The 54,266-nt window shown below is 63.8% G+C and carries 61 protein-coding genes, 1 tRNA gene and 1 pseudogene (1 of these 63 running past the window's edge); 38 read left to right on the forward strand and 25 right to left on the reverse strand.

What is annotated here, in order from left to right; translation table 11 throughout:
• Positions 1-753 carry the 3' portion of a DUF6596 domain-containing protein gene (locus X733_RS146005; RefSeq protein ID WP_023819295.1) on the forward strand. 492 nt of this gene lie to the left of the window's left edge, so only the last 753 of its 1,245 coding nucleotides appear in the window; the start codon falls outside the window, past its left edge; it ends in the stop codon at positions 751-753.
• 9 nt (positions 754-762) lie between these two features.
• Here X733_RS146005 and X733_RS146000 read toward each other — a convergent pair whose 3' ends face one another.
• The 3 genes from X733_RS146000 to X733_RS145990 form a co-directional block, all read right to left on the reverse strand.
• Positions 763-1,389 carry a glutathione S-transferase family protein gene (locus tag X733_RS146000; RefSeq protein ID WP_023805843.1) on the reverse strand — a complete coding sequence of 209 codons (627 nt, stop codon included), beginning with the start codon at positions 1,387-1,389 and terminating at the stop codon, positions 763-765.
• Between the two features lie 200 nt (positions 1,390-1,589).
• Positions 1,590-2,564: a cysteine synthase A gene (gene cysK / locus X733_RS145995; protein WP_023692952.1), complete on the reverse strand. Its 975-nt coding sequence runs from the start codon at positions 2,562-2,564 to the stop codon at positions 1,590-1,592.
• 252 nt (positions 2,565-2,816) lie between these two features.
• Positions 2,817-3,434 (reverse strand): LysE family translocator, encoded by a 618-nt coding sequence (locus X733_RS145990; RefSeq protein WP_023819296.1) that lies wholly within the window; start codon positions 3,432-3,434, stop codon positions 2,817-2,819.
• Between the two features lie 204 nt (positions 3,435-3,638).
• Here X733_RS145990 and X733_RS145985 point away from each other — a divergent pair, with 204 nt between their 5' ends.
• Positions 3,639-4,334, forward strand: a complete 696-nt coding sequence (locus X733_RS145985) for a hypothetical protein (protein ID WP_023819297.1) — start codon at positions 3,639-3,641, stop codon at positions 4,332-4,334.
• A gap of 24 nt (positions 4,335-4,358) precedes the next feature.
• Here the strand turns inward: X733_RS145985 and X733_RS145980 are convergent, their stop codons facing one another.
• The 3 genes from X733_RS145980 to hrcA form a co-directional block, all read right to left on the reverse strand.
• The gene (locus X733_RS145980; RefSeq protein ID WP_023819298.1) at positions 4,359-5,708 is read right to left on the reverse strand and encodes a sorbosone dehydrogenase family protein; all 1,350 of its coding nucleotides are present in this window, start codon (positions 5,706-5,708) and stop codon (positions 4,359-4,361) included.
• 109 nt (positions 5,709-5,817) lie between these two features.
• Positions 5,818-6,018 carry a hypothetical protein gene (locus X733_RS145975; RefSeq protein ID WP_023672050.1) on the reverse strand — a complete coding sequence of 67 codons (201 nt, stop codon included), beginning with the start codon at positions 6,016-6,018 and terminating at the stop codon, positions 5,818-5,820.
• Positions 6,019-6,054: 36 nt separating this feature from the next.
• On the reverse strand, positions 6,055-7,140 hold the full coding sequence (gene hrcA / locus X733_RS145970; protein ID WP_023681233.1) for a heat-inducible transcriptional repressor HrcA: 1,086 nt from the start codon (positions 7,138-7,140) through the stop codon (positions 6,055-6,057).
• A gap of 155 nt (positions 7,141-7,295) precedes the next feature.
• Between hrcA and rph the strand changes: the two genes are divergently transcribed.
• The 7 genes and pseudogenes from rph to X733_RS1000000170915 form a co-directional block, all read left to right on the forward strand.
• A complete protein-coding gene (gene rph / locus X733_RS145965; RefSeq protein ID WP_023819299.1) occupies positions 7,296-8,012 on the forward strand; it encodes a ribonuclease PH in 717 nt (238 codons plus the stop codon).
• Positions 8,013-8,202: 190 nt separating this feature from the next.
• Positions 8,203-8,613 carry a VOC family protein gene (locus tag X733_RS145960; protein WP_023819300.1) on the forward strand — a complete coding sequence of 137 codons (411 nt, stop codon included), beginning with the start codon at positions 8,203-8,205 and terminating at the stop codon, positions 8,611-8,613.
• Positions 8,613-9,260 (forward strand): RdgB/HAM1 family non-canonical purine NTP pyrophosphatase, encoded by a 648-nt coding sequence (gene rdgB / locus X733_RS145955; protein ID WP_023692946.1) that lies wholly within the window; start codon positions 8,613-8,615, stop codon positions 9,258-9,260. The genes X733_RS145960 and rdgB overlap by 1 nt, the downstream gene beginning before the upstream one ends.
• Entirely contained in the window at positions 9,260-10,417 is a 1,158-nt protein-coding gene (hemW, locus tag X733_RS145950; RefSeq protein ID WP_023681230.1) for a radical SAM family heme chaperone HemW, read from the forward strand. Before rdgB ends, hemW begins: the two co-directional genes overlap by 1 nt.
• A 71-nt stretch (positions 10,418-10,488) precedes the next feature.
• Complete coding sequence (locus tag X733_RS145945; protein WP_155923877.1) at positions 10,489-10,857, forward strand: hypothetical protein; 369 nt, start codon at positions 10,489-10,491, stop codon at positions 10,855-10,857.
• A gap of 3 nt (positions 10,858-10,860) precedes the next feature.
• Positions 10,861-11,184 (forward strand): low molecular weight protein tyrosine phosphatase family protein, encoded by a 324-nt coding sequence (locus tag X733_RS145940; RefSeq protein WP_023819301.1) that lies wholly within the window; start codon positions 10,861-10,863, stop codon positions 11,182-11,184.
• A gap of 191 nt (positions 11,185-11,375) precedes the next feature.
• Positions 11,376-11,510, forward strand: a pseudogene (locus tag X733_RS1000000170915) (transporter); the annotation flags it as partial.
• A 79-nt stretch (positions 11,511-11,589) separates the two neighbouring features.
• On the opposite strand, the gene X733_RS145930 reads toward X733_RS1000000170915, so the two are convergent.
• Entirely contained in the window at positions 11,590-11,775 is a 186-nt protein-coding gene (locus X733_RS145930) for a hypothetical protein (RefSeq protein ID WP_023681229.1), read from the reverse strand.
• 172 nt (positions 11,776-11,947) lie between these two features.
• Between X733_RS145930 and rsmI the strand changes: the two genes are divergently transcribed.
• Complete coding sequence (gene rsmI / locus X733_RS145925; protein ID WP_023819302.1) at positions 11,948-12,856, forward strand: 16S rRNA (cytidine(1402)-2'-O)-methyltransferase; 909 nt, start codon at positions 11,948-11,950, stop codon at positions 12,854-12,856.
• Positions 12,849-13,226, forward strand: a complete 378-nt coding sequence (locus tag X733_RS145920) for a YraN family protein (protein ID WP_023745884.1) — start codon at positions 12,849-12,851, stop codon at positions 13,224-13,226. The genes rsmI and X733_RS145920 overlap by 8 nt, the downstream gene beginning before the upstream one ends.
• A 175-nt stretch (positions 13,227-13,401) precedes the next feature.
• Here X733_RS145920 and X733_RS145915 read toward each other — a convergent pair whose 3' ends face one another.
• Positions 13,402-14,208, reverse strand: a complete 807-nt coding sequence (locus X733_RS145915; protein WP_023672062.1) for an undecaprenyl-diphosphate phosphatase — start codon at positions 14,206-14,208, stop codon at positions 13,402-13,404.
• Positions 14,209-14,379: 171 nt separating this feature from the next.
• Here X733_RS145915 and X733_RS145910 point away from each other — a divergent pair, with 171 nt between their 5' ends.
• From X733_RS145910 to X733_RS145875, 8 genes are all read left to right on the forward strand, one after another.
• Positions 14,380-15,072 (forward strand): glutathione S-transferase family protein, encoded by a 693-nt coding sequence (locus X733_RS145910; protein ID WP_023728745.1) that lies wholly within the window; start codon positions 14,380-14,382, stop codon positions 15,070-15,072.
• Positions 15,053-16,207, forward strand: a complete 1,155-nt coding sequence (gene queG / locus X733_RS145905) for a tRNA epoxyqueuosine(34) reductase QueG (RefSeq protein WP_023819303.1) — start codon at positions 15,053-15,055, stop codon at positions 16,205-16,207. The genes X733_RS145910 and queG overlap by 20 nt, the downstream gene beginning before the upstream one ends.
• Positions 16,204-17,133, forward strand: coding sequence for an SDR family oxidoreductase (locus X733_RS145900; protein ID WP_023819304.1), 930 nt, complete (start codon positions 16,204-16,206; stop codon positions 17,131-17,133). The genes queG and X733_RS145900 overlap by 4 nt, the downstream gene beginning before the upstream one ends.
• Before the next feature lie 34 nt (positions 17,134-17,167).
• Complete coding sequence (mepA, locus tag X733_RS145895) at positions 17,168-18,262, forward strand: penicillin-insensitive murein endopeptidase (RefSeq protein WP_023819305.1); 1,095 nt, start codon at positions 17,168-17,170, stop codon at positions 18,260-18,262.
• A 137-nt stretch (positions 18,263-18,399) separates the two neighbouring features.
• Entirely contained in the window at positions 18,400-19,419 is a 1,020-nt protein-coding gene (locus X733_RS145890) for a glucokinase (protein WP_023819306.1), read from the forward strand.
• A 280-nt stretch (positions 19,420-19,699) separates the two neighbouring features.
• Positions 19,700-21,559 carry an ABC transporter ATP-binding protein gene (locus tag X733_RS145885; RefSeq protein ID WP_023681221.1) on the forward strand — a complete coding sequence of 620 codons (1,860 nt, stop codon included), beginning with the start codon at positions 19,700-19,702 and terminating at the stop codon, positions 21,557-21,559.
• On the forward strand, positions 21,556-22,377 hold the full coding sequence (gene dapB, locus X733_RS145880) for a 4-hydroxy-tetrahydrodipicolinate reductase (RefSeq protein WP_023819308.1): 822 nt from the start codon (positions 21,556-21,558) through the stop codon (positions 22,375-22,377). The genes X733_RS145885 and dapB overlap by 4 nt, the downstream gene beginning before the upstream one ends.
• Positions 22,378-22,404: 27 nt before the next feature.
• Positions 22,405-23,025, forward strand: a complete 621-nt coding sequence (locus X733_RS145875; protein WP_023672068.1) for a 2,3-bisphosphoglycerate-dependent phosphoglycerate mutase — start codon at positions 22,405-22,407, stop codon at positions 23,023-23,025.
• Positions 23,026-23,210: 185 nt separating this feature from the next.
• Here the strand turns inward: X733_RS145875 and X733_RS145870 are convergent, their stop codons facing one another.
• Positions 23,211-24,395, reverse strand: coding sequence for an integrase core domain-containing protein (locus X733_RS145870; protein ID WP_023819309.1), 1,185 nt, complete (start codon positions 24,393-24,395; stop codon positions 23,211-23,213).
• A 327-nt stretch (positions 24,396-24,722) separates the two neighbouring features.
• On the opposite strand from X733_RS145870, the gene X733_RS145865 reads away from it, so the two are divergent.
• Positions 24,723-24,807, forward strand: a tRNA-Leu gene (locus X733_RS145865).
• Between the two features lie 101 nt (positions 24,808-24,908).
• Here the strand turns inward: X733_RS145865 and X733_RS145860 are convergent.
• The 3 genes from X733_RS145860 to X733_RS1000000168370 form a co-directional block, all read right to left on the reverse strand.
• Positions 24,909-25,253: a low affinity iron permease family protein gene (locus tag X733_RS145860; protein WP_023672069.1), complete on the reverse strand. Its 345-nt coding sequence runs from the start codon at positions 25,251-25,253 to the stop codon at positions 24,909-24,911.
• A gap of 198 nt (positions 25,254-25,451) precedes the next feature.
• Positions 25,452-25,760, reverse strand: coding sequence for a DUF1236 domain-containing protein (locus X733_RS145855; RefSeq protein WP_023819310.1), 309 nt, complete (start codon positions 25,758-25,760; stop codon positions 25,452-25,454).
• Positions 25,761-25,808: 48 nt separating this feature from the next.
• Positions 25,809-26,039 carry a hypothetical protein gene (locus X733_RS1000000168370; protein WP_081740701.1) on the reverse strand — a complete coding sequence of 77 codons (231 nt, stop codon included), beginning with the start codon at positions 26,037-26,039 and terminating at the stop codon, positions 25,809-25,811.
• A gap of 205 nt (positions 26,040-26,244) precedes the next feature.
• Here X733_RS1000000168370 and X733_RS145850 point away from each other — a divergent pair, with 205 nt between their 5' ends.
• Together X733_RS145850 and X733_RS145845 are read left to right on the forward strand one after the other, a co-directional pair.
• Entirely contained in the window at positions 26,245-26,544 is a 300-nt protein-coding gene (locus tag X733_RS145850; protein WP_023687568.1) for a DUF1236 domain-containing protein, read from the forward strand.
• A 74-nt stretch (positions 26,545-26,618) separates the two neighbouring features.
• Positions 26,619-26,825 carry a hypothetical protein gene (locus X733_RS145845; RefSeq protein ID WP_023681214.1) on the forward strand — a complete coding sequence of 69 codons (207 nt, stop codon included), beginning with the start codon at positions 26,619-26,621 and terminating at the stop codon, positions 26,823-26,825.
• 170 nt (positions 26,826-26,995) lie between these two features.
• On the opposite strand, the gene X733_RS1000000168375 is transcribed toward X733_RS145845, so the two are convergent.
• Positions 26,996-27,256, reverse strand: a complete 261-nt coding sequence (locus tag X733_RS1000000168375; RefSeq protein WP_196813746.1) for a hypothetical protein — start codon at positions 27,254-27,256, stop codon at positions 26,996-26,998.
• 501 nt (positions 27,257-27,757) lie between these two features.
• On the opposite strand from X733_RS1000000168375, the gene X733_RS1000000170290 reads away from it, so the two are divergent.
• From X733_RS1000000170290 to X733_RS145830, 3 genes are all read left to right on the forward strand, one after another.
• Positions 27,758-30,901, forward strand: coding sequence for an amino acid permease (locus X733_RS1000000170290; protein ID WP_196813747.1), 3,144 nt, complete (start codon positions 27,758-27,760; stop codon positions 30,899-30,901).
• Between the two features lie 230 nt (positions 30,902-31,131).
• Entirely contained in the window at positions 31,132-32,799 is a 1,668-nt protein-coding gene (locus X733_RS145835) for an FAD-dependent oxidoreductase (protein WP_023819312.1), read from the forward strand.
• The gene (locus X733_RS145830; RefSeq protein WP_023698083.1) at positions 32,799-33,104 is read left to right on the forward strand and encodes a UBP-type zinc finger domain-containing protein; all 306 of its coding nucleotides are present in this window, start codon (positions 32,799-32,801) and stop codon (positions 33,102-33,104) included. Before X733_RS145835 ends, X733_RS145830 begins: the two co-directional genes overlap by 1 nt.
• Positions 33,105-33,143: 39 nt before the next feature.
• Here the strand turns inward: X733_RS145830 and X733_RS1000000168380 are convergent, their stop codons facing one another.
• The 6 genes from X733_RS1000000168380 to X733_RS1000000169690 form a co-directional block, all read right to left on the reverse strand.
• A complete protein-coding gene (locus tag X733_RS1000000168380; protein WP_196813750.1) occupies positions 33,144-33,335 on the reverse strand; it encodes a hypothetical protein in 192 nt (63 codons plus the stop codon).
• Positions 33,336-33,467: 132 nt separating this feature from the next.
• A complete protein-coding gene (locus X733_RS145825; RefSeq protein WP_023819313.1) occupies positions 33,468-34,649 on the reverse strand; it encodes a PLP-dependent aspartate aminotransferase family protein in 1,182 nt (393 codons plus the stop codon).
• Entirely contained in the window at positions 34,646-36,079 is a 1,434-nt protein-coding gene (locus X733_RS145820) for a pyridoxal-phosphate dependent enzyme (RefSeq protein WP_023819314.1), read from the reverse strand. The genes X733_RS145825 and X733_RS145820 overlap by 4 nt, the downstream gene beginning before the upstream one ends.
• A 227-nt stretch (positions 36,080-36,306) precedes the next feature.
• The gene (locus X733_RS145815; RefSeq protein WP_023672083.1) at positions 36,307-37,674 is read right to left on the reverse strand and encodes an FAD/NAD(P)-binding protein; all 1,368 of its coding nucleotides are present in this window, start codon (positions 37,672-37,674) and stop codon (positions 36,307-36,309) included.
• A gap of 16 nt (positions 37,675-37,690) precedes the next feature.
• The gene (locus X733_RS145810; protein WP_023692934.1) at positions 37,691-38,167 is read right to left on the reverse strand and encodes an Rrf2 family transcriptional regulator; all 477 of its coding nucleotides are present in this window, start codon (positions 38,165-38,167) and stop codon (positions 37,691-37,693) included.
• Between the two features lie 416 nt (positions 38,168-38,583).
• The gene (locus X733_RS1000000169690; RefSeq protein WP_023740227.1) at positions 38,584-38,745 is read right to left on the reverse strand and encodes a hypothetical protein; all 162 of its coding nucleotides are present in this window, start codon (positions 38,743-38,745) and stop codon (positions 38,584-38,586) included.
• A 232-nt stretch (positions 38,746-38,977) separates the two neighbouring features.
• Here X733_RS1000000169690 and tauA point away from each other — a divergent pair, with 232 nt between their 5' ends.
• The 4 genes from tauA to X733_RS145790 all read left to right on the forward strand — a co-directional run bounded on the left by tauA (position 38,978) and on the right by X733_RS145790 (position 42,065).
• Positions 38,978-39,991 carry a taurine ABC transporter substrate-binding protein gene (gene tauA / locus X733_RS145805; protein ID WP_023692932.1) on the forward strand — a complete coding sequence of 338 codons (1,014 nt, stop codon included), beginning with the start codon at positions 38,978-38,980 and terminating at the stop codon, positions 39,989-39,991.
• A 161-nt stretch (positions 39,992-40,152) separates the two neighbouring features.
• Positions 40,153-40,944: a taurine ABC transporter ATP-binding protein gene (locus X733_RS145800; protein WP_023819315.1), complete on the forward strand. Its 792-nt coding sequence runs from the start codon at positions 40,153-40,155 to the stop codon at positions 40,942-40,944.
• Positions 40,941-41,801, forward strand: a complete 861-nt coding sequence (locus X733_RS145795; RefSeq protein ID WP_023819316.1) for an ABC transporter permease subunit — start codon at positions 40,941-40,943, stop codon at positions 41,799-41,801. Before X733_RS145800 ends, X733_RS145795 begins: the two co-directional genes overlap by 4 nt.
• An 81-nt stretch (positions 41,802-41,882) precedes the next feature.
• Positions 41,883-42,065: a hypothetical protein gene (locus X733_RS145790; RefSeq protein WP_023672089.1), complete on the forward strand. Its 183-nt coding sequence runs from the start codon at positions 41,883-41,885 to the stop codon at positions 42,063-42,065.
• Positions 42,066-42,201: 136 nt separating this feature from the next.
• On the opposite strand, the gene X733_RS145785 is transcribed toward X733_RS145790, so the two are convergent.
• On the reverse strand, positions 42,202-42,489 hold the full coding sequence (locus X733_RS145785; protein ID WP_023710330.1) for a GIY-YIG nuclease family protein: 288 nt from the start codon (positions 42,487-42,489) through the stop codon (positions 42,202-42,204).
• Between the two features lie 283 nt (positions 42,490-42,772).
• On the opposite strand from X733_RS145785, the gene X733_RS145780 reads away from it, so the two are divergent.
• The 4 genes from X733_RS145780 to X733_RS145765 all read left to right on the forward strand — a co-directional run bounded on the left by X733_RS145780 (position 42,773) and on the right by X733_RS145765 (position 46,549).
• Positions 42,773-43,726, forward strand: coding sequence for a sulfonate ABC transporter substrate-binding protein (locus tag X733_RS145780; protein ID WP_023687582.1), 954 nt, complete (start codon positions 42,773-42,775; stop codon positions 43,724-43,726).
• A gap of 69 nt (positions 43,727-43,795) precedes the next feature.
• Complete coding sequence (gene ssuD / locus X733_RS145775; protein WP_023819317.1) at positions 43,796-44,965, forward strand: FMNH2-dependent alkanesulfonate monooxygenase; 1,170 nt, start codon at positions 43,796-43,798, stop codon at positions 44,963-44,965.
• Positions 44,962-45,738, forward strand: coding sequence for an ABC transporter permease subunit (locus X733_RS145770; protein WP_023692926.1), 777 nt, complete (start codon positions 44,962-44,964; stop codon positions 45,736-45,738). Before ssuD ends, X733_RS145770 begins: the two co-directional genes overlap by 4 nt.
• A gap of 7 nt (positions 45,739-45,745) precedes the next feature.
• Entirely contained in the window at positions 45,746-46,549 is an 804-nt protein-coding gene (locus tag X733_RS145765) for an ATP-binding cassette domain-containing protein (RefSeq protein ID WP_023687585.1), read from the forward strand.
• A 416-nt stretch (positions 46,550-46,965) separates the two neighbouring features.
• Here the strand turns inward: X733_RS145765 and X733_RS1000000170295 are convergent, their stop codons facing one another.
• Positions 46,966-47,151 (reverse strand): hypothetical protein, encoded by a 186-nt coding sequence (locus X733_RS1000000170295; RefSeq protein WP_023702438.1) that lies wholly within the window; start codon positions 47,149-47,151, stop codon positions 46,966-46,968.
• 310 nt (positions 47,152-47,461) lie between these two features.
• On the opposite strand from X733_RS1000000170295, the gene X733_RS145750 reads away from it, so the two are divergent.
• From X733_RS145750 to X733_RS145735, 4 genes are all read left to right on the forward strand, one after another.
• Positions 47,462-47,821 carry a septal ring lytic transglycosylase RlpA family protein gene (locus tag X733_RS145750; protein WP_023672096.1) on the forward strand — a complete coding sequence of 120 codons (360 nt, stop codon included), beginning with the start codon at positions 47,462-47,464 and terminating at the stop codon, positions 47,819-47,821.
• Between the two features lie 252 nt (positions 47,822-48,073).
• Positions 48,074-49,351 carry a polyhydroxyalkanoate depolymerase gene (locus X733_RS145745; protein ID WP_023742011.1) on the forward strand — a complete coding sequence of 426 codons (1,278 nt, stop codon included), beginning with the start codon at positions 48,074-48,076 and terminating at the stop codon, positions 49,349-49,351.
• A 192-nt stretch (positions 49,352-49,543) separates the two neighbouring features.
• Entirely contained in the window at positions 49,544-50,161 is a 618-nt protein-coding gene (locus X733_RS145740; protein ID WP_023698094.1) for a transglutaminase-like cysteine peptidase, read from the forward strand.
• Between the two features lie 284 nt (positions 50,162-50,445).
• Positions 50,446-50,652 carry a hypothetical protein gene (locus X733_RS145735; protein WP_023672099.1) on the forward strand — a complete coding sequence of 69 codons (207 nt, stop codon included), beginning with the start codon at positions 50,446-50,448 and terminating at the stop codon, positions 50,650-50,652.
• A gap of 95 nt (positions 50,653-50,747) precedes the next feature.
• Here the strand turns inward: X733_RS145735 and X733_RS145730 are convergent, their stop codons facing one another.
• The 4 genes from X733_RS145730 to X733_RS145715 all read right to left on the reverse strand — a co-directional run bounded on the left by X733_RS145730 (position 50,748) and on the right by X733_RS145715 (position 53,515).
• Positions 50,748-51,116 (reverse strand): helix-turn-helix transcriptional regulator, encoded by a 369-nt coding sequence (locus tag X733_RS145730; RefSeq protein ID WP_023672100.1) that lies wholly within the window; start codon positions 51,114-51,116, stop codon positions 50,748-50,750.
• The gene (locus X733_RS145725) at positions 51,116-51,634 is read right to left on the reverse strand and encodes a Smr/MutS family protein (RefSeq protein ID WP_023819319.1); all 519 of its coding nucleotides are present in this window, start codon (positions 51,632-51,634) and stop codon (positions 51,116-51,118) included. The genes X733_RS145730 and X733_RS145725 overlap by 1 nt, the downstream gene beginning before the upstream one ends.
• Entirely contained in the window at positions 51,631-52,731 is a 1,101-nt protein-coding gene (locus X733_RS145720; protein WP_023819320.1) for a murein transglycosylase A, read from the reverse strand. Before X733_RS145720 ends, X733_RS145725 begins: the two co-directional genes overlap by 4 nt.
• A gap of 79 nt (positions 52,732-52,810) precedes the next feature.
• Positions 52,811-53,515: a Tim44/TimA family putative adaptor protein gene (locus X733_RS145715; protein WP_023672103.1), complete on the reverse strand. Its 705-nt coding sequence runs from the start codon at positions 53,513-53,515 to the stop codon at positions 52,811-52,813.
• A gap of 196 nt (positions 53,516-53,711) precedes the next feature.
• Between X733_RS145715 and X733_RS145710 the strand changes: the two genes are divergently transcribed.
• On the forward strand, positions 53,712-54,212 hold the full coding sequence (locus X733_RS145710) for an FxsA family protein (RefSeq protein WP_023687591.1): 501 nt from the start codon (positions 53,712-53,714) through the stop codon (positions 54,210-54,212).
• The last annotated feature ends 54 nt before the right edge of the window (positions 54,213-54,266 follow it).

The following is a 54,266-nucleotide window of genomic DNA, read 5'->3' on the forward strand; positions in this document are numbered from 1 at the left end:
ATCCGCGAGATCGGCATTCCGTTCCGCGTGCCGGATCGCGCCGAACTCGGCGAGCGGCTGGGAACGGTGCTGGAAGCGATCTACGCGGCTTTCGCCGAAGGCTGGACCGACCCGGCAGGGACCGAGACGAGAGCGCGCAATCTGGCGACCGAAGGCATCTGGCTCGGGCGGCTGGTGGCGTCACTGATGCCGGACGAACCGGAAGCGCTCGGCCTGCTGGCGCTGATGCTGTTTGCCGAGGCGCGGCGCCCGGCGCGGCGCGATGCGGCTGGAGATTATGTGCCGCTCGCCGACCAGGATTGCCGTCTTTGGGATCACGCACTGATCGACGAAGCCGAGGCGCTGCTGGGCCGCGCCGCCACCATGGGCGTCATCGGCCGCTATCAGCTCGAAGCGGCGGTACAATCGGTGCATGCGACGCGGCGACGGACCGGCCAAACCGATTGGGCGGCGATCCGTAACTTCTACGATGCGCTGTCGGCGATATCAGGCTCGCCGGTGATTTCGATCAACCGCGCCGTGGCGATTGCCGAGGCCGAAGGGGCGGCGGCAGGACTGGCGGCGCTCTACGTGCTGGGGGACGACAAGCGGCTCAACGACTACCAGCCCTACTGGGCCGCCCGCGCCGGCCTGCTGGCCAGGCTCGGCAATGCGGCGCAAGCGGTCGAGGCCTATGACCGGGCGATCGGCCTTGAACGCGACCCGGCCGTGCGCCGCTTCCTGCAAGCGAAACGGGCGATCCTGCGAAATTGAAGCGTCCGTTCAGGCCGGCCACATCTCATGTGTGGTGTTGAGCCGTTTCATCAGCGGATGCGCGCGCAGCGCCGACCATAAGCGTTCGATGTTCGGCCAGTCGGCCCGCGCCTTGTCCATGTCGGGGTGCCAGGCCACCAGCATGACGAGGTAGATGTCGGCCAGCGACATCGCGTCGCCGACCAGCCAGCCGCGCCCCTCGAGGGCTGCATCGACAATGGCGAAGCCGCGGTCCATCTCGGCAATGGCTGCCTGCTTGACGGCTTTCTTGCCGTCGGCATCGGTGGTGTAGCGATGGGCATAGTAGAGGCGCAGGATGGCGGGGTAGAGCGCCGACGACATGAACGCCATCCAGCGCAGGAAACCGGCGCGATCCGGCGATCCGGCGGCCGGCGCCAGACCCGCCTCCGGATGGCGCTCGGCAAGCAGGATGCAGATCGCCGCCGATTCGGTTATCGATTGACCGTTGGGCAAGGTCAGCACCGGAACCTGGTTCAACGGGCTGATGTCGAGGAAAGCCGGGTCCGGCGGATCCTTCTTCGGCACATCGATCTGGTCGAATTGCGCGTTTGCCAGCGCCAATGCGGCCTCGACGACAAAACCGCCGCTGCCTGGGCGCGTGTAAAGCTTGTACATGTGATTCTCCCCCTGCCCGCGCGAAGCAGGCCGGGGCGATTTGACCCTGAAGCCGCCTCCCGCTCAAGCCGGTGGCGGACGCCACGGCCGGGTTTTCTGCGGTCCAGCCATGAGACTTCCGATGTCGGAGGGACAGCACCCCCCGATGCCCGGCAGGGCAGAGGGGGGTGCGAAGGATCGCCGCCTATCCAGTTAAGACGTTAAGCCCCCAGCCCGTCGAACAGGATCGTCGACAGATAGCGCTCGGCGAAGGACGGGATGATCACCACCAGGTTCTTGCCCTTGTTCTCCGGCCGCGACCCGACGACGATGGCGGCCTGCAGGGCAGCGCCCGACGAGATGCCGACCGGCACGCCTTCAAGGCGGGCGACGAGGCGGGCGTTGGCGACCGAATCCTCGTTGGAGACCTTGACGATCTCGTCATAGATCGAGGTGTCGAGGATCTTGGGCGCAAAGCCGGCGCCGATGCCCTGGATCTTGTGCGGGCCGGGCTGGCCGCCCGACAGCACCGGCGAGGCCTCCGGCTCGACGGCGACGACATGCACCGAGGGCTTGCGTTGCTTCAGCACCTGGCCGACGCCGGTGATCGTGCCGCCGGTACCGATGCCGGCGACGAAGATGTCGACCCCGCCATCGGTGTCGTTCCAGATCTCCTCGGCGGTGGTGCGGCGGTGGATCTCCGGGTTGGCCGGGTTTTCGAACTGCTGCGGGATGACGGCGTCAGGCAGGGTGGCGGCCAGTTCGTCAGCCTTGGCGATGGCGCCCTTCATGCCTTTCGGCCCTTCCGTCAGCACCAGTTCGGCGCCGAGCAGCGCCAGCATCTTGCGGCGCTCCACCGACATGGTTTCGGGCATGGTCAGGATCAGCTTGTAGCCCTTGGCGGCGGCGGCGAAGGCGAGCGCGATGCCGGTATTGCCCGAGGTCGGCTCGATCAGCGTCGTCTTGCCGGGTTTGATCCGGCCCGACGCTTCCAGCGCCTCGATCATGGAAACGCCGATGCGGTCCTTGACCGAGGCGATCGGATTGAAGAATTCGAGCTTGGCAAGAAGGTTGGCAACGACGCCCTTCTCCTTGGCGAACTTGTCGAGCCGCACCAGCGGCGTGTCGCCGATCGTCTCGGTGATCGAGTTGTAGACACGGCCGCGGCCGGGCACGCGCGCGGAAGGCTTGTTCATTGGTTTCGCTCCCAAATCAGATCAGGCAATTGGCGTCGGCGGACAGAATAGGGCTTTCGCCCGCGCAAGATAGGCTGCCGGCCGAAAATATCGAGTGGGCCGCTTGCTGAAAACGCTTGTCTCCTCAAGCCGCATTTTCCGGATGGACCGATCGGCGGAATGGATGGGCCTGAACCGATCTACTGACGTGCGGCAATGGNAGCCGCATTTTCCGGATGGACCGATCGGCGGAATGGATGGGCCTGAACCGATCTACTGACGTGCGGCAATGGCAGCGGCCGCGCCCACCATGAAGCCGGCGGCAGTGCGGTTCAGCGCCTTCAGCGCGCGTGGCGATTTCAGGAACCAGCGCGCCTTGGCGGCCAGCGCAAGATAGGGCACCAGCACCACGCAGAGCACGATAACGGTGAGCGCGACCAGGATGCCGTAGTCGGCGAGCGTGATGGTCTTCAGGTCGACGATGGTCGGCGTGATGGCGAGGTAGAAGATCATCGTCTTCGGGTTGCCCAGCGTGACGGTGAGGCCGGCAAGGAAGCTCGATACCAGGCCGCCCTTGCCTTTCCTGGCCTCGACAGTCTCTGGCGTGATCCCGGCCGTCCAGAAACGCCAGCCGAGGAAGGCGAGATAGGCGACGCCCAGCCATTTGATGGCGAGAAACACCATGCCGAAGCTTTGCGCGACAAAGGCAAGGCCGAGCACCACCGCGGTGAGATAAATAAGGTCGCCGAGCATCAGGCCGAACGACATCGCCAGCGACGAGCGGAAGCCGGATCCGAGCGCCCGCGCCACAAGCGCGGTGACGCCGGGGCCGGGAATGGCGGCGGCGATGCCCAGCGCAGCACTATAGGCAAGGAAGCCGGTGAGGGTCATGACGGTCGCACCTCCTGAGCCGCTCTGATGCCATGAAAGCCTGCAACGGCAAAACGGATTCGATTGCGCCAAGCAGGACATGAAAGCCGGTCATTCGAGGGGCGTCAGGCTTTCAGCCTGTTCGACAAGGGCGATAGCGATGTCGTTCCGCAGACTGGATATTTTACCGACAGCCGGGACCCTGGCGCTCACCCCATTCGTCCGATGATCTATCCGCTGGTAGTCAACAACCGGTTCAAGGTGCGACTGGTGGCGATGGAGCGTGACGGACCGCAAAAGATAGACCCCGACGACACCGCCAAAGGCGAATTCTACATCGACCTCGACACCAAATATCCGCCGGTCTCCGACTGGCGCATCATCGCTGCCGATCCGCGCAGTACCGACCTCAACGTGGAAGCGTCGTTCCAGCTGCAATGGCTGGACCATGTCGATACCGCCGAGATTGCCGAGGATGGCCCGCCACGCATCATCGACAAGTCCAACTATCCCTATCCGTGGGGCGCCAATGTGATGGTGTTCGAGCACTGGCTCGGGCTTGGCCGCAAGGCGCCGCTCAAACTCATCGACCCGAACCGCGCATCGCGCCGCGAATACTGGATGATCAATGGCAATGCGGCCCGGCGCATGGTGCAGGACCTCTATCGCTTCAACGTCAACCAGCTTGGCGTCGCCAACGACACCATCAGCAGTGTTTACGTGCCGAAGCTCAATGCCGGCCACGTCACGGTGACGCTTTACGAACACGATTTCAGCGACGGCCGCTTCGCGCAAGGGGCGAAGAAGTCCTTCGGCTCGGTCGGCCTCTTCAATCTCAGGGATACCGGTTTCGATGACCGCGTCTCATCGGCCGAGGTGATCCATACCTATCCCAAGGTGATCCATCGGGACGTGCATTAGGGCCGGATTGCGCTGTTCGCCGGCTCAGGATGGGCCATCGACATGGGTGATGCGCCAGATGGTGCCATTGCCATCCTCGGTTACGATAAGCGCGCCGTCCTTGGCCACCGCGACGCCGACCGGCCGGCCCCAGACGGCGTCGTCGGAGAGGACGAAGCCGGTGATGAAATCCTGGTACTCGCCGGTCGGCTTGCCGTCGCTGAATCTCAGCCGCACCACCTTGTAGCCGGTCCTCATACCACGGTTCCAGGAGCCGTGCAGGGCGACGAAAGCATCGCCCTTGTACTCGGCCGGAAAATTGTCGCCGTCATAGAAGGCGATGTTGAGCGGCGCCGAATGCGCCTGCATCAGCACGTCGGGCACGGCGACCGAGCCGGCGAGGTCTGGGCGCGCGCCCTCGTGACGCGGGTCCTCGTTGGCGCCGATATAATACCAGGGCCAGCCATAGAAGGCGCCGTCCTTGACTGAGGTGGCATATTCGAACGGCACATCGTCGCCGAGACCGTCGCGCTCGTTGACGACACACCACAGCGCGCCGGTGGCCGGTTGCACGGTCATGCCCGAACAATTGCGCAGGCCAGTAGCGAGGATGCGGCCATTCTTGCCGTCGGGGCCGAAGGCCAGCACGTCGGCACGGCCATCCTCGGAACCCCAGGTGGCGCCGAGTGGCTGTGATTTTGCCCAGGCGTCAAGGCCGCTATTCGGTGCCTTCCCCATGCCCTCCGCGACGTTAGAACCGGAGCCGACCGAGAGATACAGCGTCTTCCCATCCGGCGAGAAGGCGATATCGCGGGTCCAGTGGCCGCCGGTAGGGATGTCGGAGACAATCGTCTCCGGTTCGCCGGACGCTTTAAGGTCGCCGTCGCGATAGGCGTAGCGGACCACGCTGTCGTTGTTGGCGACGTAGACCCATTGCGGCTTGTCGCCAGGCGGGTAGAAGGCAATGCCATAGGGCTGGTTGAGATTGTCGGCAAAAATGCCCTCTTCGGCCGGCTTCGCGCTACCTTTGGCCAGCCGATAGATGCGGATCTGGTTGGCGTCGCTGTCGGCGACGAACAGGTCGCCGTTCGGCGCCACGCGCACGACCCGCGGATTGGAAATGCCGGAAGCAACCAGTTCGGCCGAAAACCCAGGCAGCAGGACGGGCTTCGCGCCCTCGGGCCGATCGCCAAGGCCGGCGCTGTTGGAGGCGGATTCGGTGATGTTGGGCTTTTGCAGATCATCCGGCTTGATCAGCCGGCGCACACCTGGCTTGTCGGCCTTCCAGTCGCCGAAAGCGTCCTTGCCGGTCAGCAGCGGTTGATCGGCCTCCTGGGCGAAGGTGCTGGTGGCCAGAAGCAGGGCAAGGCCTGCCAAGCCGGCAATCCGGATCATGCTGTTCTCCTCGAACTCGCGCCGGTCGGCGCGTCATGCACAAGGGAGATATTGTGCAGCCGCCGCAAAAGAGAAGCGTGCGCGCGCGCAGATTCGACGAGAGAACCGCTCAACTTTCCTCTTCGACGTCCAGATCGTCGTCGAGACGCTTTTCCAATGCGACGAGATCTTCCGGCAGCGGCAAGCCCATGGCGCGCATTTCGCGCAGTTTTTCGCGCAGCTGCTCCTGGATTTCGTGCTCGTCCTCCGGCTGGTTGACCATTTCTTCGAGCAGCATGCTGATCTGGGCCTTGAACGATTCAAGCGCCATTCTGCGCCCTCCTTTACGGTGATCCCGGCTTCGGAATTATCTTAACATCCGGGTAATCAATTGGGCCGTGTAGTCGACCATCGGCACGATGCGGGCATAATTCAGCCTGGTCGGGCCGATGACGCCGAGCGCGCCGACGACGCGGGCGTCCTTGTCGCGGTAAGGCGCCACGACCAGCGACGAGCCGGAGAGCGAGAACAGCTTGTTTTCCGAGCCGATGAAGATCCGCACGCCGGGGCCGTCCTCGGCGAGGTCGAGCAGCTGGATCAGCCCGTCCTGCGTCTCCAGATCCTCGAACAGGTGGCGCAGCAATTCGATATCGGCCTGGGCGGTGACGTTTTCGAGCAAATTGGCGCGGCCTCGCACGATAAGGCGCGCCGGCAGGCCGCTATCGGCGCCGGCCCACACCGCTAGGCCTTTCTCGACCAGATCCTGCGACAGCGTGTCCAGCGCTGCCCTGGTCTCGTCCTTGATGCGGGCGATCTCGATGCGCGCCTCGGCGAGCGTGCGGCCCCTGATATGGGCGTTGAGGAAGTTGGAGGCCTCGTGCAGCTGCGAGACGGTGATGCCGGCCGGCAGGTCGACGACGCGGTTCTCGACATCGCCATTCTGCGACACCATCACCGCCAGCGCCTTGGTCGGCTCGAGCTGGATGAACTCGATGTGCTTCAGCGCCACCTCGTTCTTGGTGGCGAGCACCAGGCCGGCGCCGCGCGACATGCCCGACAGCATCTGGCTGGCCTCGGTCAGCATGTGTTCCAGCGTCGCGCCCGAGCCGGAGGCGCGCACCTGCGCCTCGATGACCCGGCGTTCCTCGTCGGAGAGATCGCCAAGCTCCATGAAGGCATCGACGAAGAAGCGCAGGCCGGTCTGGGTCGGCAGGCGCCCGGCCGAGATGTGCGGGGCATAGATCAGGCCGAGATGCTCGAGGTCGCTCATCACGTTGCGGATGGTCGCCGGCGACAGCGACGACGGCAGGATGCGCGACAGGCTGCGCGATCCCACAGGCTCACCGTCCTTCAGATAGGATTCGACGATGCGCCGGAAAATGTCGCGCGAACGCATGTCGAGCGATTGCAGCGCGGGCGCCAGCAGACTGGGTTCGGTGACTGCCTTGGTCATTCGAGCCAAAAACCTCCGGCTCAAGGATATAGACTTCCATCGCCCCCGCGCAACCCGGCGTCTGTGCCAGATCGCCCGGCCTTTTCCTTTGCGCCATGGGCTGCATGCGTCTACAAGCCGCCGACGCAACCGTAAAAGAACAGAAAGAGGCCTCGATGCGCCCTTCTAAACGCCAAGCCGACGAAATGCGCGCCATCTCCTTCGAGCGCGGCGTCTCCAAACACGCCGAAGGCTCGTGCCTGGTGAAATTCGGCGACACGCATGTGTTGTGCACGGCGAGCCTGGAGGAAAAGGTGCCGGGCTGGATGCGCAATTCCGGCAAGGGCTGGGTGACGGCGGAATACGGCATGCTGCCGCGTTCGACCGGCGAGCGCATGCGCCGTGAAGCTTCGGCCGGCAAGCAAGGCGGCCGCACGCTGGAAATCCAGCGGCTGATCGGCCGCTCCTTGCGCGCCGTTGTCGACCTGCAGGCGCTGGGCGAACAGCAGATCACCGTCGACTGCGACGTCATCCAGGCCGATGGCGGCACCCGCACGGCGTCGATCACCGGCGGCTGGGTGGCGCTTTACGATTGCCTGCGCTGGATGGAAGCGCGGCAGATGGCCAGGGTTGCCAAGGTGCTGAAAGATCATGTCGCGGCAATTTCCTGCGGCATCCATGACGGCCAGCCGGTCATCGACCTCGACTATATCGAGGATTCATCTGCCGGCACCGACGCCAATTTCGTCATGACCGGCAAGGGCGGCATCGTCGAGATCCAGGGCACCGCCGAGGGCGAGCCGTTCTCGGAAGGGCAGTTCGCGGAGCTGATGGGCCTGGCAAAGAAGGGCATTCAGCGGCTGGTGAGCTTGCAGCAGATGGCTGTGGCTTGATTGAATTTAACGTGATGACGTCGGCGATCCTTCACACCCCCCTCTGGCCTGCCGGCCATCTCCCCCGCAAGGGGGGAGATCAGAGGTCGCTACCGTTTTCGCCAACCATCAACGTTGAGACGCCGCCAGCGGAACTGCCAATCTCCCCCCTTGCGGGGGGGATGCCCGGCAGGGCAGAGGGGGGTGCCTGATGCACCCCTCCGCTATTCTTGAGTCAGCGCTTTACGTCACGGATCTCGCCGCTGCCGAGACCTTCTACTCCGATGTCCTCGGCCTCCCTCTCCTCGGCAAGGTCGACGGCCGCCATCTCTTCTTCCGCTGCGGCCCGGGCGTGCTGCTCATCTTCAACGCCGAAGCCACCAAAATCCCGCCGGCGCCCGATGCGCGGCTGAAAGTGCCGCCGCATGGCACGGTCGGCGAGGGCCATCTCTGCTTTGCCGCAAGTGAGGATGAACTCGCACAGTGGAAGGCGCAACTTGAGGCGAAAAACATCGCCATCGAAAGCGAATTCGAATGGCCGCAGGGCGGGCGCTCGATCTACATACGCGACCCCTCGGGCAATTCGATCGAATTCGCCGAGCCAAGGATCTGGGGCCTTTGATGCATTCTCTCGATGGAAAGAAGATCGTCGTTGCCAGCCACAATGAAGGCAAGCTGCGCGAATTCGCCGATTTGATGGGTCCGTTCGGCTTCGAGGCGAAGTCGGCCAAGGACTACGGCCTGCCGGAACCGGAGGAGACCGGCACCACCTTCGAGGAAAACGCCTACATCAAGGCCTTCGCCGCGGCTAAGGCGACCGGCCTGCCGGCGCTGTCGGACGATTCGGGCCTGTGCGTCGACGCGCTCGACGGCGCCCCCGGCGTCTACACCGCCAATTGGGCCGAAGCTCCCGATGGCAGCCGCGACTTCGGGATGGCCATGCAGCGCACCGAAGTGGCCTTGCAGGAGGTCGGCGCCGCCAAGCCAGCGCAGCGCAAGGGGCGGTTCGTCGCCGTCATCTGCCTGGCCTTCCCCAATGGCGAGGCTGAATATTATCGCGGCGAAGCTGAGGGAACGCTGGTGTGGCCGCCGCGCGGCGAACTGGGCTTCGGCTACGACCCGGTGTTTTTGCCCGACGGTTTCGACAAGACGTTCGGCGAGATGAGCGCTGAGGAAAAACACGGCTGGAAGCCCGGTCAGCCGACGGCGCTGTCGCACCGCGCCCGCGCCTTCCAGAAATTCGCCCGCGCCAGGTTAGGCTCAGCTTAATGTCGCTGGACCGCAGCCCGGGCTTCGGGGTCTACATCCATTGGCCGTTCTGCGCGGCCAAATGCCCGTATTGCGACTTCAACAGCCATGTCCGTCACCAGCCGGTCGACCAGGAGCGCTTTGCCCGCGCCTTCGAGAACGAGCTGAAGACCATGAGCGAGCGGACCGGGCCGCGCGAAGTGACCAGTATCTTTCTCGGCGGCGGCACACCGTCGCTGATGCAGCCGCAGACGGTGGCGGCGGTGCTGGACGCCGTGGCGAAGAACTGGACGGTGCCCGACGGCATCGAGGTGACGCTGGAAGCCAATCCGTCCTCGGTCGAGGCCGAGCGATTTCGCGGCTACCGCGCCGCCGGCGTCAACCGTGTGTCGCTCGGCGTGCAGGCGCTGAACGACAAGGATCTGCGCTTCCTCGGCCGGCTGCACAATGTCGACGAGGCGCTGCATGCAATTGGCCTGGCACGGGACATATTCCCAAGACTTTCCTTCGACCTGATCTACGCCCGCCCCGGCCAGACGCTGGATGACTGGCAGGCGGAGCTCGAACAGGCGATCGGCCATGCCGCCGACCATCTGTCGCTCTACCAGCTGACCATCGAAGAAGGCACGCCGTTCCATGCCCTTCATGCGGCGAACAAATTCATCATCCCCGATAATGACCGGGCCGCCGATCTCTATGCGCTGACGCAGGAGATCACCGCAGCGCATGGCCTGCCGGCCTATGAGATTTCCAACCACGCCAGGCCGGGCGCCGAGAGCCGGCACAATCTGACCTATTGGCGCTATGGCGAATATGTCGGCGTCGGACCGGGCGCGCATGGCCGCTTTATCGAGAACGGCCACCGCACCGTGACGATCGCCGAGCGGATGCCGGAGACCTGGGCCAATCTGGTGGAGGCCAGGGGCCATGGCGTCACCGGCGGCGAGATCCTGACGCGCTCCGAAGAGGCCGACGAGTTCCTGCTGATGGGGCTGAGGTTGGCCGAAGGCATCGACCTTTCCCGCTACGAGGCGTTTTCCGGGCGCGGCCTGTCGAGCGCCCGGCTGACCGTGCTGCAGGATGAGGGGCTGGTGGCGCCGATCGGCAATGCCAGGCTACGCGCCACGCCAGCCGGCATGATCGTGCTCGATGCCGTGGTGGCGGATTTGGCGCGGTGAGCCCACAGGGCAAATGGCCGGGCTGTTGGACGATTTATCGGCTTGAGCAAGGATGTTAGAAAGTCGACTTGTTGAACCGCTGGCGTGCCAGCGCCGCATCCGAGGTGACTCCTGCGATGACGTTCCTGATCCACGAGACCTTGATGACATTGAACACGGATGATGTGTTCGAGTTTGGATTGACCGAAATCTTGAGATCTCCAGAGCAAGACGACCTCTTTGAGGCTCAGGCGATTTTCATCAGGAACGCAACGGTCACATCGAAACTAAAATTGACCCACTTGAGCGAATTCAGCGTTGTCCTCAGTTTCATAACATATATTGGAAATAAGCTTCGCGGAATCGCCAAGGATGAGTTGCTCGAGTTTGATCTGAATGGACTCACATTTGATCAGTACATCCCTCTCAGCAAAAATCTGCGTAAGATCTGGGATGAGTAGTCGGTGAAGAACGTCCTGTTCGTCTGCAGCCAGAACCGCTTGCGCAGCCCGACCGCCGAGCAGGTGTTCTCCAAACGTAGGGATATCGAGGTCGAGCCGGCCGGCACCAATCACGATGCAGACACGCCGCTGACGCATGAGCTGGTCGCCTGGGCCGACATCGTCTTCGTGATGGAAAAGGCGCACCGCACCAAGCTGCAGAAGAAATTCAAGGAGAGCCTGAAGAAGGCCCGCGTCATCTGCTTCGACATCCCGGATGATTACGGATTCATGGATCCGGAGTTGGTGCGATTGCTGGAGGTGAGGGTGACGCGATACCTGGGCTGACTGATGTGGTTGGGGCGTTCCACGCCCGCGTTCGCCATCCTCGGACTTCACCCGAGGATTCATGCCGCGAGGTTAAGGCGCTGCAGCGGTTCAGAATTCTGCGCCGCTGCATCCTTCGGCAGAGGTCACGGAATGGATCATAGGGTCTGCGCCGCGTCACTTCGCTCCTTGCTTCGCCCTAGGATGACGATGTTGCACCGATCGACAAACTAAGCGTCGTGCTTGAAGCGGCGCTTGCCGCGGTGTTTCTCGGCATGCGCCTCTCCGGTCCGGGCCGGCTTGGCGTCGCTCTTGTCCCGGCGGACGCTGTTCTGGTCGTTCATCGGATGCGGCGGCGCGCCTTCGCGGGCGCTCTTCGTTTCAAGACGGGTGATGAAGATATCGAAACGATTGGGCATCGTACGGTCAGTGCTCCGTCGTGCTGTCCGGTTTGTTGTCCGAAAGCCTGACATTCGTCGGCAAGGCGGTGGCCGCCCGACTGGTCAGGCCGGTGTCGCTCTCGGCGAGCGCACGCTTGCCCTTTGGCGCGGGCACGCGGTTGCGCCCGGCATAGTAGGGCTCGAAAACATCCTGCAATTCCAGGCTGTCCATCCTGTCCTCCTCCTCAAGAGACTCAGGTATTCAATCCGCCAGCCACGCTTTCGTTCCCCACTATGGCAAAGACATGGCCGCCGGGTTACATCGGCGTCAGGTTTGGCCCGACGTTCGGGAGTTTTGCAACCCGGCGCGCGCCATGCCAAACAGGGCGAAATGGAGAGACCCGGTGACCGGCGAGAAACGCAGCTATGTGATCGGGCAGACCGAGATCGCAGTCCGGCCGCTGGCGCCGGCGCTGTATCTGGTGGCGACGCCGATCGGCAATCTCTCCGACATCACGCTGCGCGCGCTGGAAACGCTGGCGGCCGCCGACGTCGTCGCCTGCGAGGACACCCGCGTCTCGCGCGTGCTGCTCGACCGCTACGGCATCCGCCGCCGCACCACGGCCTATCATGAACACAATGCCGGCGAGGCCGGACCGAAGCTGATCGCGGCACTCGAGGCCGGGCAGAGCGTGGCGCTGATTTCGGATGCCGGCACGCCGCTGATCTCCGACCCAGGCTACCGGCTGGTCGGCGAAGCGCTGGAGCGCGGCCTGCGCGTGGTGCCGATCCCCGGCCCATCGGCGCCGCTGGCGGCGCTGACGGCGTCGGGCCTGCCGTCCGACGCCTTCCTGTTTGCGGGGTTTCTGCCGGTGAAATCTGGGCAGCGGCTGACAAAGCTCGAAACGTTCAGGGCGGTGCCGGCAACGCTGATCTTCTTCGAGTCGCCACGCCGGCTGGCCGATACGCTGCTTGCGATGGTCGAGGCGCTGGGTGGTGGGCGCAAGGCCGCCATCGGCCGCGAGCTGACCAAGACTTTTGAAGAGATGCGGACGGGAACGCTGCAGGCGCTGGCCGACCACTATGCGGCGGCTGACACGCCGAAGGGCGAGATCGTCATCTGCGTCGGGCCCGCCGAGATCAAGGCCGGCCAACCCGCCGACATCGACAGGCTGCTGCTGTCGCTGGCCGCCGAAATGCCGGCGTCCAAGGCGGCGGCGGAAGCGGCGAAGATGACAGGCGGGCAGAAGCAGTCGCTCTACCGCCGGCTGCTGGAACTCAGGGGTGCGGTTGGAGAAGGCGAAGGTGGCTGAGCGCCCGGCCGCCAGCCGCCAAAAAGCCTATCGGCGCGGCCATCGCGGCGAGTGGCTGGCGGCAGCGGCGCTGATGCTGAAAGGTTATCGCATCCTCGCCCGCCGGCATCGCACCCGCTTCGGCGAGATCGACCTGATCGCCAGGCGCGGCGACCTGGTGCTGTTCGTCGAGGTCAAGGCGCGGCGCACGCTGATGGAGGCGATGGAGGCGATCGGCCACGAATCGGAGCGCCGCATCGAAGGCGCCGCCGACATCTGGCTGTCGCGGCAGCCGGACTACGGCAGATTGTCGATGCGCTTCGACATGATCGCGGTGCTGCCCTGGCGCTGGCCTGTGCATGTCGAGAACGCGTTTTATGGGAGGAGTTAGCGGCCTTTACCCTCCCCCTTGTAGGGAGGGTCGGTGAGCAAGCGACGCGTCGTTGGCGAAACGGGGCGGGGGTGTGGCGCCGACCCCCACCCCGATCCGCTTTGCGGATCGACTGACCGGGGCGAGCCGCCTGTCTCGCCCGTCCTTCGGACCCCCACAGGGGGGAGGGTAAAGCTCACCCCCAGGTCATCAGCGCCACCAACCCCACAGTGCCCACCACCAGGCGCCACCAGCCGAACAGCGAATAGCCGTTGCGCGAGACGTAATCGAGCAGGAAGCGCACGACGATCAGCGCGGTAAGGAAGGCGGCGATGAAGCCGATAGCGATGATCGGCAGGTCGGCGCTGCTCAGCACGTTGCGGTTCTTGAACAGATCGAAGGCGAAGGCGCCGACCATGGTCGGGATGGCGAGGAAGAAGGAGAATTCCGCCGCCGCGCGCTTGTCGACGCCCAGCAGCAGCGCGCCGACGATGGTCGAACCGGAGCGCGACGTCCCGGGGATCAGCGACAGGCACTGGAACAGGCCGATCTGCAGGTAAAGCCTTGTCGGGAAGCGCTCGACGTCGCGGTAGACCGGCTGCAGCTTCATGCGGTCGACGACCAACAGCACGACGCCGCCGACGATCAGCATGATGCAGATCAGCCTTGGCGATTCGAACAGCACCGTCTTGATGAAATCATGCGCCAGCGCGCCGATGATGGCGGCCGGCAGGAAGGCAATCAGGATGCCGATGACGAAATGCCGCGTCAGCCGATCATGCGGCAGGTCGAGCAGCATCTGCCACAGGCGGCGGAAATAGACGCTGAGGATCGCCAGGATGGCGCCCAGCTGGATCAGGATCTCAAAGGCCTTGCCGGTGGAATGGAAGCCGAGGAAATGGCCGGCGAGCAGGATATGGCCGGTCGAGGAGACCGGGATGAACTCGGTCAGCCCCTCCAGCAGGCCGAGCAGCAGGGCTTCGACAATGGTATGGCTATCCATATGGCAACCTCGGCATTCAAGGGACGGAAGGAAACGGCTGGCAAAAGGGCTTGCTTGTCACGGCGCGGAAGTCCCCCTATAGGTCGCAGCACCGTGACGGCCGCATGACGGGCCGCCAAGACTTACCGGTGCGGACGGCGATTCGCCAGTGCGCCTTAATATCGCGGAATCATGCTGACGCTTTTCCATCACCCGATGTTCGCCACCTGCCGCTTCGTGCGCCTCGCCTTCGGCGAATATGGCGAGGAGCTGGCGCTGATCGAGGAAAAACCGTGGACGCGGCGCAAGGAATTTCTGGCGCTGAACCCGGCCGGCACCTTGCCGATCCTGCTTGCCGAGGGCGACGTGCCAATCGTCGGCGCCATGGTGATCGCGGAATATCTCGACGAGACACGTGGCGTCCTGAAGCGCGACAAGAGGCTGTTTGCGGAAGACCCTATGCAGCGCGCCGAAATCCGCCGCCTCACAGACTGGTATCTCAACAAGGCCGAAGGCGAAGTGACCCGGCATCTGGTGCGCGAGCGGGTGCTGAAGCCGGTGATGCCGGAAACGGCGGGCGGCGGTTCCCCCGATTCGGCGGCGATCCGCGCAGCGCGCGCCAACATTCGCCAGCACATGAAATACACCAACTGGTTGGCCGGCACCCGCCATTGGCTGGCCGGCAGCAAGGTCACCTATGCCGACCTGGCGGCGGCCGCGACGTTGTCGGTGCTGGATTATCTCGGCGAGATCGACTGGCGCGAGCATGCCGCGGCGCGCGAATGGTACACGCGGGTGAAATCGCGGCCGTCGTTCCGGCCGCTGCTCTCCGACCGGGTTCGCGGCCTGTCGCCGGTGTCGCATTATGCGGACCTCGACTTCTAGAAGCCCAACCCTGCGCGCGCTGATCGACGCCGAGGCGCGGCGCGCCGGCTTCGATGCGGTTGCCGTCACCACGCCCGATGCGATCCCGCTGGCGCCAGCCAGATTGGCCGAATTCGTCGCCGATGGTTTTCACGGTTCGATGGCGTGGATTGCGGAGACGCTCCAACGCCGCAGCGAGCCTTCGACGCTGTGGCCCGAGGTGCGCTCGATCATCGTGCTGGCAATGAATTACGGCCCCGACCACGATCCGCGTGCGCTGCAGGCAAGGCGCGATCGCGGCGCGATCTCGGTCTATGCACAAAACCGCGACTATCACGAGGTGATGAAAGGCCGGCTGAAGGAGATCGCCGGCAAGATCGTGGCGCGGGCCGGCGGCGACGTGAAGGTTTTCGTCGATACGGCGCCCGTGATGGAAAAGCCGCTGGCTGAGGCCGCCGGGCTCGGCTGGCAAGGCAAGCACACCAACCTGGTCAGCCGCGAGCACGGCTCCTGGCTGTTTCTCGGCACCATCTTCACCACGGCTGAGCTCACGCCCGATGCGACCGAGGTAGACCATTGCGGTTCCTGCCGCGCCTGTCTCGACGCCTGCCCGACCGACGCCTTTCCGGCGCCCTACCGGCTCGATGCCCGGCGCTGCATCTCCTACCTGACCATCGAGAACAAGGGGCCCATCCCGCAAGAATTCCGCGAAAAGATCGGCAACCGCGTCTATGGCTGCGACGATTGTCTCGCCGCCTGCCCGTGGAACAAGTTTGCCCGCGCCGCTTCGGAAGCCAAGCTTGCTGCCCGCGACGAACTGCGCGAGCCGCCGCTCGGCGAGCTGTTGCAGCTGGACGACACGGCGTTCCGGTCTTTCTTCTCGGGCTCGCCGATCAAGCGCATCGGCCGCGATCGTTTTGTCCGAAACGTGCTGGTTGCCGCCGGCAATTCCGGCGATACTTTGCTGGCTGACCCTGTCCGCACCCTCCTTGGCGACGCCTCGCCGCTGGTGCGCGGCGCGGCGATCTGGGCGCTGGCGCGGCTGGTGACGGCCGCCGAATTCAACGGGCAGGCGGCGATCTACTTGAAAACCGAAACCGACACGACAGTGCAGGACGAATGGCTGTCCGCATTGCCAATTGAGGCGCACGCATGAGCGAAAAACAGGTTTTTATCTTCGGCGCCGGCTATTCGGGCAAAGCCTTTGCACGGGCCAATGCGGAGGCGATTACGATCTTCGGCACCACGCGCTCGGCCGAGAAATTCGAGGCATTGCGTCAGGCCGGCATCGCGCCGCTGCTGTTTCACGGCGCCCTGACACCTGAAATCGGCGAAACGCTGGAGACCACCACCCATCTCGTCGTCTCCGTGGCACCGGAGGAGGCCGGCGACCCTGTGCTTCTCGCCGCGCGCAAGGCGATCGAGGCGATGCCGGCGCTTCGCTGGATCGGCTATCTTTCGACCGTCGGCGTCTATGGCAATTATGACGGCGCCTGGGTCGATGAAACGGCCGAGTGCCGGCCGGTGTCGAAACGCTCGTCGATGCGAGTGGCGGCCGAGCGAGACTGGCTGCAGCTTGGCCTCGATACCGGCAAGCCGGTGGCGATCCTGCGGCTTTCCGGCATTTACGGGCAAGGACGCAACGCGCTGGTCAATCTGGAAAACGGCACGGCCAGGCGGCTGGTCAAGCCCGGCCAGGTGTTCAACCGCATCCATTGCGACGACATCGCCGGTGCGCTCTGGCACCTCATCGGTGGCAATAGAGGCGGCATTTTCAACGTCACCGATGACGAGCCGGCGCCGCCGCAGGATGTCGTCACCTATGCCGCTTCGCTGATGGGCGTCGAGCCGCCGCCGGAGATTCCTTTCGAGACCGCCCAACTTTCGCCCATGGCGCGGTCCTTCTATGGCGAGAACAAGCGCGTCGCCAACGCCGCGATCAAGGCAGCGGGCTACCGGTTCCGCTATCCGGACTACCGCCAGGCGTTCGATCGGATGTGGGCCGACGGCAGCTGGCGCGACGGCGAGCCGCGCAGCCCGATGAAGGTAGATAGTCGAAACGCGAGCCCGAGGGTGATATGATTCGATTGTGTTGCGGACTTTTGCAGTGGGGTTCATGACGATTTCGATGCGATCCTTGACCGGCAGACGGCCGTTCCTGACGGCGGCGCTGGCGATCGTGGCGCTGGCCGGGCTGGTGGCGGGCGCAATCACGGCCGAGCCACGGGCAAAAGACCTGTTCGGCGCCAAGAAGCTGCCGGCGGTGGCTGCGGCGCAATCCTTCGGCTTCTATTCAAAGGGCTGCTTCACCGGCGGCGTCGCCATTCCGATGGACGGCCAGAACTGGGAGGTGATGCGTCCCTCGCGCAACCGGCGCTGGGGTCATCCAACGATGATTGCGCTGATCGAGAAGCTGTCGCGCGATGCCGCCGCCGACGGCTGGCCGGGGCTTCTGATCGGCGACATTTCGCAGCCGCGCGGCGGCCCGATGCTGACCGGGCACGCCTCGCACCAGATCGGCCTCGACGCCGACATCTGGCTGACGCCGATGCCCGACCGCAAGCTTACGACCCAGGAGCGCGAAAACATCAGCGCCACGCTGATGGTCGACGACAAGACGCATCTGGTGAAGGACAGGCTGTGGAAGCCGATACATACCAAGCTGTTGAAGCGCGCCGCGAGCTATCCGGAAGTCGAGCGCATCCTGGTCAATCCCGGGATCAAGAAGAAGCTGTGCGACACCGTCACCGGCGACCGTACCTGGCTGAGAAAAATCCGGCCGTTCTGGGGCCATGACTATCATTTCCACATCCGCATCGGCTGCCAGCCGGGCTCGCCCAACTGCAAGGGGCAGGAAGCGACGCCCGACGACGACGGCTGCGGCAAGCCGCTGGCCTGGTGGTTTACCGAGGAGCCGTGGCGGCCCAACAAGAACCCGGACGCGCCCAAGGCGCGCGACCTGATGACGATGGCGAACCTGCCGAAACAATGCCAGTTCGTGCTCGACCAGCCCGATGCCGACTCGGCCGAAGCCGTCACCTATCGCGGCGGCGGCGTGCCGATGGCCGCCAGGGCGCCGGAACCCGACGCGCCTCCGCCTATTGCGGGCAATGCGGGCGGCTTGCCAAACGCAGCCAACGCCTTCACCGCCACGCCGGAGATCGGCATTCCCCTGCCAAGGCGACGGCCGCCGGCAAACGTCGGACAGTGATGGCGAACTGACGCTTTCCCTTTCCTGGGCCATGCGCTAGTCAATCGATTGAAAACCGGGGCGATTGAAAACCGGGCGATTGAAAACCGGGCGATTGAAACGGTCGCAACGGCGCCGCAAAGGGGACGAGCAAGGGCATGTCAGGCGACGACGACACCGCGTTGCGGTTTCCAGTGCTGATCGGCGACATCGGCGGCACCAATGCGCGCTTTTCGATCGTGCTCGACGCAAATTCGGAAGCCGGTGAGCCGCATATCGTGCAAACCGCCAATTTCGCCACCATAGACGAGGCGATCCAGGCGGCGGTGCTCGACCGGTCGTCCATCCGGCCGAATTCGGCAGTGCTGGCCATCGCCGGACCGGTCGATGGCGACGAGATCCCGCTTACTAACTGTCCCTGGGTGGTGAAGCCGAAGCAGATGTTTGCCAATCTGGGCCTGGGCGACATCGTCGTGCTCAACGATTTCGAGGCGCAGGCGCTGGCCGTCGTGGCGCTCGGCGAAGAGCATATGGAAAAGATCGGCGGCGGCACGCCGGAGGAGAATGCCGGACGCGTCGTGCTCGGCCCCGGCACCGGCCTCGGCGTCGCTGGGTTGGTTCATGCCCTCCACCACTGGATACCGGTGCCTGGCGAAGGCGGCCATATGGATATCGGTCCGCGGACGCCGCGCGATTTCGAGGTGTTCCCGCATATCGAAAAGCTGGACGGCCGCATTTCGGGCGAGCAGATCCTGTGCGGGCGCGGTCTGGTCAATGTCTACCGGGCGGTCGCCAAGGCCGACGGCAAGCCGGCGCCGTTCACCACGCCGGCCGAAATCACCGGGGCGGCGCTGGCCAAGACCGACCCGGTTGCCGAGGAAGCGCTGGCGCTGTTCGTCACCTGCCTCGGCCGCACCGCCGGCGACCTCGCGCTGGTGTTCATGAGCCGCGGCGGCGTGTTTTTGACCGGCGGCATCGCGCAAAAGATCGTTCCGGCACTGAAGGAAGGCAGTTTCCGTGCCGCCTTCGAGGACAAAGCGCCGCACAGCGCGCTGATGGCCTCGATGCCGGTCTATGTCATCACCCACCCGCTGGCAGCGCTTCTGGGCCTTGCCGCCTATGCCCGCAACCCGTCGCTCTTCGGCGTCCAGACGGCGGGGCGGCGCTGGCGGGCATGATCCATTTCGTCCCGAAAACGGGTATTTTCCTGGAAATGGCTGCCGCTTTCGTGACCCTAACCTCGGGCCGCGATGAAGTTTCGCCATAGGCAAGCCGTAGCCGGGGCGCTAAGAGGGGGCCGAATTCCAGCCTGGCATCCCTAGAGCCGGATGATTTCAGATCGAATCGACCTGAAATCTGCATCCGGCTCTAAATCAAAGAGATAGAGCATGATGTCGTCCGAAAACCGCTTCACACTTCTCGGCATCATGCTCTAGCAAACCACGAAGCGCCCGCGATTTGACCGCTCAAAGTCCACTCAAACTGAAAGTCCAGCCAGCTGAGGTCACTGCGGTGCTGCGCCGCATCCTGGCCGAAAACGGTAGTGAATATCGCTGGACCTATGTCGTTGCCGTCGGCTGCCTGCTGATTGTTTCCGCCACCACCGCCTTCACGGCGTGGATCATGGCCCCGATGATCAACGAGATCTTCTACGAACGACGCGGCGACATGATCGTCTGGATCTGCGCCGGGTTCATGGCCGCCTCCGTGCTGCGCGGCTTCGCCGGTTACGGCCAGGCGGTCGCGTTGGCCAAGATCGGCAACAATCTGGTCGCCCGCTACCAGAAGCGCAGCTTCGACCACCTGATGAAGCTCGGCGTCGACTTCTTCAACGATACGCGTTCCGGTCGGCTGGCGGCACAGGTCAACGAGAATGTCGGGGGCGTTCGCGATCTGCTGTCGCTGACGCTGACCTCCATCAGCCGCGACGCGGTCTCGCTGATCGCCCTCGTCGGCGTCATGATCTACCAGGATCCGGTGTTGTCGCTCAGCTCGCTGCTGATCGGGCCGCCGCTGATCTGGGCCGTCGTCTACATCACCCGCCGATTGCGGCGCATCAACCGGGAATCGGTGCTGATCAACTCGCGGCTGAACGGGTCCGTACAGGAGGCCACGCAAGGCATCGCCATCGTCAAGGCCTTCACCCTGGAAGCCGAGCTGGCGCGCCGGATCGGCATCATGGCCGATACGGCCGAGCAGCGTAACAACAAGATCGCCCGGGTCGCGGAGCGGCTGTCGCCGATTTCCGAGATTTTGGGCGGTCTCGCCATTACCTCCGTCCTTGCCTATTCCGGCTACCGGGCGCTGGTGCTCGGACAACCACCAGGCGCTGTGTTTTCCTTCATCACCGCGCTGATCATGGCCTACGATCCGGCACGGCGCCTGGCTCGTACGCAGGTCGGTATGGAACGTGCCCTGGTCAACGCCCGGATGATTTACGAGCTGCTCGACCTGGAGCCTAAACAGGGCGATGCGCCCGACGCGGTCGAAGCCAGGATCACCACCGGCGAGGTTCGCTTCGACAATGTGACGTTCGGCTACAGCGCCGACATGCCGGTGATCAGGAACCTGAGTTTCACCGCCGCGGCCGGCAAGGTTACGGCGGTGGTCGGGGCCTCGGGTGCCGGCAAGACGACGCTCGTGGCGCTGCTGCAGCGCTTCTACGATGTCGACAAGGGTTCGATCGAGATCGATGGCCAGGACATTTCCAAAGTCACCAAGCACTCGCTGCGCGGCTCGATCGCCTATGTCTCGCAGGCGCCCTATCTGTTCGAAGGCAGCATACGCGACAACATCCGTTTTGGCCGACTTTCGGCGACCGACGCCGAGATCGAGCGGGCGGCGGTGCTGGCGGCGGCCGACGAGTTCATCCGTCAGCAGCCGCAGGGCTACGACACGCCCGTCGGCGAGGGCGGCTCGACACTTTCCGGCGGCCAGCGCCAGCGCGTCTCGATTGCCCGGGCGATCGTGCGCAACGCGCCGATCCTTTTGCTCGACGAAGCGACCTCGGCGCTCGACAACGAGGCCGAGGCGCGCGTCCAGGAGGCCCTGACCCACGTGATGGAAGGGCGCACCACCATCGTGATAGCGCATCGCCTGTCGACGGTCGTCAACGCCGACCACATTATCGTGCTTGAAGAGGGGCGCCTGGTCGAGGAAGGCACCCATGCCGCACTGATGGCCGATCCAAACAGTGTCTACGCCCGCTTCCACCGCATTCAAGGCAAGAACGGACTGGGGCTTGTCGACGACTCGAAGCCCGTCCAAACTCCGGTCCGGCGCAGCCGCGCCAAGAAGGCGGTGGGGAGAACAGCATGAGCGAATCCAGCGAAATGGGCCTGGTGGTGGTGGGGGCGGCCGGCCGCATGGGCCAGACGCTGATCCGCGCCATCCATTCGATCCCAGGCGCCCGCGTCGTCGGCGCGGTCGAACGAACCGGATCGCCCTATCTCGGCAGGGATGCGGGCGAGCTTGCCGGCATCGGCATCATCAATGTGACGATCGGCGACGATCCGCTGCCGGTGTTCGCCAAGGCCGACGGCGTGCTCGATTTCACCATGCCGGCAGCCACCGTCGAATTCGCAGGCTATGCCGCGCAGGCACGCATTGCCCATGTCATCGGCACCACCGGCTGCTCGGCGGAAGACGACACCAGGATCGAGGCCGCGGCGCGCCACGCGACGATCGTCAAATCCGGCAATATGAGCCTCGGCGTCAATCTTCTGGCGGTGCTGGTCGAGCAGGCCGCGCGCGCGCTCGGTCCAGAGGATTTCGACATCGAGATCCTCGAAATGCATCACAAGCACAAGGTCGACGCGCCCTCGGGCACCGCCTTGCTGCTCGGCGAAGCGGCGGCGGCGGGACGCGGCATTTCCCTTGCCGGCAACGATGTGCGGTCACGCGACGGCCATACCGGCGTGCGCAAGCCAGGAACGATCGGCTTTGCCAGCTTGCGCGGTGGCTCGGTGGTCGGCGACCACAGCGTCATCCTGGCCGGGACCGGCGAGCGCATCACGCTGTCGCACCATGCCGAGGACCGCGCCATCTTTGCCCGCGGCGCGGTCAAGGCCGCGCTCTGGGCGCGCGGTAAAAAGCCCGGACTTTATTCCATGCGGGACGTGCTCGGCTTGAGCTAAACTATCCATAATTTTGAAGGAGCAAACATGTCGGGAACTCTCGTGCTCGTGCGCCACGGCCAGAGCGAATGGAACCTGAAGAACCTGTTCACCGGCTGGCGCGATGTCGACCTTACCGAGCAGGGCCACAAGGAGGCCAAGGAAGCCGGCCAGAAGCTCAAGGCACGCGGCTTGAAATTCGACATTGCCTTCACCTCGGCGCTGATCCGGGCGCAGAAGACCTGCCAGCACATTCTCGACGCGGTCGGCCAGAGCGATTTGAAGACGATCCGCGACCAGGCGCTGAACGAGCGCGACTACGGCGACCTCTCCGGTCTCAACAAGGACGACGCGCGTCAGAAGTGGGGCGAAGAGCAGGTGCACATCTGGCGCCGCTCCTACGACGTGCCGCCGCCCGGCGGCGAAAGCCTGAAGGACACCGGCGCCCGCGTCTGGCCCTATTATCTTCACGACATGCAGTCGCATGTGCTGAAGGGTGGCACCGTGCTGGTCGCCGCGCATGGCAATTCGCTGCGCGCACTGATCATGGCGCTGGACGGCAAGAGCGGCGAGGAGATCGTCAAGCTCGAGCTCGGCACCGGCGTGCCGGTGATCTACAAGCTCAACGCCGATTCCACTGTGGCGTCGAAGGACGTGCTGGAGGGGTGAGGTTTTCGGCCAACGCATTCGCCGAGTCGGCGCTGCCCCTCATTGCCGGTGTCCAGCCGATAGATGGGTAACACTTTGAACCGGATACATAGGTGACACTTCTCTCCCCCTATGCGTCCGCCGCAGCGCCAAGCGGATTGGTTGGNACACTTTGAACCGGATACATAGGTGACACTTCTCTCCCCCTATGCGTCCGCCGCAGCGCCAAGCGGATTGGTTGGCGCGGCGCTGCGGCGGACAAGCTTCATGTGCCGTGTGTCGATGATGCCGAGCGGGTGGGCATGGAATGAGAGTGTCCATTGTCCGTCTTCGGTCTCCAACGCAGCGACCGGTTCGCCCGCCAGCGCTTGCGAGACATATATGAAGCCGCCATTCCATCGGATCTCGCCATTGTGGCGCACGCGGCGGACCGAGGCCTCGGCCGGATAGACGGGCTCGGGTGGTGTCCTGGGCATGGCGCGCTGTGAGGACCGGTAGTGCTGGGCGGGCGTATCCATGCCCAGCGCCTCATGGGGACGTTCCTCATTGTAGCTTTGGCGGAAGGTCTCGAAGGCCTGGCCCTGTGCCGTTCGGTCGGCTTCCGGTGCCTCGGCCATCGGCAGCATGGTCAGGTGAAAGCGCTCGTGACGTCCGTTCTGCTGTGGCCTGCCGGGTGCGATCCGCTCCAAGGTGATGCCGAGCTTGATGAAGCGCACGACAAGCGGCGTCAGTCCGGTGACGCCGGCCGATGCGAAGGGCGGGCCATTGTCGCTTCTGAAGCGATCTGGCAGGCCATGCTCTTCAAACAGCCGCTCAAACACCGGCCAGGCTTCGCTATCGGCCGTCGACCCCGTCGCTTCGAGCGCCAGGAGGTAGCGGCTCGATGCATCCATCACCGTCAAGGGTTCGCAACGCCAGCCGTCGCGGGTCCGGAACCAGCCCTTGTGATCGCCAGTCCACACCGCGTTCGGTTCTTGCGGCTGTGGCCAGGGTCCATTGCCGCAGGCCCGCAGGCGGGGTCGCTTGCGGGCGCGGACAAGCCCATGCCGCGCAAGGATCGCGCCGACCGTCGAGGCTGAAGGCCACATGAACTCGGGAGCCGTGCGCCTGAGCCGTGCCACGATCTTCTTTGGACCCGGATGCAGCTCCTTGGCCGCCACAATCCGCTCAACCAGATCCTGAGCTGTCGCACGGCCATGATTGAGCGGGGCTCGCGGCAGGTCGTGCAAACCCTCAGGCCCAAACGTCCGATAGCGTCCTAGCCATTTGTAGCCGTTCTTGCGTGAGATCCCGTAGGCCGCACAAAGCGCAACCATCGTCTCATCCCCAGAAAGACACTCCACAACAAACCGTAGCCGCTCGTCCATGATGCCAGTCTCTCGCCAAACCATCGCCGGTCCTCCGGCGGACAAGAAAACTGTCACCCATGCTATCGGTCCATTCTGTTACCTATCTATCCGGTTCGGACACCGGGCAGTTCTCCCCGTATAGTGACGGGGAGAAAGGGCTGGCCGCAGCCTCGGCGCTCTTCTTGTGACGCAGGTGACCGGCGAAAATCACCGATGAGAGCGCCCCTCTCCCCGTCACTGTGCGGGGAGAGGATGCCGGCAGGCAGGTGAGGGGCGGCGTTGACCCCCGGGAAACTAAGCCGGCAGGCTGCGGCCCTCGAAAAAGCGCGTTGACACATATCGTTTGCCCGCTTACATGAGCCCGCACCAGCCCAGATGGCGGAATTGGTAGACGCGCACGGTTCAGGTCCGTGTTCCGCAAGGAGTGGAGGTTCGAGTCCTCTTCTGGGCACCAAATTCCCGTTTCGGATAAGTCCGAAATGATTTAGACGCGAAGCAAAAAAGCCCGGTTCCCGGGCTTTTTTGCTGATGGATGACAGATAGTCCAGCGGAGGGTCAATGCGGCGGGCGAACCGCTTTCATTGCTTCTTCTTCGAGTGTCTGGAGCTTCTCCCGAATCTCCTCCGGCTCGGCATGCTCCAGGCCGACGACATCGTTTCTGGTCTCATTCAGCGAAACGATAATCTCATCAAGCTTGGCGTGAATGGCGGCCGTGTCGCGGTAACCCTGGATCAGCACAACGCCCGTGATCACGATGGCCGCTACCGACAATGCGTAGGTGACCACATTGGTCAGGCCGAATGGCACCAATGCAGTACAGAGCAGCATGGCTACAAGAAGGACATAGAAGCCCGGTGGCCGGGATAGAAAGTCGCCCATCACAAACAGGAAGCGATTCATATCCAGGCCGCGGTCAAAAATGCCACTAGTGCGGTGACGGCTACGCAAATTGGAATTGCCGCGAGTAAGGCAGCTTCCAGGACCCAAGTTTCCTTGTCGCTAAACATCAGACATCCTCCCGTTGAGAAAAGGCTGCCCGTAGACTTTCACAGGGCAGCCACAGCTCGCCGCTCCAGACCGGAGCGGCGGGCTCGCGCGTTATTCGATGATCTGCACGACCTTGCGCGTGTCGGGATCGACGAGAACCGCATGATCTCCGACAACCGTATACTTGTAGCGGACATCCGGAACGTCGATTGCGTGGAGCTCGACAGTGTCTGGAAGTGCCGTGCCGACATTGAGTTCGACGCCGAGCAAACTGACTGAGGCCAGCTTCTGCTTATGGATATATTCGCGAACGACCGTCTGTTGTTCGGGCTTGAGAACAATAACGTCCTCGGCAAACGAGGTGCCGATGCCCGCCATAAGGAGGAGGGCGCCGGCGGCGCTGACGAAATATCTGGTCATGGGAATTTCCTTTTCATAGGTCAGTTCGGAAGCGTGGATACGAGCAGATCAGCCGCCACTCGCAGGGGCTGGGGCAGGTGCCGCAGGCTTTGCGGGTACAGCCGGAGCTTCCACCTTTGGCGCTTCAACCTTGACGTTGATATCCTTGCCGCCGTCGCCGCGGATACTGATGACGCCGGTAAAAATAAGCAATACTACGACTGCAATAAGTGCAAGAACAACGGCAATCGCAGTGCCGCCACCACCACCAGAATTAACAACAGTTGGGCCGTCGGCCATGTGTTCCTCTCCTGTTTTATTTAGTTGCATTTGGGAAACGCCTGCCCCGCTTGAACGTTCCGCCTCGGGACTTGGGTCTTAGCTGATGTCCGACTTTGGTCTGGTTCGCCGCGGACTGAAGGCACGGAACAATCTGGCTGATCTCAAGTTCGGTCCCTCGGCGAACAGGCGTGGTGCCGTCGCCGGATTACGCGAGGAGAAAACCATGAAAATCCACTTTGCAAGTGCCGCTGCAGGCTTGTTGCTTTTGGCTGGCGTCGGCAGCGCCGCAGCTCAGGATGTCGTCATCACACCGGAGCAGGATACGGTCGTCCGCGAATATGTGAAAAAGCAGCCGCTGGCTTCGGTGAAGATCCCGGGCGTGGAGCTGAACGTCGGCAGTGCCTTGCCTGATACGGTCGAGCTGCACGAAGTTCCCAACGTCAAATACCGCTACGTCGTGGTCGACAACCGCACCGTCCTGGTCGATCCCGGCACCCGGAAAATTGTGAAGGTCTACGACTGATCGAATAGCTGCCGCCCGCCGCCGGCCATGGCGGCGGGCAGCGGATTTCACATTGCGCTCCAGGATGATCGAAGATGATCGATGACGTAGAGACATCGCCAGCCCTTGATACCCGCCTGGGTTCTCTCAGGGCGAGAATGCGCGATGCGCGCATAACAGAGGCCGACATGAAGACCTTTCAGAAAGTCGCATCCATCATGGTTGGCGGCAGTGGCCGCATCAGCGGCGATGACCTGATTGCAGCTTCGTTCGTCCTCGAGGACCAGCCGGAAGGCTTGTGAGGCGGAGTACTCACGTGTGCAGGCTCCCGCAACGCTGATCCCAAGTGTTCTGGTGCTGAACACATTCCTGCTACGGGCCGGCGTCGAAGGCGTGCCCGCTGGCGAGGTCGCGTCGCGCTCAAGCATCGTCCAGAACACCATGTCGCCGCATGTGAAGATACCCGGCCATGCTAGCCGAAGCCGGCGCCGTAGAAAATCAGCGCGGCCGGCAGAACCGGCAGGCCGGTCCAGAGCGTCGCCACGCCTATGGTCAGAAATGTCACCGAGGCCAGTTTGGTGCAGATCGGATGATGGTAGCGAGCGATCGCCATATCGACCGTACGGGCGCCGGCCTGGGAAGGACCCACCAGCGCGCCAAGGCCGGCCGCCGAGCCCAGCGTGGTCGGCGCGCTGTTTGCCCTGCAACGCGGGTCTATGCGGCGTGCTCGCACAAGTTAGCTCCAACTTGAGGCACGGCGTGAAGTCTCGGTGCTTGCCCCCACGATGGCGAGGTACGAAGTCAAAAGCGGTCAATGTGCTTAGCGATCTACAGTCGACTTCAGCCGCCGTTTCGAATGATGGCGCCCCGCAATCACGAGATTTGTCGATAATAATCGATATTAGGCTGTATTCGCGACTATCCCTCATAGTGGGCGATTAGATAAAATTGATATGATATCCCAGATCGGAGGAGATCGATCCATTCGGGCCGGCATCAGCATGAGTGAACCGCAGCTACCGCAAGTTGACAGCGATCATCGGGCGGATCTGGTTTGGTACGAAGTCTTAATACGTCTCACCTAAGGTCCAACTTTGACTTCGGGAGCGCGACGTTCGACAGACATATCTCCGCAGGTTACATTCGCCAGTCAGACAGCGCTCCGCACTCGAATGGATGTCTCTGAATGCCGGGCCTCACGCCTTCACGACCGCACCCGAGAACCTTGGGATGGATGGGCACGACAGCGCTCGCCATGGGTGGCAGCAATCAAAGCCTGTTTCTGATTGCCGCCCTTTTTGTCGGTCAGGGGAATATTCCCGGTCAAGGAAGCGCTGCGGTTCCTTTGCTCGTTGTTGGTCTGCTTCTAGGCTGGGCCGCCGCGCCTGCGTGGACCGAATTGGTTCTCATGTGGCCAAACCGCGTCGGCGGTATCTCTGCAGCGTGCGCCGAAGCCTTCCGACCTTACAGTCCCGTTCTCTCGGCTCTGACGGGCACCTGCTATTGGTGGGGTTGGGTGCCGACCTGCGGACTGACAGCGGTTCTTTCAGCGTCTGCAATCCAGCAATGGTACCTGCCGGGCCTCCCCGTGGAGGCGGTCGCCTGCGGGCTCATCGCATTCTTTACGGCGGTCAACCTGTGTGGAATCAAGTGGGTGGTCCAACTGGCGATCCCGATCGCCACTGCCTCCGCGACGCTTGCGTTTCTCTCATCCCTCGTCCCGGTCATCAGTGGCTCGGTCGACTGGCGGCAGGCGACGGATTTTGCCCTGACCAGCCCGTTTACCGGCCTGTTCGGCGATATCACGTCGGTGATGGCGGGACTGTACCTGATCGGGTTTGCCGCACCGGCATTTGAGGCTGCAGCCTGCCATGTTGGCGAAACCATCGATCCCAACCGCAACATTCCTCTGGCGATGTGGGCCAGCGCCGCAATGGCCGGCGTCTATTTCCTGGTCCTGCCGGTTGTCTGGCTGGGTGTGCTCGGGCCGGAGCCGCTCGGCACCGACCTCGCCATAGCTCTCGGGCCCACCTTTGCGCCCTTGTTGGGGAGTTTCGGCAAGGCGGCCGCCATCTGGCTCATCATGCTGAACATGTTCCATGGAACGTTGCAGCCATTGGCAGGCGCCGCGCGGACCCTTGCGCAGCTGAGCGAAGACGGCCTGCTGCCGAGCTTCCTGGCCAGGCGCACCTCAACAGATTGTCCCTGGGCGGCAACGCTGCTCACAGCTGCCGCGGCAATCGGCTTCATGCTGTGCGGGTATCCGCTCTGGATGATCGCCGCGGCCAATTTTACGTACCTGATCAGCATCTGCATGCCAAACATCGCAGTCTGGCTCTTGCGCCGTGACAGTCCCGAAGCCGAGCGACCCTTCCGGGCTCCCAGGGGAACGATCATCCTTGGCGTAGGCGCGGCTGCAATATGGCTGTTGACCGCCATACTGGGATTTCAGCAATTTGGCCTTCCTACCGTCCTGTTCGGTCTGGCTTTGGCATATTCGGGTGCTGCGCTCTACGCCTGGCGCACGATGGAGGATCGATACGCACTCGGTCTACCCTTGCTGCCACATACGCTTCACCTGAAGCTTACCGGAGCCATGCTTTTTGTGCTCGTGCTCGACGGTGCCGGCTATTTCCTGGCGATCGGCAGCGTTCCCCAAGGCGACACTTCATTGGTCGCCGCGCTGGAGGACATTTTTGTCGTTGTCGCGCTGCTGACCATCAGCGTTGGCCTGATCTTGCCGGGAATGATCACCCATTCGGCGACCGAGGTGAGCAACGCGGCAAAGCGTCTGACATCCGGAACGCTGAAGGATTTCTCTCTCGCCATGGTCGCCCTGGGGCGGGGAGACCTCGCTGCGGCGCATGCCTCCGTGAACATCATGCCGGTTACGGTAAACTCTCGTGACGAACTTGGAGAGATGGCCGAAAGCTTCAACCTGCTCCAGGACAAGGTGAGGGAAGCCGCCCACGGCCTGGACGACGCGCGCGAGAACATGAACGTAGCGCGTACCGAACTGATGGCACGGCACGAGGAAATCGCGCATCTCGCGCACCACGATCCGCTTACCGGCCTGGCGAACCGAGCCGCGCTTGCAGCACACCTGGCCACGACGCTCGAGCGCGCAAAAGCAACGCACGCCAGCTTTGCCGTCTTCAGCATCGACCTTGACCATTTTAAAGAGGCGAACGACGTTTTCGGGCACGCCGCCGGCGACGATCTGCTTTGCACCATTTCCCGGCGTCTCCAAACCGCGGCGCCTGAGGCCTTTATCGCGCGCATGGGTGGCGACGAATTCACGGTTGTCCTGGCCATGGATGACCGGTCCGCGAGTGCCAAGGACGTTGCGGACCGTCTGTTCGAATCGGCGGCAGGCAAATTCGAAATCCGGGGCCAGCACATTTCGATCGGGGTGAGCATCGGGGCGGCGATCTATCCGAAAGACGGAGAGAATGCAGCGGCGCTGATGGCAAATGCCGACGCAGCGCTCTACCGGGCCAAGGCGGACGGTCGTCGAATGGTGCAATTCTTCGATCCTGAGATGGATAAGCGGCTAAGAGAGCGCTACGCCTTGCAGCGAGATTTGCGCTCTGCGGTCGCCCATGGCGAACTTGTGCTTCATTATCAGCCGCAAGCCAGGATGGACGGCGAAATCTTCGGTTTCGAGGCACTCGCCCGATGGCACCATCCAAAGCATGGGCTCATCTCGCCAAACGCGTTTGTCTCGCTTGCCGAACAGGATGGCACGATCGTTGAGATAGGTGAATGGACGCTCAGGCAGGCGTGCAGAGACGCGGCCTCCTGGCCCTCACCGCTGCAGATCGCCGTCAACCTCTCTCCCGTGCAATTCCGTTTCGGCGACCTGGTAGGCCTCGTTCATTCTATCCTCTACGAGACCGGCCTTGCTCCGGGGCGGCTGGAACTGGAAATCACGGAAGGGGTTCTCATCCGCGACCGGGCAACCGCCTTGTCGGTTTTGCGGAGGTTGAAGGCGTTGGGCGTCAGGGTCTCGATGGATGATTTTGGCACGGGGTATGCCTCGTTGTCCTCGTTGCAGGCGTTTCCATTCGACAAGATCAAGATCGATCGCAGTTTTGTTTCGGGTGTCGGTTCGAATGCCCAATCGGCCGCCATCGTTCGCACGATACTCAGCCTGGGGAATGCGCTGGCCTTGCCTGTCATCGCGGAGGGTGTCGAAACAGAGGACGAGCGTGCCTTCCTGATGAAGGAAGGATGTCCCGAAATCCAAGGATATCTGGTGGGGCGCCCGCATCCGATAGCGCTCTACAAAGATGTGACGAATGGGCTTTCGCCGGGATCTGCCTTCGGGGAGCCCGAGGATACCACCGCACCCCAGGCGCTTGGCGTAACGCGATAGCCGCGGCGCCGTTCGTCGGCGCGCTGCTCCTGCAACACACCGGTGATCGAGGACTGCCGACGGTACTGCTCGGGCTCGCCCTTATAAAGGTCGCACTGGTCGGCGCGCTGTTTGCCTTGCGGGGCCATGCGAAGCATCCGAACCAGCTGGCGCGGGAGCCACCTCCCCTTCCGGCCAGTCCTCCAACAAACCACTTCAAACCCGGCCGTCTCGGCGCTACGTTCGCACCTATGGCCCCACCCACCCAGCCGATCACCGTCACCCGCCGCGACCAGATGTTTCCCATCCTGGGCGACGCCGATATCGAGCGCATGCGCCGGTTCGGCGAGGCGAGTTCCTATGCCGCCGGCGAGCACATCGTCACCGCCGGCACCGTGGCGCCGGGGCTGATCGTCATCCTGTCGGGCACGGTCGATATCACCCAGGATGTCAGGCCCGGCCGGCGCGAGACCATCGTCACCCATGGCCCAGGCAATTTCATCGGCGAGCTGGCGCAGCTTTCCAGCCGGCCGTCGCTGGTCAATGCGGAGGCGGCCGAGCCGGTCGAGGCCTTCGTCATCCCCTCGCAGCGGCTGCGCGACCTGATGGTGCAGGAGGCAAGCCTTGGCGAGCGGATCATGCGGGCGCTGATCCTGCGCCGCGTCGGGCTTCTGGAAAGCGGCTCGAGCGGGCCGGTCGTCGTAGGCCCGGCCGGCAATGGCGACACGCTGCGGCTGCAGGGATTTCTGCGCCGCAGCGGCCAGCCGCACCGCGCGCTCGATTCCGACAGCGACCCGTGCGCCAAGACGCTGATTGAGCATTTTCATGTTGACCCGCACCATCTGCCGATCGTGCTCTGCCCCAACGGCAAGCTGATGCACAATCCCGGCGAAACCGAACTTGCCCGCTGCATCGGCCTGCTGCGGCCGATCGATCCCGACATGGTCTATGACGTCGCCATTGTCGGCGCCGGGCCGGCGGGGCTGGCGGCCGCGGTCTATGCGGCATCCGAAGGGCTGTCGACCATCGTGCTCGATTGCCGCGCCTTCGGCGGCCAGGCCGGCGCCTCCGCGCGCATCGAGAACTATCTGGGTTTCCCCACCGGCATTTCCGGCATGGCGCTGATGGCGCGCGCCTATAACCAGGCGCAGAAATTCGGCGTCGAAATAGTCATCCCCGACGAGGCCAAGCTGCTCGGTGCAGCAGGCGAGGGCTACACGCTTACCGTCGGCGACGGTGAAAGCCTGCGCGCACGCACGGTGGTGATCGCCAGCGGCGCGCGCTACCGCCGCCTCGACGTCGCCAAGCTGGCCGAGTTCGAGGGCACGTCGGTGCATTACTGGGCCTCGCCGATCGAGGCGCGGCTATGCACAGGGCAAGAAGTGGCGCTGGTCGGCGCCGGCAATTCGGCGGGGCAGGCGGCGGTCTATCTCGCCAGCCAGGTCCGCAAGGTGACGATGCTGGCGCGCCGCGGCGGCCTCAGGGAAACCATGTCGCGCTATCTGGTCGAGCGTATCGAGGCGCAACCCAACATCGAGGTGCTTGGCGAGACAGAGATCGAGGCGCTGGAAGGCGAAGGCGGCAATCTCACCCAGTTGCGCTGGCGCAACCCCGGCGGCGTCGAGACGCGCCCGATCCAGCATCTCTTCCTGTTCATCGGCGCCGACCCCAACACCGATTGGCTGGCTGGGTGCGATATCGCGCTCGACGCCAGGGGCTTCGTGCGCACCGGCGCCGACATAGGGGCGGGCCAGATGGAGACCAGCCGCAGCGGCGTGTTCGCCATTGGCGACGTGCGCTCCGGCTCGGTCAAGCGGGTCGCCGCCGCCGTCGGCGAAGGCGCCCAGGTGGTGGCTGCCTTGCACGCCTATCTCGCGCGACCCGACGCAGCAGCGCCCGAACTGGCCAGGAGAGCATAATGGATGAATGCAAACACACGCGCGACATCAAGACGGTGACGCCGAGCGCGCTCGGTTGCGAGGAGTGCCTGAAGAGCGGCTCCATGTGGGTGCATCTCAGGCTCTGCCGCACCTGCGGCCATGTCGGCTGCTGCGACGACTCGCCCAACCGCCACGCCACCAAGCATTTCCACGCCACCAAGCACCCTGTCATCGAAGGCTACGACCCGCCGGAAGGCTGGGCCTGGTGCTTTGTCGACGAGGCGTTCATCGACCTGGAAGGCGACGTGACGCCGCAGAACGGCCCGATCCCGAAGTTTTTCTGAGGCGGCCGTTCCCGGGCAGGCAAGCCGACGGCCGTGCCGCTATTTCACCGAGCCCGTAACCGTGCGGTCGAGGGCGTCGGGACTGTGGTCGTTGCCGGCAAGTGCGGCAATGATCAGAAGACTGGCGACGACCGGGACGAACAGGATGGCCACGCGGGCCTGCACATAAAAGATGGCTCGCCATTCGCTGCGCTTTTCCGGGCTGTTGTCCATCACACTCACTCTCGCCATGCCTCCCCGAGGCGGGACATAGCGGCGAAGGGTTAAGCAAAGGCTGCTGAATGTGTTAACGCGCGGCGGATTGGGATTTAATCTTCACGGTCAGCGCCGCCCCTCATTGTCATCGGTACGCATCCGGTACGCCTACCCCCGCAGCGCCTGGTCCAGATCGGCGATCAGATCATCGCCATCCTCGATCCCCGCCGACAACCGCACCAGCGAATCCGAAATGCCGATTTCCGCGCACTTTTCCGCCGGGATCGAGCCGTGGGTCATCAGCGCCGGGTGTTCGATCAGGCTTTCGACGCCGCCGAGGCTTTCAGCCAGCGTGAACAGTTGCGTCCGTTCGAGGAAGCGTTTGGTGCCGGCGAGGTCGCGGTCGAGGTCGACCGAGATCATGCCGCCGAAGGCATGCATCTGCTGGACGGCGATGGCGTGCTGCGGATGGCTGGCCAGGCCGGGATAGACGACGCGGCGCACATCTTTTCGCGCCTCCAGCCACTGCGCAATCTTCAGGCCGTTCGTGGAATGCCGCTCCATCCTGAGCGCCAGTGTCTTGATGCCGCGCAGCGCGAGAAAACTGTCGAAGGGACCGGAGATGGCTCCGATGGCGTTCTGCAGGAATTTCAGCTGGGCGGCGAGGTCCTTGTTGTCGCCGACGATGGCGACGCCGCCGACCATGTCGGAATGGCCGTTGAGATATTTCGTCGTCGAGTGCACGACGATGTCGATGCCGAGTTCCAGCGGCCGCTGGATGTAGGGGCTGCAGAACGTGTTGTCGGCGACCGTCAAAACCCCTTTGCGCCTGGCGAGTGCCGCAACGCCTTCGAGGTCGACGATACGCAGGAGCGGATTGGTCGGAGTTTCGACCCAGAGCAGTTTTGTCTCCGGGCGAATCGCTGCTTCCACCGCCGCCAGATCGGTGAAGTCCACAAAACTCACCTGCAGATTGGCCGAGCGCTTGCGCACCCGCTCCATCAGCCGGAACGAGCCGCCATAGATGTCGTCGGTTGCAACGATATGGGCGCCGCTGTCGAGCAGCTCGAGCACGGTCGAGATCGCCGCCAGGCCGGAAGCAAAGGCAAAGGCCGCGGAGCCGCTCTCGAGATCGGCCACCGCGCGCTCGAAGGCAAAGCGGGTCGGGTTCTGGCTGCGGGCGTACTCAAACCCCTTGTGCACGCCGGGCGACTGCTGGCCATAGGTCGAGGTCGCGTAGATCGGCACCATCACCGCGCCGGTCAGCGGGTCATGGCTCTGGCCGCCATGGATGGTGCGCGTGGAAAAAGCCAGGCGGTTCTTGCCCGATGGGGATGTTTCAGCAGTCATCGTGCGCGCCTCAAATGGTTGATCAGGTCGATACGGGTTATCAGGCCGACGAACTCGTCGCCATCGAAGATGATGGCGACCTCGTTGCGGTCGAACACCGGCAGCAGCGCATCCAGCGTCTGGCTGGCCTGCAGCGTGTGCAGATTGGAGGTCATGGCGGTGCGCACCGGGGCGTTGAAGCGGTCCCAGCGGCCGTCATAGGGGCCGTCGACCTTGGCCAATATATCGCCCTCATCGATAATGCCGACCAGCTTGCCATTGTCCAGCACCGGCAGCTGCGAGACATCGGAGCGGCGCATGCGGCCATAGGCGTTGAGCAGGCTTTCGTCGGGGCCGACATAGACGGTGTCGCCGGTGCGGTGCGAGCGCATGACAAGGTCGCGCAGATCGCCATGCTGTTCCTGTTCGGCCAGCCCCTGTTCGGCCAGCCAGAAATCGTCGAACACCTTGGACAGGTATTTGTTGCCGCTGTCGCAGACGAAGGTGACGACGCGTTTCGCTGTCGTCTGCTCGCGGCAATAGCGAAGCGCGGCCGACAGCAGCGTGCCGGAAGACGAGCCGGCGAGAATGCCTTCCTTCGAAAGCAGGTCCCGCACGGCCAGCATGCTCTGCTTGTCTGGGATGGAATAGGCTTTCCTGACCAGCGACAGATCGGCATTGGGCGGCACAAAATCCTCGCCGATGCCTTCGACGGTCCAGCTGCCGGCCTCTTCCATCTTGCCGGTCTTGATCAGCGGCGCCAGCACCGATCCGACGGGATCGGCCAGCACCATTTCGGTCTTCGGCGATGTTCTGGCGAAGTAGCGGCCAAGCCCGGTCAGCGTGCCGCCGGAGCCGACGCCGACGACCACGGCGTCGAGGTCGCCGTCGAGCTGGGCAAGGATTTCCGGTCCGGTGGTGGTCTCATGCGCCTCGGGGTTGGCCGGGTTGGCGAACTGGTTGGCGTAGAAGGCGCCGGGCGTTTCCGATGCGATCTTCTCGGCCATGTCCTGGTAATATTCGGCATGGCCCTTGCCGACATCGGAGCGCGTCATGCGCACTTCGGCGCCGAGCGCGCGCAGATGCTGGATCTTTTCGCGCGACATCTTGTCGGGCACGACGAGGATGATGCGGTAGCCCTTGGGGATGCCGACCTGGGCGAGGCCGAGGCCGGTATTCCCGGCGGTCGCCTCGACGATGGTGCCGCCGCGCTTGAGCTTGCCTTCCTTCTCGGCCGCGGAAATCATAGACAGCGCAATGCGGTCCTTGATCGAGCCGCCTGGATTCTGGCTTTCGAGCTTGATGAACAGCCGGCACTTGCCGGTGTCGAATTTGGTCAGTTCGACCACCGGCGTCTGGCCGATGAGGTCGAGCACCGAGGCGTAGGGCGGACGCAGGCGCGATAACGCGCCGTCCGAACTGCCTGGCGCAGCTTTTCCGTGCTCGCTCATGTCGATGTGCTCCCTTGAACAAGCGACCGCCTCGGGGGCAGAGCGGCAGCGTAGCTTCTTTTCCGGCCGTTTGCAGTCGGAAAGAAGGTAGATCGTGCCAATCAACCGGCGAGAGGGGGAATGGAATTCCAGTTTTAGGCCGGCTTTGGACTCAAGCCCAACACCCTCCGTAGCGATCCTTCCCACCCCCCTCTGAGGGGCGTGCTATCCCGCCGACGTCAACAGCTTTACCCCAGCAGCTGCTTGCTCAGCCTAGCGCATTGCACGCGGATGTCGGGGATGGCGTCGATCTCGAAGAAGGTGCCGCGGGTCAGCGGCCCGACGGCGAGGATCTTGGCCGATGCGGTGCCGTCGCCGGCGATGATTTCGCACTTGGCTGTGACATCGAGGCCAAGCCGCAGCGGGTCGGGCCGCGCCAGGCCGCGGTCGACCAGCGAGCGCACGACGCTGTTCGACGTCGTCGAGATGTCGCGGGCGATGCCGGTGCAATCATAGATGCGGGCGACCTGCAGCGTTTCCAGCGCCTTTGTGTGGCGGGACTGGATGCCGACGGTGAATCCATCGCCAGCCTCGATGCCGACGACACGGCCGGCGACCGGGCGGATGCGGCCGGTGCGCACCGCTTCGGTGACGCGGGCATGCACCTCGGGCGCCAGCCGATGGCGATGGATGTCCCACCAGGCCTTGGTGTGCTCGACGAAGCGGCGCTTGGCCGAGGACGGCCAGTTCTGCCAGATCTTCTGATTGAAGGGTCGCAGCCCATCGACGACGTCGCGCCAGTCGATGCCGGCCTTCTGGTTTTCGCGGATCAGGTCGCGGAACCAGCCGACGAAATAGGAGAGCTGCGTGCCGAGCGGAATGTCGGCGACGTCGAGCTTGATCGGGTTGCCCTTGCGGTGCGGCGACGGCAGCAGGCCGCGCCGCGACACGGCGACGATCTCGCCGCGATGGCCGCGCTGCTCGAGCGACAGGAAGGCATCGACCATGCTGAGCCCGGTGCCCAGCACCAGCACGCGGGCTTCAGGATCGAGCGCGGTGTCGGCCTCGGTGCCCATACGGATGGCGTGGCCCTGGCCGGCGCCGGGCTGCTCGTCATGGCCGGTGGCAAGCACCGCCAGATGCGCGACGACGCTGGTGCCGTTGGCCAGCACCACTTCGACACCGGACGATGTCGGCGAGATCGACAGGCTTTCCTCGCGAATCAGCCTGAGACGGCCGGTTTCCTTTTCGCGCGCTTCGAGCTCGTCGAGCACTTCCTTGAGGTAGCGGGCATAGACGCTGCGCGGTGCATAGAAGGGTGTCTGCGGCGTCTGTTCCTGGCTTATCAGGCCGCGCCCCTGCAACCAGCGCCAGAAATTCAGGGGATCGTCGGCATAGGCGCTCATCCCCGCAGCGCTGACATTCAGCACGTGCGCCGACAAAAGCGTCGAATAGGCGATGCCCTGGCCGAAATGCGGACGCTTTTCGATCAGCGTGACGCGAAGGTCCGGGTTGGGCGACTTCAGCAGATGCGCGGCCAACACGACGCCGCTGGCGCCGCCACCGACGATGATGATCGAGCTGCGGATGATCGAATTGGCGCGCGCGACGCTCATGCGAGCACGCTCAGGATCAGGCGGGGACCTTTTGCGCCGGCGCAAGCTCGTCGATGTCCCTCGCGACCGGAAGGTCGTCGAGGACGATGTCGCGCATCTCGGCCAGCGTGCGCTGGTCGAGCACCTCGGCGATCGCCTGCCGGACCTCGAGCATCAGATGTCGGACTTGGCATGTCGCCTCATTGCAGTCTTCACAGCGCTGATACTGAGTGCGGCTGGCGCAGGGGATGGGCGCCAGCGGTCCGTCGAGGACGCGCACGACATGGCCGACCTTGATCTCGTCGGCCGGGCGCGCCAAGCGATAGCCGCCATCCTTGCCCTTGCGGCTCTGGACGAAACCGGCATTGCGCAATTCGCCCAGAATGGCGTCGAGGAATTTCTTCGGAATGTTGTTGCCGCTGGCGATGTCGCCGACAAAGGCGAGCTGTCCCGTCGGCAGTTGCGCCAGATGGACCAGCGCCTTGAGGCCGTACTTGCCTTTTTTGGTGAGCATAGACCGAATGTTTCTCTGTCAGGCGATGGCCCAAAACCATCGGTTGCGAAACGCCTGACGTGCCTCCCCGCCGCGTGCAAGCTGCTTCGACACATAAATTCTACTGACATGATATACAAGCCGAGAAACCTTGATATTGCTTCGTTTTCACGCCGCAGGGGCCACTTTGGCAAGGCTTTGTGCCGTTAAGGTCACAGCCAGCCGCGAGCGATAGCGGCGATGAGCGGCGGCTCCTGCTCCCAATGTCGATAAGATTACTATACTTACCGTCGAACACGCGGAACGTGTTTTCAAATCAACCGTCTTTTACAGCATGGATTTGCGCCATTTGGGGCTTTGCCAGGAATTTTGGGTCGCAGCCCGCGGATCGGCGAAACATGACTCCCGACAACTCGGGCGCCGCCCTGCGCCCGATATCAGGACGCCGCGTTGTCGCTCTGAGACCGGGCGGCCTTGGCGGCCACCGGCACGCCGCTTGAGCGCAGCATCCAGCGGTGGCCGTCGCTGCGGAAGTCGGTGAGGCTCAACGGCTCGACATCGATCCTGCGGCAGGCCGCAAGCGGCGCGCCGAGCACCAAATCAGGCCTCTTCCGTAGCGAGGGTTGGCAGGACCACCAACTCTTCAGCACCTTTGGGGCGCCGTTTGCGTTTGTGCACGGTCCGACACGGGCCGGTCACCGCGCCCGCATCAGCCGTTGGTTTTTTTCTAACAAGTGCTTTTTCCTTGGAACGATTTAACTCTACAAGAATGATAGAATTAGCTGACTATGAACAGGCATCCGGTTTTTCTCATTTTTCATGGAGCCTTTCATGTCCAGCATTTCGCGACGCATTGTCCTCCTGTCGTCGGCAGCTTTGGCGGGTGCGGCCTTCCTCGGCCCGGCCCAGGCGCAGGACCTCAACATCACGATCGGCTACCAAACGGTGGTCGAACCTTCCAAAGTAGCGCAAGCCGACGGCGCCTATGAAAAGGCGACCAAGGCCACGATCGACTGGCGCAAATTCGATTCCGGCGCCGATGTCATCGCCGCCGTCGCATCCGGTTCGGTCGATATCGGCTATGTCGGCTCGAGTCCGCTGGCCGCGGCCGCCAGCCGCGAACTGCCGATCCAGACCATCTTTGTCGTCGGCCTGATCGGCCAGTCCGAGGCGCTGGTCGCCCGCAACGGATCCGGCATCGAGAAGATCGCCGACCTCGCCGGCAAGAAGGTGGCGGTGCCGTTCGTGTCGACCACGCATTACAGCCTGCTTGCGGCGCTGAAGCACGACAACGTTGACCCGAAGTCGGTCGAAATCCTTAATCTCAGGCCACCGGAAATAGCCGCCGCCTTCGCCCGCGGCGACATAGACGCGGCCTATGTCTGGGATCCGGCGCTCGGCCAGATCAAGACGACAGGCAAGGTGGTGCTGGATTCCTCGCAGGTTGCCGCCTGGGGCGCGCCGACCTTCGACGCCTGGATCGTGCGCACCGACTTCGCCGAAAAGAACCCGGACGCCGTGCGCGATTTCGTCAAGGTGACCGGCGAATCCTATGCCCAGTTCCTGGCCAAGCCCGAGGCATGGTCGGTTTCGTCGCCGGAAGCGGCCAAGATCGCCAAGATCACCGGTGCCAAACTGGAAGAGGTGCCGCAGCTCCTCAAGGGTTACGTCTTCCCGACATTGGAAGAGCAGGCTTCCGACAAATTCCTCGGCGGCGGCACGGTCAAGGCGATCGAGGCAGCTTCGGCCTTCCTCAAGGAGCAGGGCAAGATCGACGCCGTGCTGCCCGACTATTCGAAATACGTGTCGTCGAAATACGTGACCGAGGCTCTGGCCTCGAACTGATCTTCAGTTTTACGCAATTCCGGACGGAAAACCGCTTTACACTTTTCCTGGAATTGCCCTGAACACGCGCGGTTTCTTCTTCCCTGACGCCGCGTGCTGCCTGTCCCGGATCCGCTTAACGAGGGCCGGGGCAGGCTGATTTTCTTCCGGAGCCCCTTTTCATGCCGCATCTCGTACTCGACCCGCATCTCGTACTCGACAAGGTCTCGGTTCACTATGACGGCCAGGCAGCGCCGGCGGTCGACCGGGTTTCCATCGATGTCGCCAAGGGCGATTTCGTCGTGCTGGTCGGCCGCTCCGGCTGCGGCAAGACTTCGCTGCTCAATGTCGCCGCCGGCCTGGTCGAGCCCGCGCGCGGGGTCGCCACGATCGGCGGCCGGCCGATCACCGGCCCAGGCTCCGACCGGGCGGTCGTGTTCCAGAACGATGCGCTGTTTCCCTGGCTGACGGCCCGTGAAAACGTGGCCTTTGCGCTCAGGCTGCGCGGCGTGCCGCAAGCCGAGCGGGCGCGCCGCGCCGACCAGTTGCTGACGCTGGTCAAGCTTAACGGCGTCGGCGACAAACGCATCTGGGAATTGTCCGGCGGCATGCGCCAGCGCGTCGGCCTCGCCCGAGCGCTCGCGGCCGAGCCTGAATTCCTGCTGCTCGACGAACCGCTCGGCGCACTCGATGCGCTGACGCGCGAGCGCATGCAGACGACGCTGCTCGACCTGTGGACCGCAAGCCGGGTCGGCGTGCTGATGGTCACGCACGGCATCGAGGAGGCGCTGGTGCTGGCCACAAGCATCGTCGTTTTGGCGCCCGGACCGGGCCGCGTGGTGCGGACATTCGAGACCAGTTTCAGCCGGCGCTATGCCGCAGGCGAGCCGATCCGCGCCATCAAGACCGATCCGGCCTTTGCCGCGGCGCGCGGCGAGCTGACCGATGCGATCTTCGAAGGAGTGGTGGCATGAGCGTCACCTCCTACAGCGAGCGGCCGGCCACCGGGACCGGCGAGGCCGATGCCGTTTCGGTGCCGTGGTCGCGGCCGGTGCGGAAGCGGCGCGGGGTTTCCTCGCGGGCGATCAGCGCCGTCACCATCCTGGCCGCGCTGGCGGCATGGGCGCTGTCTGCGCGCCTGCAACTGGTGTCGCCGGTGTTCCTGCCGTCGCCCGCTGCCGTGTGGACCAAGTTCATCGTGGTGATCAAGGACGGCTTCGTCGACGCGACTTTGCTCCAGCACATCGTCGCCAGCCTCGGCCGCGTGTTCGCGGCGCTGCTCGCGGCCATCGTCATCGGCGTTCCGGTTGGGCTGGCTATGGGCATTTCGACGGTCGGGCGCGGCATCTTCGATCCCTTGCTCGAATTTTTGCGGCCGATCCCGCCGCTCGCCTATCTGCCGCTGGTCATCATCTGGTTCGGCATCGGCGAGCCGTCAAAGATCCTGGTGATCGCCATTGCCATGCTGGCGCCCGTGGCGCTGTCGACGGCCTCGGGCGTGCGCGGTGTCTCAAAGGAGCGCATCGATGCGGCCCGTTCGCTTGGTGCGACGCAGCGCCAAGTGGTGCGCCATGTCATCCTGCCCAGCGCGCTGCCGTCGATCCTCACCGGCCTGCGCATCGCGCTCGGCGCCGGCTGGTCGACGCTGGTTGCAGCCGAGCTGGTGGCGGCAACGCGCGGCCTCGGCTTCATGATCCAGTCGGCCGCCCAGTTCCTGGTCACCGATGTCGTGGTGATGGGAATAGTGGTGATCGCGACAATAGCCTTCGTGCTGGAATTCATCATCCGCCGGATCGAGCGTCAGCTGGTTCCGTGGGCGGGAAAGGAATGACAACAAGTTTCTTCCGGTTTGACCGGCTGCTTCCCTTCGCAGCACGGCGACCGCCGACCCCGGAACAGAAGGAGTGATGTCATGACCCAGTCCACCGCGGTGCTGTTCGCCCATCTCGGCAACTGGCTGCTCGCCTGGCGGGAGAACTCGTCGTCACAGCCGCAACCGAAATCGCCGGCCCCCGTGCAACTCGACGCCGAACGCGACCGCCTGCCGCCACGCGACGAGGGATTTTACTGGGCCTGGCAGTATTGGTCGCAGTGAGGTGATGGTGATTAGCGCCAGCCTTCGCGATTTCGTCATCCTAGGGCGAAGCAAGGAGCGAAGCGACGCGGCGCAGACCCTAGGATCCATGCCGAGACGCTGATGCTACGCTCCAGGGGAGCAACAAACCTGGCGCCTACCACCCGGTTCCGCGAAACAGCTCAAACCACTCCGGATTGGCCTTCTCTATCAGTTCGATCTTCCACTGTCTCGGCCATCGCTTCAGCGACTTCTCGCGTTGAATGGCATCGGTGATGTCGAAGAATTCCTCATACCAGACCAGCCGTTGAACACCGTAGCGGCTGGTGAAGCCTGCGCCCTGGCCGGATTTGTGTTCAGGCATGCGGCGGGCGAGATCGTTGGTGACGCCGATGTAGATCGTGCCGCGTTTTTGGCTTGCAGTCATGTAGACGTAGCCGGTCATGGTTTCAGGGTATCGAGCCTCGGTTCGCGCACAAGCGACATTCTGATCCGTTCCACTCTACGGCAAACGTCACGGCATGGATCCTAGGGTCTGCGCCGCGTCGCTTCGCTCCTTGCTTCGCCCTAGGATGACGAGCGCTGGGTTCTGAAGAAAATATTTCCACGTCAAGCAGCCAACTCGCAAAATCGTTTCTCTACTAAATTTATAGACCTACCTAGCCTTGTCTCTCATCCACGGCAGGGAGCCCTTCCCGGCGCCGGTTCGCAGCGAAGGAAGAGGGATCATGTTCAGCCTGACCAGACGCGTTTTCGGCCTTGGCCTTTTGGCGGCGGGCATTGCTGCCTCGCTCAGTGCCTCGGCGCAGGAGTTGAAGCAGCTCAACATCGGCTATCAGAAGACCGGCCTGCCGGTCATCGCCCGGCAGCAGCAGGTGATCGAGAAGGCGCTGAGCGACAAGGGTGTCGCGGTGAAATGGGTCGAATTCACCGCCGGCCCGCCGCTGGTCGAGGCGCTCAATGTCGGCGCCATCGATGTCGGCTGGACCGGCGACGCACCGCCAATCTTCGGCCAGTCGGCCGGCGCCAACATCGTCTATGCGGCGGCACTGCCGGCCAATGGCGACGGCGAAGCGATCTTCGTCAAGCCGGCATCGCCGATCCAGTCGCTCGCCGACCTCAAGGGAAAGCGCATCGGCGTCGGCAAAGGCACCAGCGCGCACAATCTGCTGGTCGCGGCACTCGAAAAAGCAAACATCCCCTTCGACCAGATCACCCCGGTCTATCTCAGCCCGGCCGATGCTGCGGCGGCTTTCGCCAGCGACCAGATCGATGCCTGGGCGGTCTGGGATCCGTTCTACGCCATCGCCGAGACACGCTACCAGCCGCGCGTGCTGGCGCGCTCCAGCGAGGTGCTGAAGGTGAACACCTATTTCCTCGCCAACAAGGATTTCGCCAAGGCGCATCCGGAGACGATCGCCACGACGATATCGGCGCTCGGCGTGGCGGCGAAATGGGCGGACGCGAACCGCGACAAGGTTGCCGCGGCGCTGCATGAGGTGACCGGCGTGCCGCTCGATGCACAGACGATCGCGGCCAACCGCACCAAATTCGGCATCTTCCCGATCACCGACGAGATCATCGCCGGCCAGCAGGCGACAGCCGATCGCTTCTACAAGCTCAAGCTGATCCCGAACGCGGTGCGCATCTCCGACGCCGTGTGGACCGCACCGGGCAATTGAACTTTCTTGTGTGGCGCCGGGCGGAAAACGCCCGGCGCCTTTGCCGTTTCAAGCTTCAGGGATTTCGCCATGACCGCTTCATCAAGCCCGCAAGCCGGCCCGCTCGATTTCTTCTGGTTCATCCCGACGCATGGCGACGGCTCCTATCTCGGCTCCGAACAGCAGCAGCGGCCGCCGGAGTTCGCTTACTTCAAGGAGATCGCACAGGCCGTCGACCGGCTCGGCTTTCCCGGCGTGCTTTTGCCGACCGGGCAGAATTGCGAGGATTCCTGGATCACCGCCTCCGGCCTTGCAGCGCTGACGGAAAAGCTCAAATTCCTGGTGGCGCTACGGCCCGGCGTGACGTTGCCCACCTTCGCGGCGCGCCAGACGGCGGCGCTCGACCGGCTGAGCAATGGCCGCCTGCTGCTCAATGTCGTGGTCGGCGGCAACCCGACCGAGCTTGCCGGCGATGGCGTGCTCCTGCCGCATGATGAGCGCTATGCGCAGGCGCAAGAGTTCCTGACCATCTGGCGCGCCCTGGTGTCGGGCGAGAGCGTCAACTTCAACGGCAAATATTACCGCGTCGACAATGGCCGCCTTGACCTTCTGCCGCAACAGGAGCGGCCGCCGCTCTATTTCGGCGGCTCGTCCGATGCCGGCCAGGAGCTCGCCGCCGATCTCGTCGATATGTACCTGACCTGGGGCGAGCCGCCGGCGCAGGTGGCGGAAAAACTCAGCGCGGCGCGCAAAAAGGCTGAACGGCGCGGCCGCAAACTGCGTTTCGGCATCAGGCTTCATTTCATCGTGCGCGAGACCGAGGAAGAGGCCTGGCGCGCCGCCGACCGGCTGATCAGCCACGTCACCGATGCCCAGATCGAAAATGCCCAGGCCCGCTTCACCAGGGAGATGGACTCTGTGGGACAGCGGCGCATGGCCGAACTGCATGGCGGCCGCCGCGACAGGCTGGTGGTTTCGCCCAATCTGTGGGCCGGCGTCGGCCTGGTGCGCGGCGGCGCCGGCACAGCTTTGGTCGGCTCGCCCGAGCAGATCGTCGAGCGCATCCGCGAGTATCAGGCGATCGGCATCGACACCATCATCGGCTCCGGCTACCCGCATCTCGAGGAAGCCTACCGCGTCGCCGAGCTTCTGTTCCCGCGTCTCGGCCTGGGCACCAGGCGGGCACGGGCGCATGAGAACATCGCCAATGAATTCGCCGTCGGCTTCCACGGCGCCAACCGCCTTCAGGCGTCGTCATGAGCCTGGCTCAACGGGCCAAACAGAACGGCATCGGCTGGCTGCTGCCGGCGCTGGTCATAATTGGCTGGGAAGCCGCCAGCCGCGCCGGCGTGATGCCGGCCAATGTACTGCCGGCGCCGAGCGCGGTGGCCGAGGCCTTCTGGCGGCTGACGCTATCGGGCGAGCTGATACAGAACATCGGCGTCAGCACGCTGCGCGCGCTGGCCGGGTTTGCCATCGGCGGCTCGATCGGCTTTGCACTCGGCCTTGCCAACGGGCTGTCGGCGCTCAGCCGCGGCCTGACCGACACGACGCTGCAGATGATCCGCAACATCCCGCATCTGGCGCTGATCCCGCTGGTCATCCTGTGGTTCGGCATCGACGAGGAAGCAAAACTGTTCCTGGTGGCGCTCGGCGTGTTCTTCCCGATCTACGTCAACACGCTGCTCGGCATCCAGAGCGTCGACCCGCAGCTGGTCGAGATGGGCCGGGTCTACGGCATGGACCGCCGCGCGTTGTTTTTTCAGGTGATCCTGCCCGGCGCGCTGCCGGCGATCTTCGTCGGCCTGCGCTATGCCTTAGGCATCATGTGGCTGACGCTGATCGTTGCCGAAACCATCTCGGCCAGTTCCGGCCTCGGCTACATGGCCATGCAGGCACGCGAATTCCTGCTGATCGATGTGGTCGTGCTGTCGATCCTGATCTATGCGCTGCTCGGCAAGCTTGCCGACAGCTTCGCCCGCCTGCTCGAGCGGCTGTCGCTCGGCTGGCATCCCGCCTTCCAGAACGCCTGAGGGTTCGATGCCAACCGCCAGCCTGACCGCCATCCGTTCCTTCGTCGCCGCGCCGGAACCGTCACGGCCGGAGGAGGCCGTCGAAAGGCAGCGCGCCTTTGCCTTCAAGGGCGTGGAAAAGCGCTTTGGCGACAAGGTCGTGCTCGACGGCATCGATCTCGATGTGCCCGTCGGACAGTTTGTGGCCGTCATCGGCAAGAGCGGCTGCGGCAAGAGTACGCTGTTGCGGCTGCTGGCCGGGCTCGATCGGCCAACCGCTGGATCCCTTACATTCGGGCCGGAGGCGAAGGCCGGCGCCGGCGAAGAGAGCCGCTTCATGTTCCAGGAGCCGCGGCTGTTGCCCTGGGCCAGCGTGGTGAAAAACGTCGAGGTCGGGCTGACCGGGCTTGCCACCGGTGCGGAAGCCAGGCGGCGCGCGCTCGCCATCCTGGGTGAAGTCGGCCTCGCCGACCGCGCCGACGAATGGCCCTCGGTGCTGTCGGGCGGCCAGAAGCAGCGCGTGGCGCTGGCGCGTGCACTGATCGGACAGCCAAAGATTCTGGCGCTCGACGAGCCGCTCGGCGCACTCGATGCGCTGACCCGCATCGAAATGCAGCAGCTTCTGGGACGCATCTGGCTGGAGCAAAAATTCACCGCCGTGCTGGTCACGCATGACGTCGCCGAGGCGGTTGCGCTCGCCGACCGGGTGGTGGTGATCGACGAGGGCCGCATCGCGCTCGATCTCGACGTGTCGGTGGCGCGGCCGCGCCGGCGCGGTTCGGTCGAGCTTGCCAGGCTGGAGGGCAGGATTCTGGATCAGCTGTTCGGGTAGTGCTGTCGCGGGCAGGGCATTCTATCCGAACCGGATAGATAGGTAACAGAATGGACCGGCAATATGGGGTGGCTGTTTTCTTGCTCGCCGGGTTGGCCCTGTTTGCGACTGCGGGTTTGACCAGCGCCTTCCCCCACTCCGTCACCGCTTCGCGGCGCCACCTCTCCCCCCTCCGGAGGGAGAGGAAGGGAGCCAGCCCGCATAAGTTCGCGCCCTTGCATAGGCTCGCGCCTTTCCTCTCCCCCGTCGATCGGGGGAGAGGTGTCGAGCGAAGCTCGACGGAGTGGGGGTCGACCCTTGGGCGCTAGGCAACGCTTGAGATAGTGCCCTTCCTNACCCCGTCGATGGGGGGAGAGGTGTCGAGCGAAGCTCGACGGAGTGGGAGTCGATCTGTGGCGGTCGACTTTCGTCGCAACTCACCCCCGCGAACGGCTCGCCCATACCAGCCCGGCGAAACCGACCAGCATGGTCACGATACCGATATAGAGCCATTGCGACTGGCCGGTCATGAAGCTGCCGCCGACCACGCCAATGCCTTGCAGCGACCACAGCGCGCCGATGGCCAGTACGATCAGAGCCAGCAGATATTTGAACAGTCTCATCGTTGGAATCCCTTTTCAAAGTCGATCGTCAACTGCGCCATGACCGTGATGACAGAGCGAAAGGACGGCGCCCAATCGCGCTCTCTTCTACTTGTACTATAACGTCCTGCCTTGCTCACGGAATCTGTGAAACAGCTCGCAATATCGCCGGCGATACGGCCGCGCCACACGAAAGATGCCTGACAAACTGTTTCCCAGCGACTCCAAACGTGTGCCGGTGCCACGGAACTGCCCGATGCTTGCCGCATTTCCCGCCTTATTCGGCACTTAACGGCTGGGGTCTGTCGAAAACGGAGCCAATCCCCCCAACATGAAGAAAACAAACCAGACCGCGCTTGTCGCGGTAACGATCGCGGCTGGCCTAATGGTCGGTGCATCCGCCTCCTCCGCCGCTGGCCAGTGCGGCCGCGCCTCCTGGTACGCACTGCATTCCAGGACCGCCAATGGCGAACGCATGAACCCGTCGGCGCTGACCGCCGCGCACCGCAGCCTGCCTTTCGGCACCAAGTTGAAAGTGACCAACCAGAATAATGGCCGCAGCGTCATCGTGCGCATCAACGACCGCGGCCCGTTCATCAAAGGGCGCGTGCTCGATCTGTCCAAGGGCGCCGCCGGCCAACTCGGCTTCATCGGCTCGGGCCATACCTCGGTGTGCATGGCGCGCGTCTAGATCTGTCCAAGTCCGGCCCGATCGGGCCGGACGCATCCTGCCCCGTTGTCCAACAGCCTTGCATTTTGCAGTGCACATTGAGCCGGCTGCACCCGCCCAACGCGGTTTCTCAAGGCCTTGGACGAAAGATTGGCATATGTCACGCCACGTGACGTATTGCATCGCAGCAATATCTTGTTAACCTCCGCGCGAGACATTCAAGGCTCGGCGCTGTCCGTCGTCCCTTCGGTCACGGCAGCTGCGGAGTACCTGATGTTCTACCAGCTCTATGAAATGAACCATGCCGCCCTGCAGCCCGCGCGGCTTTATGCCGATGCGGTGCGGCTGTTCTACACCAACCCGCTCAACCCGTTTTCGCATACGCCGTGGGGCCGCTCGGTCGCCGCCACCGCCGAACTGTTCGAGCGCACGACGCGCCGCTACAGCAAGCCGCATTTCGGCCTGAGCAAGACCGTGGTCGACTGGAAGAGCGTCGAGGTCAGCGAAAAGACGGTGTGGTCGAAGCCGTTCTGCAATCTTACCCGCTTCGAGCGGTCGGTGCCCGCCGGGCGAAAGGCCGACCCCAAGCTTCTCATCGTGGCGCCGATGTCGGGCCATTATGCGACGCTGCTGCGCGGCACGGTCGAGGCGATGCTTCCCTATGCCGACGTGCACATCACCAACTGGGTCGATGCCCGGATGGTGCCGGTGACCGACGGCCATTTCGACCTCGACGATTATATCGACTACATCATCGACATGCTGCATGCGCTGGGGCCGGACACCCACGTGATGGCGGTGTGCCAGCCTTCGGTGCCGGTGCTGGCGGCGGTGGCGCTGATGGAAAAGCGCGGCGATCCCTTCGTGCCCTCGACCATGACGTTGATGGGCGGGCCGATCGACACCCGCCGCAATCCGACCGCGGTCAATCTTCTGGCCAAGGAAAAGGGCATCGACTGGTTCCGCGACAACGTCATCATGCACGCGCCCTGGCCGGTGCCGGGCTTCGGCCGCGAAGTCTATCCGGGCTTCCTCCAGTTGTCGGGCTTCATGAGCATGAACCTCGACCGGCACATCACCGCCCACAAGGACTTCTTCATGCACCTGGTCAAGCATGACGGCGACAATGCCGAGAAGCACCGCGATTTCTACGACGAATATCTGGCGGTGATGGACCTGACGGCGGAATTCTATCTGCAGACCGTCGACACGGTGTTCGTGCGCCATGCGCTGCCCAAGGGCGAGATGACGCATCGCGGCGAGGTTGTCGACACCAAGGCGATCCGCAATGTCGCGCTGTTCACGGTCGAAGGCGAGAACGACGACATTTCCGGTCTCGGCCAGACCCAGGCCGCCCACGATCTCTGCCCCAACATCCCGGCTGACCGGCATGCGCATTACATGCAGCCGGCCGTCGGCCATTACGGCGTCTTCAACGGGTCGCGATTCCGCTCGGAAATCGTGCCGCGCATCGTCGATTTCATCACAAGCTACGGCCGCCAAACACGCGTAGCGGTGAAACCCAAGCTGGTCCGCTCCGCCAAAGGCTGAGGCTCGATCCGGCTGCAGCGTGCATTGCCCGCAAAAGCGGGGCGATTTTGCGCGCCACAGGCGTTCTGTTGCACAATAGACGCTGTTGGGCGGGCGCGGGTAACCATGCCGAAGAATCTGGCTCCCCCGATAATTGACACGGAGTGTAAATCCCCTTTAACCTTTCGTTAAGAACAAGGGCGAACGGGGACAATGACTTCCTCACCGATGGCACGGACGCTGCGCTTGTGGGCGGCAGCAGGGCTGGCGATCTCTGCGTGCTGGGCAGTGCCGGCACTTGCAGGCGGCGCCATGGCGACGGGCGGCATGACCTCGCAGCCGATCGGCCACTATGATTTCTGTAAAACCCAGCCCGGCGAATGCTCGATCCGGCCGAGCAACCTCAACCCCGCCGCGATGACCGACGCCTTCATGCGCAAGCTGATCAACGTGACGTCAAGGGTCAACGCCGCCGTCAAGCCGATGAGCGACTACGACATCTATGGCAAGGACGAGGTCTGGGCCTATCCCGACAAGGGCGTCGGCGATTGCGAAGACTATGTGCTGGAAAAGCGCCGCCTGCTCTCGCGCTCTGGCGTGTCGCTGGCCGATCTCTTGATCACCGTCGTGCGCAAGCCGGACGGCGAAGGCCATGCCGTGCTGACCGTGCGCACCGACAGGGGCGACTACGTCCTCGACAATCTGACCGACAAGGTGAAGATCTGGGACGCCACCGGCTATCGCTTCCTCAAGCGGCAGGCCATCGACAACACCGGCCGCTGGGTCTCGATCCGCGGCGGCCAGCAGGTACTGGTCGGCGCGGTTCAGTAAGGACACGACGCTTTCGAACGAGCGGGATATCGGCCCGCGCGCCATCTTCAGGATGAGTCAGCGCTGCCCTCATCAACGCTGCGGAATAGGTGCCGGCGCAGCGGCTATCTCCCTTCCCCCGTCACTACGGGGAGAAGGTGCCGGCAGGCGGATGAGGGCAGCGCTGCCCTCGAAATCTTATCTCTCGAAACGCCTCCTCAAAAAATTTCGCTACCTGCGTGAACCAAACCGTCTCCAGCGGCGACACACAGCCGTAAACAGAAACCCAACCATGGAGACTTCAAATGACTGCTTTCCTGCGTAATGCTTTCCTCGCCGCCATCGCGGTATCGTCCCTGGCCGGATCCGCTATGGCCGACCAGACCGGCTGCGCCAAGAACAACCAGTGGGGCAATCGCTGTTGCGATCTCACCTCGGACTGCCTGGGTGGCGGTCGCGGCGGCGATCATGACAGCACTGGCGGCCGTGGCGGCCAGGCCGGCGCGAAGTAATCTCGCTATATGCCCGCTGGCTAACGGCCGGCGGGCATCGCCTTCAGGATGAAATGCCGGCGCTATTGATGAGCATTCGTGGCCTTGGCGCCGCCCTACTTACGCCGCTCCAGTGCCGCCCGGATCGAGCCGGTGATGCGGGCAAGCTCGGCTTCGTCCAGCTTCTCGATGTTTTCGGCCAACAGATTGGCCAACTCGGTGGCGGCAGGACTGAGGCCGGACGTATCGAGTCTCACCCGCGGATGTGAGGCCTCGGCCAGACGCGCCAGCTCTTCGGCATCGTCCCAGATGACGTTGAAATAGCCGATGATCTTCTGGATCAGCGTCCAGGTCGGCGCGCCGCGGCGGCCATGTTCCAGCGCCGACAGATAGGCGGCGCTGACTCCGATCGCCTGCGCCATGTCCTTCTGGCGCAAGCCGCGCTCGGCTCGAAGCGCCCGCAGTTTTTCGCCGAACGGCGTCATCAGCGGGTTCGCCTGAGCCGAACGTAGAGCGCGCCCGAACCGCCGTGGTTGCGGGCGGCGTGATCGTGGCTGGAGACCAGCGGCCGGAAGGCAGGCGTCGACAACCAGGCAGGCACGGCGCGCCGCAAGACGCCGTCGCCGCCCGACGACGACCCTTTTCCCGTAATGACTAGGACATAGCGGACCCCGCCGGCATGGGCCCGGTGCAGGAACGAAAACAGCAGCGAATAGGCCTCGTCCTGGGTCATGCCATGCAGATCGACGCGGCCTTCGATCGGCAGCCGGCCCTTCTTCAGCTTGTCCAATGTCGGCTCGTCCAGCGCGTGCGATACATGCTGCGCCTTCGGCTTGGCGGCGAGGACCGGACCGACAGCGACCGGCGTCTGTGCCGGCTTGGGGTCGACGACAATGTCGGGAATCTCGACCGCAGTCCGGCCCTTCAACGGTCGGGCGGTGCGCGCCACCAGGTTCCACAGCACCCGATCGTCTTCGTTGAGTTTATCGGGGCGCTTGCTCATCGATTCCTCCCCGAAACGAGAGCGCCTGGAACCAAGGCATAGAAATCGGCCGCATTGCGAACGACGCCGGCGATCTCGCCGGCCGCATCGCCGGAGCCGGCGAACAGATCGCCCCGCGCCGGTCCGATGATGGCCGAGCCGGTGTCCTGCGCAATCATCAGCCGCCGGAACGGTTTTCCGTCGAAGGCGGTCAGCGACGGAGCGTCGATGTAGAAGGGGGTACCGAATGTGTGCAGCAGCCGGTCGACCGCGAGCGAACGGCCCGGCGTCAACGGCACCTTGGCGGCGGCGACAGGACCGAGTGCGGCATCGTCGACATCGGCTTCGCGAAAGAAGATGTAGGAGCGGTTCTGCCAGAAGATCTCGTCGACGCGATCCGGATGCGCCCTGAACCAGGCGCGGATAGACTGCATCGTCACTTTTTCCAGTGGGATTTCGCCGAGTTCGGCGAGAATCTTCCCCGGACCGCTGAAACGTTGGCCGGATTTGGCGGCGTAGGTGACGCGGCAAAGCCGGCCGTCGGTCATCTTCAGCCTGGCCGCACCTTGCACATGGATGAAGAAGACGTCGACCTTGTCGGCAAGCCAAGCGATTTCCAGGCCTTGGCCGGCCAGCGCGCCTCTCTCGATCTCACCGCGGTTGAAATATTCAACCGGGCCCTGCGGCGTGTCGCGGGCGAAGGCGAGATAGTCGTCCATCCCTCGAGGACGGTTGGCATCATCGATGTCGACGAGATCGGAAGGCCGCGCCAGCAGCGGCACCGTGAATTCATCCGTGCGCACTGGTGAGGCCTCGGCCTCGGGCTCGTAGAAGCCGGTGACCAGGCCGGGGTTTTCGGATCGAATCTGGACTGGGGCGAAATGGCGCTCGAAAAAAGCCTTGGCCGCCGACCGATTCGCCGGCGAAACGGTGCGCGCCTCGTCATAAGCGCCGGCAAACGCGTCGAACCGTACGCCCAACGAACCGGTGCGGTAGGGCTTGTTCAGGACATGAAAGGCCGAACGGCGGAAGGCTTCGAAAACGGGCAGATGGTCATCGGAATTCCAACCGGGAAGATCATCGAAGGACTTTTCCACGAAAAGCGGCGAGAGCGACACCTCAGCCTCGCCACTGCCCATGTTTGCCTGCATGTCGCTATCCCAAAAAAGCTGCCCGCACCGGGCGACATGCATAGGCTCAGTCTTCTTCCTCGGTGGCGACCAGCTTCCAGTTCGGATCGCGCGAGCGTGTGTCGCGGGCGAAGGTCCAGACATCCTTGACCTCGGCCACCGTCTCGGGATCGCCGTCGATGACGGCACCCGCCTTGTCGCGGGTCGCCGAAATCAGTTCGCTCACGATGCGCAGCGTGATGTGGGCCTCGCCGCCCTTCATCTCGGCCGAGACGATGTCGGCCTTGTCGATGCCGACGAAGGAGGACTGGATCTTTTCGGCTTTCGCCTCGCGGTCGCCAATCGCGGCAACGAAGCCGTCAAAAACCTCGCGCGACAACAGGTTCTTCAGCGTTTTTCGGTCGCCATCGGCATAGGCCATGACGATCATCTCATAAGCCATCTTGGCGCCGTCGACGAAGACTTTGGGGTCGAAGGAGGGATCATTGTCCTTGATCGCGCGCAGGCCCTTGTTGAGGTCGGTGTCGGGCTTGGCGAAGGCATCGATGGCCGCATAGGTCTCGGCAGCCGTCTCGCCCGGCATGCGCTTGCGTGGCAGCGAAACCACATTTTCGGGCTTCTGGGTCGCGTCCTTCTCGGTGCGGCTGGCCGTGTACGGATCGAAGGGCGGGCGCTCGCTGCCCGTGCGGCGGCCAAGCACGTTGCGCAGCTGGAAAAAGATCACCACCGCCGCAATCAGAAAGAAAATGGTGCCGAAGTCGAAGAATCCCATATCTTTCGCCAATCAATCCCTGACCTGGCCGGGACCGCCAGCCAATCGGGCGGCGGTCGCATGGCGTTAAACATGCAAAGCATATAGAACGCATGGCGCAATCATTCAAATCAAAGGCAGGCATACCTATCTAACGGCCTCAGTGCCAGCGGCGATTATGCGCCGCCCGGCAAACATGGAAACGATCGGTCAAGACTTGCGCATTTCCTTCCTTCCTCTGTTCCTGCTTGCGCTGCCGCTGCTGGAAATCGCCGGTTTCGTCATTGTCGGCCGCGAGGTCGGGGCGCTGGCGACGGTCGGTCTGGTGCTGGCTTCAAGCATTGCCGGCGTGCTTCTGCTCCGGCACCAGGGTTTTGGCGTCATGGCGCGGGTCCGCGCCGAGATGGCCGGCGGCGGCGACCCCAGCCGCCAGCTCGCGCATGGCGCCATGATCGTGGTCGCCGCGATCCTGTTGATCATCCCCGGCTTCATCACCGATATTGTCGGCCTGCTGCTGTTCCTGCCGCCGGTGCGCGACCTTGCCTGGCGCAGGCTCAAGGGCCGCATCGTCGTCGCGACCGATTTCACCGCCGGCGGTTTTCGCGGCAGGTCGCGTGACAAGGTCATCGACCTCGACGACCGCGACTATTCGCGCGAGGACGATTTCAAGCGCGGTCCCGACCATAACTCGCCGTGGCGCCGCCTGAAGGACGACTGAACGTCACCTTGCCAACGACTGACTATTGACCCCTTTCGGCCTGAAGGCGGCAAA

Source organism: Mesorhizobium sp. L2C066B000 (assembly GCF_000502335.1).
In the GTDB taxonomy this organism is placed as follows: domain Bacteria; phylum Pseudomonadota; class Alphaproteobacteria; order Rhizobiales; family Rhizobiaceae; genus Mesorhizobium.

Coding starts and splice junctions, on each gene's coding strand:
- X733_RS146000 (WP_023805843.1), bottom strand. CDS start 1,389: ATGTACAAGCTTTACACGCGCCCAGGCAGCGGCGGTTTTGTCGTCGAG.
- cysK (WP_023692952.1), bottom strand. CDS start 2,564: ATGAACAAGCCTTCCGCGCGCGTGCCCGGCCGCGGCCGTGTCTACAAC.
- X733_RS145990 (WP_023819296.1), bottom strand. CDS start 3,434: ATGACCCTCACCGGCTTCCTTGCCTATAGTGCTGCGCTGGGCATCGCC.
- X733_RS145985 (WP_023819297.1), top strand. CDS start 3,639: ATGATCTATCCGCTGGTAGTCAACAACCGGTTCAAGGTGCGACTGGTG.
- X733_RS145980 (WP_023819298.1), bottom strand. CDS start 5,708: ATGATCCGGATTGCCGGCTTGGCAGGCCTTGCCCTGCTTCTGGCCACC.
- X733_RS145975 (WP_023672050.1), bottom strand. CDS start 6,018: ATGGCGCTTGAATCGTTCAAGGCCCAGATCAGCATGCTGCTCGAAGAA.
- hrcA (WP_023681233.1), bottom strand. CDS start 7,140: ATGACCAAGGCAGTCACCGAACCCAGTCTGCTGGCGCCCGCGCTGCAA.
- rph (WP_023819299.1), top strand. CDS start 7,296: ATGCGCCCTTCTAAACGCCAAGCCGACGAAATGCGCGCCATCTCCTTC.
- X733_RS145960 (WP_023819300.1), top strand. CDS start 8,203: ATGCACCCCTCCGCTATTCTTGAGTCAGCGCTTTACGTCACGGATCTC.
- rdgB (WP_023692946.1), top strand. CDS start 8,613: ATGCATTCTCTCGATGGAAAGAAGATCGTCGTTGCCAGCCACAATGAA.
- hemW (WP_023681230.1), top strand. CDS start 9,260: ATGTCGCTGGACCGCAGCCCGGGCTTCGGGGTCTACATCCATTGGCCG.
- X733_RS145930 (WP_023681229.1), bottom strand. CDS start 11,775: ATGGACAGCCTGGAATTGCAGGATGTTTTCGAGCCCTACTATGCCGGG.
- X733_RS145915 (WP_023672062.1), bottom strand. CDS start 14,208: ATGGATAGCCATACCATTGTCGAAGCCCTGCTGCTCGGCCTGCTGGAG.
- X733_RS145910 (WP_023728745.1), top strand. CDS start 14,380: ATGCTGACGCTTTTCCATCACCCGATGTTCGCCACCTGCCGCTTCGTG.
- queG (WP_023819303.1), top strand. CDS start 15,053: ATGCGGACCTCGACTTCTAGAAGCCCAACCCTGCGCGCGCTGATCGAC.
- X733_RS145900 (WP_023819304.1), top strand. CDS start 16,204: ATGAGCGAAAAACAGGTTTTTATCTTCGGCGCCGGCTATTCGGGCAAA.
- mepA (WP_023819305.1), top strand. CDS start 17,168: ATGACGATTTCGATGCGATCCTTGACCGGCAGACGGCCGTTCCTGACG.
- X733_RS145890 (WP_023819306.1), top strand. CDS start 18,400: ATGTCAGGCGACGACGACACCGCGTTGCGGTTTCCAGTGCTGATCGGC.
- dapB (WP_023819308.1), top strand. CDS start 21,556: ATGAGCGAATCCAGCGAAATGGGCCTGGTGGTGGTGGGGGCGGCCGGC.
- X733_RS145875 (WP_023672068.1), top strand. CDS start 22,405: ATGTCGGGAACTCTCGTGCTCGTGCGCCACGGCCAGAGCGAATGGAAC.
- X733_RS145870 (WP_023819309.1), bottom strand. CDS start 24,395: ATGGTTTGGCGAGAGACTGGCATCATGGACGAGCGGCTACGGTTTGTT.
- X733_RS145860 (WP_023672069.1), bottom strand. CDS start 25,253: ATGAATCGCTTCCTGTTTGTGATGGGCGACTTTCTATCCCGGCCACCG.
- X733_RS145855 (WP_023819310.1), bottom strand. CDS start 25,760: ATGACCAGATATTTCGTCAGCGCCGCCGGCGCCCTCCTCCTTATGGCG.
- X733_RS1000000168370 (WP_081740701.1), bottom strand. CDS start 26,039: ATGGCCGACGGCCCAACTGTTGTTAATTCTGGTGGTGGTGGCGGCACT.
- X733_RS145850 (WP_023687568.1), top strand. CDS start 26,245: ATGAAAATCCACTTTGCAAGTGCCGCTGCAGGCTTGTTGCTTTTGGCT.
- X733_RS145845 (WP_023681214.1), top strand. CDS start 26,619: ATGATCGATGACGTAGAGACATCGCCAGCCCTTGATACCCGCCTGGGT.
- X733_RS1000000170290 (WP_196813747.1), top strand. CDS start 27,758: ATGGGCACGACAGCGCTCGCCATGGGTGGCAGCAATCAAAGCCTGTTT.
- X733_RS145835 (WP_023819312.1), top strand. CDS start 31,132: ATGGCCCCACCCACCCAGCCGATCACCGTCACCCGCCGCGACCAGATG.
- X733_RS145830 (WP_023698083.1), top strand. CDS start 32,799: ATGGATGAATGCAAACACACGCGCGACATCAAGACGGTGACGCCGAGC.
- X733_RS1000000168380 (WP_196813750.1), bottom strand. CDS start 33,335: ATGGCGAGAGTGAGTGTGATGGACAACAGCCCGGAAAAGCGCAGCGAA.
- X733_RS145825 (WP_023819313.1), bottom strand. CDS start 34,649: ATGACTGCTGAAACATCCCCATCGGGCAAGAACCGCCTGGCTTTTTCC.
- X733_RS145820 (WP_023819314.1), bottom strand. CDS start 36,079: ATGAGCGAGCACGGAAAAGCTGCGCCAGGCAGTTCGGACGGCGCGTTA.
- X733_RS145815 (WP_023672083.1), bottom strand. CDS start 37,674: ATGAGCGTCGCGCGCGCCAATTCGATCATCCGCAGCTCGATCATCATC.
- X733_RS145810 (WP_023692934.1), bottom strand. CDS start 38,167: ATGCTCACCAAAAAAGGCAAGTACGGCCTCAAGGCGCTGGTCCATCTG.
- tauA (WP_023692932.1), top strand. CDS start 38,978: ATGTCCAGCATTTCGCGACGCATTGTCCTCCTGTCGTCGGCAGCTTTG.
- X733_RS145800 (WP_023819315.1), top strand. CDS start 40,153: ATGCCGCATCTCGTACTCGACCCGCATCTCGTACTCGACAAGGTCTCG.
- X733_RS145795 (WP_023819316.1), top strand. CDS start 40,941: ATGAGCGTCACCTCCTACAGCGAGCGGCCGGCCACCGGGACCGGCGAG.
- X733_RS145790 (WP_023672089.1), top strand. CDS start 41,883: ATGACCCAGTCCACCGCGGTGCTGTTCGCCCATCTCGGCAACTGGCTG.
- X733_RS145785 (WP_023710330.1), bottom strand. CDS start 42,489: ATGACCGGCTACGTCTACATGACTGCAAGCCAAAAACGCGGCACGATC.
- X733_RS145780 (WP_023687582.1), top strand. CDS start 42,773: ATGTTCAGCCTGACCAGACGCGTTTTCGGCCTTGGCCTTTTGGCGGCG.
- ssuD (WP_023819317.1), top strand. CDS start 43,796: ATGACCGCTTCATCAAGCCCGCAAGCCGGCCCGCTCGATTTCTTCTGG.
- X733_RS145770 (WP_023692926.1), top strand. CDS start 44,962: ATGAGCCTGGCTCAACGGGCCAAACAGAACGGCATCGGCTGGCTGCTG.
- X733_RS145765 (WP_023687585.1), top strand. CDS start 45,746: ATGCCAACCGCCAGCCTGACCGCCATCCGTTCCTTCGTCGCCGCGCCG.
- X733_RS1000000170295 (WP_023702438.1), bottom strand. CDS start 47,151: ATGAGACTGTTCAAATATCTGCTGGCTCTGATCGTACTGGCCATCGGC.
- X733_RS145750 (WP_023672096.1), top strand. CDS start 47,462: ATGAAGAAAACAAACCAGACCGCGCTTGTCGCGGTAACGATCGCGGCT.
- X733_RS145745 (WP_023742011.1), top strand. CDS start 48,074: ATGTTCTACCAGCTCTATGAAATGAACCATGCCGCCCTGCAGCCCGCG.
- X733_RS145740 (WP_023698094.1), top strand. CDS start 49,544: ATGACTTCCTCACCGATGGCACGGACGCTGCGCTTGTGGGCGGCAGCA.
- X733_RS145735 (WP_023672099.1), top strand. CDS start 50,446: ATGACTGCTTTCCTGCGTAATGCTTTCCTCGCCGCCATCGCGGTATCG.
- X733_RS145730 (WP_023672100.1), bottom strand. CDS start 51,116: ATGACGCCGTTCGGCGAAAAACTGCGGGCGCTTCGAGCCGAGCGCGGC.
- X733_RS145725 (WP_023819319.1), bottom strand. CDS start 51,634: ATGAGCAAGCGCCCCGATAAACTCAACGAAGACGATCGGGTGCTGTGG.
- X733_RS145715 (WP_023672103.1), bottom strand. CDS start 53,515: ATGGGATTCTTCGACTTCGGCACCATTTTCTTTCTGATTGCGGCGGTG.